General features: G+C 75.1%; 47 protein-coding genes, 1 other RNA gene and 1 pseudogene (1 of these 49 cut by a window edge). 36 read left to right on the forward strand and 13 right to left on the reverse strand.

From position 1 onward, the window contains the following. On the forward strand, positions 1 to 627 hold a 627-nt coding region (locus QJR14_00665), incomplete at its 5' end, for a hypothetical protein (GenBank protein MDI3316139.1). 94 nt (positions 628 to 721) lie between these two features. Next, positions 722 to 2,056, forward strand: a complete 1,335-nt coding sequence (locus QJR14_00670) for a peptidoglycan DD-metalloendopeptidase family protein (protein MDI3316140.1) — start codon at positions 722 to 724, stop codon at positions 2,054 to 2,056. Between the two features lie 1,329 nt (positions 2,057 to 3,385). Here the strand turns inward: QJR14_00670 and QJR14_00675 are convergent. Next, positions 3,386 to 4,636: a hypothetical protein gene (locus QJR14_00675; GenBank protein MDI3316141.1), complete on the reverse strand. Its 1,251-nt coding sequence runs from the start codon at positions 4,634 to 4,636 to the stop codon at positions 3,386 to 3,388. 14 nt (positions 4,637 to 4,650) lie between these two features. Between QJR14_00675 and QJR14_00680 the strand changes: the two genes are divergently transcribed. Genes QJR14_00680 through QJR14_00690 form a run of 3 tightly spaced genes read left to right on the forward strand, consistent with a single transcriptional unit; the run spans position 4,651 to position 9,405 of the window. Continuing rightward, positions 4,651 to 7,131 (forward strand): glycosyltransferase, encoded by a 2,481-nt coding sequence (locus QJR14_00680; GenBank protein MDI3316142.1) that lies wholly within the window; start codon positions 4,651 to 4,653, stop codon positions 7,129 to 7,131. After that, positions 7,128 to 7,988, forward strand: coding sequence for a PHP domain-containing protein (locus tag QJR14_00685; GenBank protein ID MDI3316143.1), 861 nt, complete (start codon positions 7,128 to 7,130; stop codon positions 7,986 to 7,988). The genes QJR14_00680 and QJR14_00685 overlap by 4 nt, the downstream gene beginning before the upstream one ends. Before the next feature lie 55 nt (positions 7,989 to 8,043). Then, positions 8,044 to 9,405, forward strand: a complete 1,362-nt coding sequence (locus QJR14_00690) for a polysaccharide deacetylase family protein (GenBank protein MDI3316144.1) — start codon at positions 8,044 to 8,046, stop codon at positions 9,403 to 9,405. Between the two features lie 58 nt (positions 9,406 to 9,463). Here QJR14_00690 and QJR14_00695 read toward each other — a convergent pair whose 3' ends face one another. Both QJR14_00695 and QJR14_00700 read right to left on the reverse strand, forming a co-directional pair. Next, positions 9,464 to 10,249 carry an ABC transporter permease gene (locus QJR14_00695; protein ID MDI3316145.1) on the reverse strand — a complete coding sequence of 262 codons (786 nt, stop codon included), beginning with the start codon at positions 10,247 to 10,249 and terminating at the stop codon, positions 9,464 to 9,466. Continuing rightward, positions 10,237 to 11,130, reverse strand: a complete 894-nt coding sequence (locus QJR14_00700; GenBank protein MDI3316146.1) for an ABC transporter ATP-binding protein — start codon at positions 11,128 to 11,130, stop codon at positions 10,237 to 10,239. Before QJR14_00700 ends, QJR14_00695 begins: the two co-directional genes overlap by 13 nt. A 496-nt stretch (positions 11,131 to 11,626) precedes the next feature. Between QJR14_00700 and QJR14_00705 the strand changes: the two genes are divergently transcribed. After that, a complete protein-coding gene (locus tag QJR14_00705; protein MDI3316147.1) occupies positions 11,627 to 16,360 on the forward strand; it encodes a glutamate synthase-related protein in 4,734 nt (1,577 codons plus the stop codon). Positions 16,361 to 16,462: 102 nt separating this feature from the next. Continuing rightward, complete coding sequence (locus QJR14_00710) at positions 16,463 to 17,482, forward strand: hypothetical protein (GenBank protein MDI3316148.1); 1,020 nt, start codon at positions 16,463 to 16,465, stop codon at positions 17,480 to 17,482. Between the two features lie 75 nt (positions 17,483 to 17,557). On the opposite strand, the gene QJR14_00715 is transcribed toward QJR14_00710, so the two are convergent. After that, entirely contained in the window at positions 17,558 to 18,223 is a 666-nt protein-coding gene (locus QJR14_00715; protein ID MDI3316149.1) for a hypothetical protein, read from the reverse strand. 59 nt (positions 18,224 to 18,282) lie between these two features. Here QJR14_00715 and QJR14_00720 point away from each other — a divergent pair, with 59 nt between their 5' ends. The 17 genes and pseudogenes from QJR14_00720 (at position 18,283) to QJR14_00800 (ending at position 34,614) form a co-directional block, all read left to right on the forward strand. Then, complete coding sequence (locus tag QJR14_00720) at positions 18,283 to 19,386, forward strand: hypothetical protein (GenBank protein MDI3316150.1); 1,104 nt, start codon at positions 18,283 to 18,285, stop codon at positions 19,384 to 19,386. 42 nt (positions 19,387 to 19,428) lie between these two features. Then, positions 19,429 to 20,058, forward strand: coding sequence for a CAP domain-containing protein (locus QJR14_00725; protein ID MDI3316151.1), 630 nt, complete (start codon positions 19,429 to 19,431; stop codon positions 20,056 to 20,058). A gap of 77 nt (positions 20,059 to 20,135) precedes the next feature. Beyond that, positions 20,136 to 21,005 carry a hypothetical protein gene (locus tag QJR14_00730; protein ID MDI3316152.1) on the forward strand — a complete coding sequence of 290 codons (870 nt, stop codon included), beginning with the start codon at positions 20,136 to 20,138 and terminating at the stop codon, positions 21,003 to 21,005. Positions 21,006 to 21,056: 51 nt separating this feature from the next. Beyond that, positions 21,057 to 22,166 carry a BMP family ABC transporter substrate-binding protein gene (locus QJR14_00735; protein MDI3316153.1) on the forward strand — a complete coding sequence of 370 codons (1,110 nt, stop codon included), beginning with the start codon at positions 21,057 to 21,059 and terminating at the stop codon, positions 22,164 to 22,166. 109 nt (positions 22,167 to 22,275) lie between these two features. After that, positions 22,276 to 22,626: a YerC/YecD family TrpR-related protein gene (locus tag QJR14_00740; protein ID MDI3316154.1), complete on the forward strand. Its 351-nt coding sequence runs from the start codon at positions 22,276 to 22,278 to the stop codon at positions 22,624 to 22,626. A 114-nt stretch (positions 22,627 to 22,740) separates the two neighbouring features. Beyond that, positions 22,741 to 23,991: an ATP phosphoribosyltransferase regulatory subunit gene (locus QJR14_00745; protein MDI3316155.1), complete on the forward strand. Its 1,251-nt coding sequence runs from the start codon at positions 22,741 to 22,743 to the stop codon at positions 23,989 to 23,991. Beyond that, complete coding sequence (gene hisG, locus QJR14_00750) at positions 23,973 to 24,689, forward strand: ATP phosphoribosyltransferase (protein MDI3316156.1); 717 nt, start codon at positions 23,973 to 23,975, stop codon at positions 24,687 to 24,689. Before QJR14_00745 ends, hisG begins: the two co-directional genes overlap by 19 nt. After that, on the forward strand, positions 24,686 to 26,017 hold the full coding sequence (gene hisD, locus QJR14_00755; GenBank protein MDI3316157.1) for a histidinol dehydrogenase: 1,332 nt from the start codon (positions 24,686 to 24,688) through the stop codon (positions 26,015 to 26,017). Before hisG ends, hisD begins: the two co-directional genes overlap by 4 nt. Before the next feature lie 45 nt (positions 26,018 to 26,062). Beyond that, positions 26,063 to 27,169 carry an aminotransferase class I/II-fold pyridoxal phosphate-dependent enzyme gene (locus tag QJR14_00760; GenBank protein ID MDI3316158.1) on the forward strand — a complete coding sequence of 369 codons (1,107 nt, stop codon included), beginning with the start codon at positions 26,063 to 26,065 and terminating at the stop codon, positions 27,167 to 27,169. Further along, positions 27,166 to 27,798: an imidazoleglycerol-phosphate dehydratase HisB gene (hisB, locus tag QJR14_00765; GenBank protein ID MDI3316159.1), complete on the forward strand. Its 633-nt coding sequence runs from the start codon at positions 27,166 to 27,168 to the stop codon at positions 27,796 to 27,798. Before QJR14_00760 ends, hisB begins: the two co-directional genes overlap by 4 nt. Positions 27,799 to 27,802: 4 nt before the next feature. Continuing rightward, a complete protein-coding gene (hisH, locus tag QJR14_00770) occupies positions 27,803 to 28,474 on the forward strand; it encodes an imidazole glycerol phosphate synthase subunit HisH (protein MDI3316160.1) in 672 nt (223 codons plus the stop codon). Further along, a complete protein-coding gene (locus tag QJR14_00775; protein ID MDI3316161.1) occupies positions 28,468 to 29,175 on the forward strand; it encodes a 1-(5-phosphoribosyl)-5-[(5-phosphoribosylamino)methylideneamino] imidazole-4-carboxamide isomerase in 708 nt (235 codons plus the stop codon). The genes hisH and QJR14_00775 overlap by 7 nt, the downstream gene beginning before the upstream one ends. Beyond that, complete coding sequence (hisF, locus tag QJR14_00780; protein MDI3316162.1) at positions 29,172 to 30,692, forward strand: imidazole glycerol phosphate synthase subunit HisF; 1,521 nt, start codon at positions 29,172 to 29,174, stop codon at positions 30,690 to 30,692. Before QJR14_00775 ends, hisF begins: the two co-directional genes overlap by 4 nt. A 224-nt stretch (positions 30,693 to 30,916) precedes the next feature. Then, entirely contained in the window at positions 30,917 to 31,396 is a 480-nt protein-coding gene (locus tag QJR14_00785) for a hypothetical protein (GenBank protein ID MDI3316163.1), read from the forward strand. Beyond that, positions 31,393 to 32,130: a lipoyl(octanoyl) transferase LipB gene (gene lipB, locus QJR14_00790; GenBank protein MDI3316164.1), complete on the forward strand. Its 738-nt coding sequence runs from the start codon at positions 31,393 to 31,395 to the stop codon at positions 32,128 to 32,130. The genes QJR14_00785 and lipB overlap by 4 nt, the downstream gene beginning before the upstream one ends. A 144-nt stretch (positions 32,131 to 32,274) precedes the next feature. Continuing rightward, positions 32,275 to 33,498, forward strand: a pseudogene (gene uraA, locus QJR14_00795) (uracil permease). 228 nt (positions 33,499 to 33,726) lie between these two features. Next, positions 33,727 to 34,614 (forward strand): alpha/beta fold hydrolase, encoded by an 888-nt coding sequence (locus QJR14_00800; protein MDI3316165.1) that lies wholly within the window; start codon positions 33,727 to 33,729, stop codon positions 34,612 to 34,614. Here QJR14_00800 and QJR14_00805 read toward each other — a convergent pair. The 4 genes from QJR14_00805 to QJR14_00820 form a co-directional block, all read right to left on the reverse strand. Then, a complete protein-coding gene (locus QJR14_00805) occupies positions 34,611 to 35,999 on the reverse strand; it encodes a SpoVR family protein (GenBank protein MDI3316166.1) in 1,389 nt (462 codons plus the stop codon). The genes QJR14_00800 and QJR14_00805 overlap by 4 nt on opposite strands. Further along, positions 35,977 to 37,188, reverse strand: coding sequence for a DUF444 family protein (locus QJR14_00810; GenBank protein MDI3316167.1), 1,212 nt, complete (start codon positions 37,186 to 37,188; stop codon positions 35,977 to 35,979). The genes QJR14_00805 and QJR14_00810 overlap by 23 nt, the downstream gene beginning before the upstream one ends. A gap of 24 nt (positions 37,189 to 37,212) precedes the next feature. After that, positions 37,213 to 39,120, reverse strand: a complete 1,908-nt coding sequence (locus QJR14_00815; GenBank protein MDI3316168.1) for a protein prkA — start codon at positions 39,118 to 39,120, stop codon at positions 37,213 to 37,215. A 208-nt stretch (positions 39,121 to 39,328) separates the two neighbouring features. After that, on the reverse strand, positions 39,329 to 39,511 hold the full coding sequence (locus tag QJR14_00820) for a hypothetical protein (protein MDI3316169.1): 183 nt from the start codon (positions 39,509 to 39,511) through the stop codon (positions 39,329 to 39,331). A 263-nt stretch (positions 39,512 to 39,774) separates the two neighbouring features. Here QJR14_00820 and QJR14_00825 point away from each other — a divergent pair, with 263 nt between their 5' ends. The 10 genes from QJR14_00825 to QJR14_00870 all read left to right on the forward strand — a co-directional run bounded on the left by QJR14_00825 (position 39,775) and on the right by QJR14_00870 (position 49,669). Further along, positions 39,775 to 41,274, forward strand: coding sequence for a methyl-accepting chemotaxis protein (locus QJR14_00825; GenBank protein MDI3316170.1), 1,500 nt, complete (start codon positions 39,775 to 39,777; stop codon positions 41,272 to 41,274). Next, on the forward strand, positions 41,271 to 41,768 hold the full coding sequence (locus tag QJR14_00830; protein MDI3316171.1) for a chemotaxis protein CheW: 498 nt from the start codon (positions 41,271 to 41,273) through the stop codon (positions 41,766 to 41,768). The genes QJR14_00825 and QJR14_00830 overlap by 4 nt, the downstream gene beginning before the upstream one ends. 3 nt (positions 41,769 to 41,771) lie before the next feature. Then, positions 41,772 to 43,748 (forward strand): chemotaxis protein CheA, encoded by a 1,977-nt coding sequence (locus QJR14_00835; protein MDI3316172.1) that lies wholly within the window; start codon positions 41,772 to 41,774, stop codon positions 43,746 to 43,748. Next, positions 43,745 to 44,329 carry a hypothetical protein gene (locus QJR14_00840; GenBank protein MDI3316173.1) on the forward strand — a complete coding sequence of 195 codons (585 nt, stop codon included), beginning with the start codon at positions 43,745 to 43,747 and terminating at the stop codon, positions 44,327 to 44,329. Before QJR14_00835 ends, QJR14_00840 begins: the two co-directional genes overlap by 4 nt. Continuing rightward, positions 44,326 to 44,688 (forward strand): response regulator, encoded by a 363-nt coding sequence (locus QJR14_00845; GenBank protein MDI3316174.1) that lies wholly within the window; start codon positions 44,326 to 44,328, stop codon positions 44,686 to 44,688. Before QJR14_00840 ends, QJR14_00845 begins: the two co-directional genes overlap by 4 nt. Further along, on the forward strand, positions 44,685 to 45,806 hold the full coding sequence (locus QJR14_00850) for a chemotaxis response regulator protein-glutamate methylesterase (GenBank protein ID MDI3316175.1): 1,122 nt from the start codon (positions 44,685 to 44,687) through the stop codon (positions 45,804 to 45,806). The genes QJR14_00845 and QJR14_00850 overlap by 4 nt, the downstream gene beginning before the upstream one ends. 2 nt (positions 45,807 to 45,808) lie before the next feature. Then, positions 45,809 to 46,657 (forward strand): protein-glutamate O-methyltransferase CheR, encoded by an 849-nt coding sequence (locus tag QJR14_00855; GenBank protein ID MDI3316176.1) that lies wholly within the window; start codon positions 45,809 to 45,811, stop codon positions 46,655 to 46,657. A 45-nt stretch (positions 46,658 to 46,702) separates the two neighbouring features. Next, complete coding sequence (locus QJR14_00860) at positions 46,703 to 47,686, forward strand: HD domain-containing phosphohydrolase (GenBank protein ID MDI3316177.1); 984 nt, start codon at positions 46,703 to 46,705, stop codon at positions 47,684 to 47,686. 3 nt (positions 47,687 to 47,689) lie between these two features. Then, complete coding sequence (locus tag QJR14_00865; protein MDI3316178.1) at positions 47,690 to 48,907, forward strand: class I SAM-dependent rRNA methyltransferase; 1,218 nt, start codon at positions 47,690 to 47,692, stop codon at positions 48,905 to 48,907. A 66-nt stretch (positions 48,908 to 48,973) separates the two neighbouring features. After that, positions 48,974 to 49,669: a class I SAM-dependent methyltransferase gene (locus QJR14_00870; GenBank protein ID MDI3316179.1), complete on the forward strand. Its 696-nt coding sequence runs from the start codon at positions 48,974 to 48,976 to the stop codon at positions 49,667 to 49,669. On the opposite strand, the gene QJR14_00875 is transcribed toward QJR14_00870, so the two are convergent. From QJR14_00875 to QJR14_00885, 3 genes are read right to left on the reverse strand one after another with little or no spacing between them, the layout of a single operon-like run. Then, entirely contained in the window at positions 49,635 to 50,642 is a 1,008-nt protein-coding gene (locus tag QJR14_00875; protein MDI3316180.1) for a patatin-like phospholipase family protein, read from the reverse strand. The two genes, QJR14_00870 and QJR14_00875, sit on opposite strands and share 35 nt — an antisense overlap. A gap of 51 nt (positions 50,643 to 50,693) precedes the next feature. Continuing rightward, on the reverse strand, positions 50,694 to 51,983 hold the full coding sequence (locus tag QJR14_00880) for a radical SAM protein (GenBank protein MDI3316181.1): 1,290 nt from the start codon (positions 51,981 to 51,983) through the stop codon (positions 50,694 to 50,696). 31 nt (positions 51,984 to 52,014) lie between these two features. Then, positions 52,015 to 52,215, reverse strand: a complete 201-nt coding sequence (locus QJR14_00885) for a hypothetical protein (protein ID MDI3316182.1) — start codon at positions 52,213 to 52,215, stop codon at positions 52,015 to 52,017. 141 nt (positions 52,216 to 52,356) lie between these two features. Between QJR14_00885 and rnpB the strand changes: the two genes are divergently transcribed. Then, an RNA gene (rnpB, locus tag QJR14_00890) (RNase P RNA component class A) lies at positions 52,357 to 52,721 on the forward strand. A 106-nt stretch (positions 52,722 to 52,827) separates the two neighbouring features. Here rnpB and QJR14_00895 read toward each other — a convergent pair. Beyond that, a complete protein-coding gene (locus QJR14_00895) occupies positions 52,828 to 53,118 on the reverse strand; it encodes a hypothetical protein (protein MDI3316183.1) in 291 nt (96 codons plus the stop codon). 200 nt (positions 53,119 to 53,318) lie between these two features. Here QJR14_00895 and QJR14_00900 point away from each other — a divergent pair, with 200 nt between their 5' ends. Beyond that, positions 53,319 to 53,810, forward strand: a complete 492-nt coding sequence (locus tag QJR14_00900; GenBank protein ID MDI3316184.1) for a phosphatidylglycerophosphatase A — start codon at positions 53,319 to 53,321, stop codon at positions 53,808 to 53,810. 59 nt (positions 53,811 to 53,869) lie between these two features. Here the strand turns inward: QJR14_00900 and QJR14_00905 are convergent, their stop codons facing one another. Next, positions 53,870 to 56,755: the 3' portion of a UvrD-helicase domain-containing protein gene (locus tag QJR14_00905; GenBank protein MDI3316185.1), read on the reverse strand. The gene runs 699 nt beyond the window's last position; the window shows 2,886 of its 3,585 coding nt (coding positions 700–3,585); its start codon lies beyond the right edge, outside the window; it ends in the stop codon at positions 53,870 to 53,872.

Raw genomic sequence — 56,755 nt, forward strand, 5'->3', positions numbered from 1 at the left:
CTCGCCCTCTCCGACGCCGTTCTGCGCCCGGTCGCCCGCTCCGTCGGTTGGGACCGCCCCTACGGCGACCTTGCCAAGAGCTTCGAGAGCCAGGCGGACGCCAACGGCGGCACCCTGACGGTCACCGCCAGGGCTCGGAGCGCCCAGGAAGCCTACCGGCTGGCCCAAGCCTGGCGCGACGCCTTCCGCGCGGCCACGCTCGACCTGGCGCGCCAGCAGCTGGACGCCCAGATCCAGGCGGCCGGGCGGAGGGTTGCCGCCGAGCAGGCGGCGCTCGACACCCTGAAGGCAACGCTGGACAAGGCTCCCGGCGGGCCGGCGACCTCGACGGTGGTCTCCGCCCTGGCCGTCGGCCAGCAGCTGGCCCAGGCCCAGGGCGACCGCGACCGCCTGTTGGCCCTGCGGCAGTCGCTCGATGCGGTGGCCGCGCCTCTGGTCCTGGAGGACCCGCGCCTGCCCGAGGCCCCGGTGGCGCCGCGCAAGGCGCTCAACCTGGCGGTGGCGCTCGTCCTGGGGCTGATGGCGGGCGTCTTCGCCGCCCTCCTGGCCGATTTCTGGGCGCGGGGGCGCGGGGGCGCAGCTGCGCCGGCGGAGGCGCCGGCGGCACCGTCCTCGGAACGGGCCTGAAGCGGGGAAGGATCCCCGCGCCGGTTCCGTCCGGCCTCTGGGAGCGCCTGTAATCGCCGCGTAACAAACGTCGACAGGAGACGGGCCTTTTCGAGTGGAAGCCCGTCCCGCCATGAAAGACAGGAAGACCGCTCGTTGGGCGGCGTCCGCGCTCGTCGCCTGGCTCGCGGTGAGCGGGCTCGGCCTTCCCGCCCGGGCCGCCCGCGCACCCGACCCCGGCGCCATCGAGCGGCAGATGAACGCCGCGCAGGATCAGCTCCGCGCCCACCAGGCCCAGGCCGCCCAGACCAGGAACGAACTGGCCACGGTGCAGTCGCAGGCGGCCAGCGCCCAGGCCAAGCTCCACGCGTTGTCCTCGCAGCTCCGCGCCGCCCGGTCCGAGCTGGGCCGGCGGCAGCGAGAGCTCGCCGAGGCGCAGGGCCGGCTGCGCCAGCTGCAAGCCGAGCTGGCCGCCAACAAGGCCCGCCTCGCCCGGCAGCAGGAGCAGCTCGGTGCGGGCCTCCGGCTCACCTACGAGCAGGGCGTGGTCTCCTGGCTGGACGTGCTCCTGGGCGCGCGCGACTTCCGCGACTTTGTGACGCGCTTCCAGGAGCTCTCCCAGATCGTCCGGGAGAACGTCCGCCTGCTCCGGCGGGTACAGGCCGAGCGGCGGCTGATCGCACGGCAGGCGGCGGCGCAGGAGCGGCAGGTGGCGGTGGTGGCGCGGCTCACGCGGCAGGTGGCCGCGGTCGAGCAGGTCCTCGCCACCCGGACCGCACAGCAGCACGTGGTCTACGCCAGTTACCGGCAGGCGGCCTCGCAGCTGCAGGCGGCCTACGACCAGGAGCAGCAGGCGAGCCAGCAGATCCAGGCGCAGCTGGCACGGCTCCAGCGCCAGTACGAGGCGGCGCGGGCCGCCCAGCTGGCCGCGCTCCGGGCCCAGGCGGCCGCCGCGGCGTCGGCCCGTGGGCAGGCGGGCGCCGGCGGGGGAGGCGGGAGCGACGGTGCCGGGAGCTCCGGGGGTGGCGGCGGGTGGAGCCCGGGTGCCGCCAACCCGCGCACGGGGCTCGCGTGGCCGCTCTCTTCCTTCGTGGTGACGCGCCCGTTCGGGGAGAACTACGACCCCGTGCTGAAGCAGGTTCGGATGCACACCGGCATCGACCTGGCGGCGCCGGAGGGGACGCCGGTCCACGCGGCCGGGCCGGGGATCGTCTTCTACGCCGGATGGCAGAACGGCTACGGCAACACCGTCATCCTCGTCCACGGCAACGGGCTCTCCACGCTCTACGCCCATCTCTCGGCCATCCTGGTCTCGCAGGGCCAGGCGGTGGAGGCCGGCCAGGTGATCGGACGCGTCGGCGAGACGGGTTGGGCGACCGGGCCGCACCTTCACTTCGAGGTCCGCGTCGACGGGGCGCCCGTCTCACCCGGCAACTACGTCGGCGGGTGACGACCGGGCTCCGGAGCCGCCCGGAACCCTGTGACGCGCCGGTCGGACTCTCAGGGTGCGACGGAGAGGCGCCGGGCGGCGGGGATGTGCCCGGCGCCGGCGAGGGCGCGGCGGCCGGCGCGGGGGAGGACGTGGCGGGGGCGGAGGGCGCAGGGCCGGAGGAGGCGGGCGCCGCCGGCGCGGGAGCCGCTGGCCAGCCGCCGGCGGGCAGTGCCGCCGGCAGGTAGCCGCGTGCCTCGACCCTCCGCAGCAGGTCGGGCAGGGCCGCCAGGGTGAACGGGTTCTCGTGCAGGTCGACCACCGCCCCCGGGCGGAGGCCTGCGAGGGTGCGGGTGACCAGGGTCTCCTCGGCGGCCGCCTGCCGCGGCGTCCCCAGGGCGGAGGCCAGCTCCCAGTCCCGGGGATCCACGTTCCAGAGCGCGAGCCGCAGGCGGAGGCCGGCCGCCGCCCTGCACGTGCCCGCGTCGAAGAGCTCGTAGGGCGGGCGGACCAGCCCGGGCGTCACGCCCAGGAGGGTATGGAAGGCTTCCTGGGTGCGCCGGAGCTGGTCGAACTGTGCAGCCTCGTCCAGACCGGTCAGCTGCGGGTGCGACCAGGTGTGGTCGCCCACCGCCATGCCCAGGGCGAGGGCGCGCCGGGCCTGGGCCAGCTGGCCGGCCGGGCGCCGGCCGACCCGGAAGAAGGAGGCGCGGGCGTGACCCGCCTCCAGCGCGTCGAGGAAGCGTCCGGTGTAGGGCGAGGGCCCGTCGTCGAAGGTGAGATAGACCAGCGGCATCCCCGTCGCCGGGTCGGTGGCGGGGCCATGCCAGAGGAGGAGCCCGGCGCAGGCCTTGGCCCGCGCCGCCGACGCCGCCGGATCCGGCGCGGAGCGGCCGGAAGACGGGGCCGCGACGCCCGCAGGCCGCGAGGGGCCGGGCCGGACCGTGCCTACGGCGCGCGCAGCCGCCCTGGGCGGCCGCATGCGCAACGCGTCCGGCGCCCATGCCGCCGCCCCGCCCGGGCGACGCAGGAGGGCCGGCCCTGCGGGGGCCGCGGGCGTCGCGACCGGGCCCGGATCGCGCGGGATGTCCTCCCGCCAAAGAGAGGCCGCCAGGCCGGTCGCCACCACCGAAGCGAGGAGCACCCATCTCCAGACCCGCCGCATCCCTCTCGCCTTCCCCGGGGAGCCGCCCTTCGGGCGAAAGCGGGCGGGCGCCCGCCCCCCGAACTCCGATGCGTCCGCCCCTGCCCCTGCATGATCGACGCGGGCGCGAGGGCGGCGGTTCCACCGGCCCCCGCCCTCGCCCGCTCCGCGCCCCTGCCGCGCCCCGGGGTGCGAGCCGGTGCCGGTCAGGGCCGGCGGGAGCCCGCCAGGCGGTGGAAGAGGGCGAGGAGGGTGGAGGCCGCCCGCTCCATGGTGAACTCCTCCAGCCGGAGGGTGCGCGCGTGCAGGGTCAGATCGCCGAGCCGGGCGACGGCGTCCGCCAGGGTGGCCTCGACCGCGGCCGGGTCGCGGACGTCCGCCCAGGGGAAGCCGAGGCGGGCGAGGAGGAGGGCGGCGGGGCTTCCTGGCACCGTCAGGCCGACGACGGGCCGGCGCGCGCCCAGGTAGTCGATCAGCTTGGACGGCAGGAAGGGCGCCCGCTCCAACGGAGCCTCCACCACCACCAGAAGGTCCGCCTCCACCATCTCGCGCAGGCTCTCCAGGTAGCCCACCGGGCCGATGTGCGCGGCGTCGCCGGCGGGGAAGGAGCGGGCGACGCGGCCGACCAGCCGGAGCTCCAACCCTCCCGGGAGCCGCGGCCGGAGGGCGCGGGCCGCCTCCAGCAGCGGGCGGGGCGAGCGGAGGCCGTAGAAGTCGCCGACGTGGACCAGGCGGAGCGGGCCGGAGGAGGCGCCCGGCTCGGGCCGGCGGCGGGGCGGATAGAGCGAGGGATCGAAGCCGTGGGGGAGGACGGTGGAGCGGGCGGCGACGCCGAGCGCGGGGTAGGCGCGGTCGTAGAGGTCGCGCAGCGCCTCGCTGGGGAAGACGAGGGCGTCGGCCTCGGCGAGGACCGCTTCCTCGCGGCGGCGCCAGCCGGGCGGCACGTAGGGCCGGTAGGGGTTGAGCGCCCAGGGGTCGCTGAACTGGGCCACCCAGGGGAGGCGTCCCATCCCCAGCCTCCGCGCCCGCCGCCGGATGGCGCGGGCGGCGGTGTGGCTCGCGCCCGGCTCGGAGCGGGACCAGAGGAGGTCGAAGGCGTCGCCGGCCCGGGGCTCGCGGCGCCCCGCGCGCACCGTCCAGGGCAGGAAGTCCTCGCCCCAGACCCGGACCGCCAGCCGTCGCCAGGCGGAGCGTGCCCGGCCGCGCAGCGCCCGCGGCCAGTTGCCGTGGCGGCGGACCTCGGCGCCGCGGAGCCAGGCCTCCAGGTCGGGATCGAGCCGGTGGAGCGGGTCGGGAAGCGCCGTCACGCAGGTCAGGGCGAGCCGTTCCCCGCCCCCGCCCCCGTCCCCGTCCCCGGAGCCGGCGGCGGAGAGCAGGGAGCGGACGGTCTTGCCGGCCAGGATCGACTCGGCCGTCAGGGCGGGCGGCATCTCGTAGGCGACCAGAAGAACGCGCACGGCGTTATGCTAGCATGCCGCCTGGGGTGAACGGGCGCGCCATGCGGATCCTCTTCTATGCGAAGCACGTCGACCGGGACGGCATCGGCTACCACACGCTGGCGCTGGCCCGCTGGCTCCGCGGCCGCGGGCACGAGGTGGCCGTGGTGGCCGACGGCGGCGAGCTGGCGCCCGCCCTGGCCGAGGCCGGCGTCCGGCTCTACCGCGCCCCCTACCGCCGGCGGCTCGCCTTCGGCGCCGCGCGGGAGGCGACCCTGGCCGCCGTGCGGGAGTTCCGCCCCGACGCCGGCCACTGCCAGTGGCGCATCTGTTCCCCCCACGCCGAAGCCGCCAGGAAGCGGTACGGCGTCCCCTTCCTCCACGTGCTCCACTCGACGCGGACGCGGGTGGCCGCCCCCCTCACGTACTGGGGCGGGGTGGCGGTGGCCGTCTCGGCGGAGACGGAGCGGGAGCTCCTGGAGCGCTGGCGTCTTCCGCCCGGGCGCGTCCGCCGCATCCCCGACGGGGTGGACACCGGCCGCCTGCGGCCGCCCACGGCGGAGGAGCGGGAGGCGGCCCGGCGGAGCCTCGGCCTGCCCGCCGGCGCCTGGGTCGTCCTCTGGGCGGGGCGGATGGTACCGGTCAAGCGGGTCGACGACCTGATCGCCGCCGTGGGCCGGCTCCAGCCGGCGGAGGGCCGCTCGCCGCTCCTGCTGCTCGCCGGCGACGGGCCGCTCCGGCGGGCGCTGGAGGCGGAGGCGGCGCGGAGGGCACCGGGGAGGGTCCGCTTCCTGGGGTGGCTCGACGACCTGCGGCCGGCCTTCTGGGCGGCCGATCTCTTCGCCCTTCCCAGCGCCCGGGAGGGCTTCGCGCAGGCGGCGGCCGAGGCGATGGCCTGCGGGCTGCCGCTGGTGCGGACGGCGGGCGGGGGCGCCGAGGAGCAGGCCGGGGCGGCGCTGGAGGTGCCGCCGGGCGACGTGGGCGCCCTGACGGCGGCGCTGGAGCGGCTGCGGCGCGACGAGGAGGAGCGGGCGCGGCGCGCCGAGGCCGCGCGGCGACTGGCCGAGGGGCGCTACTCGCTGGAGGCCATGGGCGAGGCCTACGAGCGGCTCTATCGGGAGCTCCGCCAGGCCGCCCTGCCGGCGGCCGTCCGCTTCCCGGGCCGCTCCCCGGAGCGCGCGCCCGCGACGGCCTGGGGTCAGGGGCTGGCGGGTGCGCCCGGGGCGCCGGGCGGCACGGCGCTGGTCACCGACGCCCGCTACCGGACCGCCCTGGCCATGGTCCGGAGCCTGGGCCGGAGCGGCGTCCGCGTCCTGGCGGCGGAGAGCGGGCGGGCCGGGGAGGGCGGCCCGGAGCCGGAGCCGCTCGCCTTCGCCTCCCGCTACGTGGCGGGACGCTTCCGCCTCCCCGACGCCCGCCGCGAGCCCGAGGCCTTCGTCGAGGCGGTGGTCCGGCTGGCGGGTGAGCAGGGGGTCGACGCGCTGCTTCCGGCGGGGGCCGCCAGCCTGGCGGCGCTCAGCCGGGCACGGGAGCGGGTGGCGGCCGCGGTCGGGCTGCTCGTGCCGCCGGCGGAGAAACTGGAGCTGGCCAATGACAAGGCGCGGCTCCTGGAGCTGGCCGCCCGCGCCGGCGTGCCGGTGCCGCGCGCCTGGCAGCCGGAGGCGGGGGAGCCCCTCGACCGCTTCGCCGCCCGCGTGGAGTACCCGTGCGTGGTCAAGTTCCGCTTCGGGGAGGGGCTCGGCCTGCCCGCCGCCCGCCGCTACCGGATCTGCCGCGGCCCCGGGGAGCTGGTGGCCGCCTGGCGCTCGATGGACGCGCTGCAGAGGGGACCGCTGGTGGAGGAGTACCTGCCCGGGCCGGGCTTCGGCCTCTCCGCCCTCTACGACCAGGAAGCCCGCCCCGTGGCGCTCTTCGCCCACCGTCGCCTGCGCGAGTACCCGCTCAGCGGCGGGCCCAGCGCCCTGGCCGAGTCCTGCTGGGAGCCGGAGCTCGCCCGGCTCGGCCTGCGGCTCCTGGACGCGCTGGAGTGGCAGGGGGTGGCCATGGTCGAGTTCCGCCTCGACGCCCGGGGACGGTACCGGCTGCTGGAGGTGAACCCGCGCCCCTGGGGCAGCCTGCCGCTGGCGGTGGCGGCGGCGGGGCCCGGCGCCGCCATCCCCACGCTCTGGTACCGGCTGGCGCGGGGGGAGCGGCTCGACCCGATCCCCCGCGCCGTGCTCGGGGCGCCGCTCCCCCCGGTCTCGCCCTCGCTGGGCCTGGCCAGCGGCTACCGGGTCGGCGTCCGCCTGCGCTTCGCCGCCCAGGACGCCCTGGCCAGCGCGGGTCTCCTCCGGCGGCTGCGCCGGCGGGGGGACGGCGCGGCGCTCCTCGCGGAGCTGGCGCGGGACTGGCTCGACCCCCGCGTCCGCGACGGCGTCTTCGACGCGGGCGACCCGCGGCCGGGCTGGGTCTACCTGCGAAGGAGCCTGGCGCGGCTCGCCCGCCGCTCCGGCGGCGCGGAGGAGGAGCAGCCGTGAGGCTGGCCCTCGACCTGCACGTCCACACCTCCTTCTCGCCCGACTCCGGCATGGCGCCGGAGACGGCGCTCCGCGCCGCCGCCCGGGCGGGGCTCGACGTGATCGCGGTCACCGACCACTTCACCCTCGAGGGCGCCCGGGCCGCCCAGCGCCTCGCCCGCGCCCGCTCCGCGCCGTCCGGCGCCGGCGCACGGCTGCCCCTGCCGGCGGTCATCGCGGGCGCCGAGTACGCCACCGAGGTGGGCCATGTGCTCGGGCTCTTCCTCCGCCAGGAGATCCGGCTCGGCCCGGCCGGCTACGGCGCCCGCTGGCCGGCGGCGGAGGTGGTGGCGGCCATCCACGAGCAGGGCGGGCTGGCGGTCTGGGCCCACCCCTTCAAGCGCCGGCGCCCCGGCGACCCGCCCACCGCCGAGCGCGAGCTGATCGACCGGCTCGGCTTCGACCTGGTCGAGGTGGCCAACCCGCGCGCGCTGCTGGGCGGGCGGGGCACGGCCAACGAGGAGGCGGAGAGGCTGGCCGGGGTGGCCGGGCTGCCCGCCTCGGCCGGGAGCGACGCCCACTGGCCGGAGGAAGTGGGCCACGGCCGCCTCCTCCTCGCCCTGCCGGAGGGGGAGCCGTGGCGGGGCGGGGAGCCGCAGGAGGAGAGGCTGCGCAGCCTCGTGCTCTCCGCGCCACGCGAGACGCGGCTCCTGCCGACGCTCCCGCTGGCCGAGGCGAGGAGCCAGCTGCTGCGCAGCTGGCGGGAGCGGGCCTGGCGCCGGCTGCCGCGGGTCCTGGCCAAGGCGGCCCTGAGCGCCCTGGGCTCGGCGCCCGCGCTCCTCGGCCGCCCGCCCGTCCCCTTGCCGCGGCGGCGGTGAGCGCCTAGCATCGTGCCGTGCCGGTCGCGGGAGATGCGGGGGAGGGGGAGGGGAGATGGCGGGGTCCGGCTTCCTGGGAGCGTTGCGGCCGCTGGCGCGGTCGCTCATCCAGCCGCTGCGCAGCCTCAGGAAGGAGCGGCAGCGCGCGGAGGCGCGCCGCTTCCTGAGCGCCGTGCGGCGGATCGAGCGGGTGGCGCCGCCGCGGGGCCGCCGGGTGGTGGCCATGACCTTCGACGACGGCCCGGCCGCCACGCCCGCCGTCCCCGGCGACGGCACCCCGCTGACGGAGGCGATCCTCCGCGTTCTCGAACGCTACGGGGCGCGCGGCACCTTCGACGTGATCGGCTCCACCGCCGCCGGCTACCCCGACGAGCAGGGCGCGCCGGGCACGGTCTACTGGAGCGGGGTCCGCTACGACCACTACCCCGCCTTCGGCCGCGACGCCGAGGGCGGGGCGGAGGCGCAGCCGGGGCTGATCCGGCGCATCCTCGAGGCGGGCCACGAGCTGGCCAACCACTCCTACAGCCACATCGCCTTCGGGCCGGCACGGCTGGTCTACGGGCGGCGGGCCTTCCTGCCCGGCTTCGACGCCTGCGTCGCCGACGTCCGCCGGCTTCACCAGCTGATCCTGGAGCGCCACGGCTACGCGATGCGCTTCGGCCGGCCGCCGCACTACATCGACCCCACCGCCGACGGGCGGACGGCCTACGACGTCTACGCCGCGGTCGGCTACCAGTACCTGGCCGCCAGCTTCGACGGCGGCGGCTGGCTCCCGTCGACCGGGGACTACGCGCGCGACGTCCGGCGCATGGTGGAGCCGCTGGAGCGCGCGCTGGCCGCCGACCCCGAGGCGCTCAACGGCCGGATCATCTTCGAGAAGGACGGCTACGACCAGTCGCTCCAGAGCCCGGTGGCCGACGGGCTGCCCGCCCAGCTGGAGCTCCTCCGGCGCCACGGCTACGAGGTGATCCCGGTGCGCGAGCTCCTGGAGCTCTCCGCCTTCGCCGACGTGGCACCGGAGGAGCCGGTGGCCCGGGCGGCGCGGGCGCTTCTCGACGCGGGCCATCCCGTCGCCTACCGCGACAACTCCCTCCAGCCGGAGAGGAAGCTCTCCCTCGGCGAGCTCCTGCGCATGGCGGTCCCGCTCGCCCGTACCCCCGGGGCTCCGGCCACCGGCCCGGCCTTCTACGCGGCGGCCGCCCGGCAGGCGGAGGTGGCGGCGCCGGCGCGCCGGGCCTTCGGCGACCCCGCGCCCGGCGGCGAGTGGCCCTGGGAGCGGCGGGTGAGGCGGGGGGAGCTCTCCCGCTTCCTGGGGATCGCCCCGGAGGGCCTGCCCGGCTCGCCGGAGGAAGAGGTGACCCGCGGCGAGGCGCTCCTCGCCCTGGCGGCACGGCTGGCGCGCGGCGCGCAGCGGTGATCCCGGGCTTGCTCCCGCCGGGCGGCCGGCGGCGCGGCCCGACCCCCCCTGGCCACGGTCAGCCGTTCCGGTGGAGCCGCCCGGTCCTGAGCGCATAGCGCTCGGCGGCGCGGAAGGCGGCGTAGCCGGCGGGGATGGTGACCAGGGCGAAGGCGACGAGGATGGCCAGGGTGGGCAGGAGCTGGACCAGGCCGGCACCGTGCAGGAGCGCGGCCCGCTCCGCCCGCAGCGTGTAGGTGGCCGGCGAGAGCCAGGAGAGCGGCTGGAGCCATGCGGGCAGCGCCGAGACCTCGTAGTAGACGCCGGAGACCAGGAGAAGCGCGCCCTGCACGATGTGCGTCGCCTGGGCGCCCCGCTCCGGCGACATGAGCGGCAGGATGGCGGCCACGAGGCCGATGCCGACGAAGCTGGCGCTGGCCACCAGCAGGACCACCAGCGCGGCGCCCAGGTCGGCGGCGCGGAGCGGCACGCGGAAGAAGAGCGCCACCACCCCGAGCACCAGCGCCGTCCGCAGGGTGGCGTAGAGCACCGCCCAGCCGGAGACGCCCAGGAGGTAGGTGAGCCGCCGGATGGGCGCCATGAAGGTGTACTCGATGGTCCCCTCCCAGCGCTCCCACTGGACCGAGTTGGCCACCTCGTTGAAGATGATGGACAGGAAGTTCCAGAGCAGCGCCCCCACCAGCAGGTAGAGCACCATCGACGGCCCGGTGCGGACGCCGATCAGCGCGATGGTGACCGCGTTGACCACGTTGTAGAAGAAGTCCACCGCCTCCCAGCTCAGGTACCGGCGGACCAGGTTGAGGTTCCGCTCCACCAGCCCCCAGCCGGCGCTCAGCTCGTGCATCGGAGAAAGACCTCCTCCATGCTGGCGTCCTCGCTCCCCGCGAAGCGGCGCTTCAGCTCCGCCGCCGTGCCCTCGGCGACGACGCGGCCGCGGTCCAGGATGGCGATCCGGTCGCAGAGTCGCTCCGCCTCGTCCATGTCGTGGGTGGTGAGGAGGATGGTGGTGCCGCTCTCGCGGTGGACCTCGCGCAGGAACTCCTGCACCTCCCGCTTGGAGCGGGGGTCGAGCCCCGTGGTCGGCTCGTCCAGGAGGAGCAGGTCGGGCGTGGTCAGGAGCGCCCGCGCCACCGCCACCTTCTGCTGCTGGCCGCGGGAGAGCGTCTCCACGCGGGCGCGCAGCTTCGGGCCGGGCAGGCCGAGCCGGTCGAGGACGGCCGCGCCGCGGCGGCGGGCCTCCTCGGGGTCGAGGGCATAGAGGCGGGCCGCGTAGAGGAGGTTCTCCCAGACGGTGAGCGACTTGAAGAAGGAAGCCTCCACCGAGACCCGGTTGATCCGCGCCCGGACCGCGGCCGCCTCGTGGACCACGTCGTGCCCGAAGACCTCGAGCCGCCCCTCGTCGGGGAGGAGGAGCGTGGCCAGGAGCCGGATCAGCGTCGACTTGCCGGACCCGTTGGCGCCGAGGACGCCGTAGATGCTGCCGGCGGGGACGGTCAGATCGACGCCGCGCAGCGCCTCGACGACGCGGCTCCGCCGCCGGAACCAGCCGAGGAGGCCGCCGGGGGAGTCGCCGCCTTCCTCCGGCTCCTCCTCCAGCGGTTCCTGGAAGCGCTTGATCACGCCGGTGCAGCGGACGGCCGGGCCTCCTGCCGGCCCCCGGGCGGGAGCAGCCGCCGGTGCCTCCGCCGGCGCGGGCGACCTGTGCGGCGGTGTGGAGGGGTCCATGCTTCGCCTCCTCATCAAAGAACGGACGGTCCCGGTCAGGAGGCCGGGACCGTCTGCAAGGCTCGTTCGGCTGGCCGACGGCGGTCCGATCCGCCGTCAGGACCGATGGGAACCGGGGTACCCGACCGTTCGCCTCCGGAGGCCGCAGAAAGGGCGCCGGAGAAGAGCGTTGGACTGGAGCAGGGAGAACCGGAGACGCACGGGGGTCACCTCCTCGCACGCCCGCGGCCCAGGACGGACCGGCTCGGGCGCGAACGGCGCCGGCCGGAAGGCGGCCGGCAGCGCGCGGATTATACCACGGCGGGCGGCGGTCCCGTCAAAGGGGCCGACGGCCATCTGGAAAACGGACCAAAAACGGCTTGAACTGATCGGAACCAGTGTGAAAACACGTTGCAGGCGACGATAAGAGTTGATCTCGCGTTGACCGTCCCTCCGCCCGCCCAGTATAATGCGCATCAACACCCCTGGGCCGCCAGGGTGGAGAGGGGGGCGGGGGGTGCCGGAGAGGATCCGAGGGATCGGGGACGAGAGCGATGCCTGTGCGCTGGTGCTGGTGGTGCGGCGGGAGGCGGCGCCTGCCCGCGACCCGCTGGAGACGGCGCTGGACGCCCTGGAGGCGATGGACCACCGGGCCGGCTGGGTGGGCGAGGGGGCGCTGCGGGAGGGGGACGGCGCCGGCCTGATGGTCGACCTGCCCCGGGCCGTCTGGGCCAAGCGCCTGGCCGAGGCGGGCCTGGACCCGGGGCTGGTCCGGCGGGGCGACTTCGCCGTCGCCCACCTCTTCCTGCCGGGGGGCAGGGCGGCGGTGCACGAGACGGCGGCGCTGCGCGCCCGGGTCCGCGAGCGACTGGCGGTGGAGGGCTTCCGCCTGCTCGCCGAGGCGCTGGACCAGGTCGACGCCGCCGCGCTGGGTCCCAGGGGGCGCGCCGAGGAGCCGCTGTTCTGGCAGCTGGCCGGGCTTCTTCCCGGCGAGCGGGCGGGCGGCGAGCAGGGCTGCTGGCACCTGGCCAACCTGCTGGAGCGCCGCTTCGGGGCGGCCGGGCTGGAGGTGGTCTCCTTCAGCACCCGGGCGGCGGTGTACAAGGTACGGGGCGGTGCCGGGACGCTCCGCTCCTACCACGGGGACCTGCGCGATCCGGCCTTCGCCACCCGCTCGGCACTGGGTCACAGCCGCTACTCCACCAACACCACCAGCACCTTCGCCCGGGTCCAGCCCTTCTGGCAGCTGGGCCACAACGGGGAGATCAACACCATCGCCCGCCTCCGCGAGGAGGCGAGGCTGGTCGGCATCCAGCTGGCACGGGACGGGTCGGACTCCCAGGACCTGGACCGCGTCCTGGCGGCGCTCCTCCACCGCCACGGCTTCAGCCTCTGGGAGGCGGCCGAGCTCCTGCAGCCGCCGCTCCACAACGAGATCTTCACGCTGCCGCCGGCGCTCCAGGACCTCTACGCCTGGCACCGGCAGGCCTGGGGGCCCTACGCGCAGGGACCGGCCGCGCTCCTGGCGCGGGACGGCGACCGCTTCCTGGCCGCCGTGGACGCCCTGGGTCTCCGGCCGCTCTGGCGGCTGGAGACCCAGGCTTCGATCGTCTACGCCTCGGAGCCGCGCGTCCTCCCCTTCGCCGACCTCTCCGCCGAGCCGGTCCCGCTGGCGCCGGGGGAGAAGAACGGGATCCTCCTGGCCCCGGCGGGCGCGCGCTGGCTCGACCAGCCTGCGCTCCGCCGGGTGATCCTGGCCGAGCGCCGCAGGAAGGGCTTCCCCTCCGGTTTCCGCCGCGCCGCCCTGGAGGCGGGACTCCGCCCCCGGAGCCTCTCCGCCGGCCCGGTCCGCGCGCCGGAGCGGGCGGCGCCGGTCGAGGGCGCGGGAGCGGCCGCCGCGGCGGGCGACGGCCGGGACGGCCGGGCCGGCGGTCCGCCCAACGACCGGCCGCTGGAGGCGGGTCAGGGGATGCGCCTGCGGGACGCCTGGGCGCGGCGGCAGCCGCTCCTGGCGGCGCTGGGCTGGGGACCGGAGGACGTCCGCCTGGCGCTGGCCGAGGCGGGCAGCGGCGGTGAGCCGGTCGGGTCGCTCGGCTACGACGGGCCGCTGGCCGCACTCAGCCGGCAGCGGGTCAACCTGGCCGACTTCTTCCACGAGACGGTGGCGGTGGTGACCAACCCCGCCATCGACCGGGAGCGGGAGGTGGAGCACTTCTCCACGCGAACGCTCCTGGGCCGCCGGCCGCGGCTCGACCACCCGGCCGACCGGGAGGCGCTGGAGCTGCGCCTGCCGCTCCTCCTGGGCGGCGCCGCCGGGGGGCGGAGCTGGCTTCCTCCCGAGCGGGAGGCGGCGGTGGCGGCCGACTTCGGCACCTGCCGGCTGGAGGACCTGCTGGCGACCTTCGCCCGCCGGGGCGAGCGGCTGCTGCGGCTGGAGCCTTCCTTCGGCGAGAGCGAGGGGCCCCGGCGGGCCGTGGAGCGGCTGGCGACGGCGGCGGTGGAGGGCGTCCGCGCCGGCGCCGCCGTCCTTCTCCTGGACGACCGCGGGCTCTTCGCCGACGGGGCGCTGCCCCTGGACATCCACCTCGCCCTGGCGGCGGTGGACCGGGCGCTCCGCCTCGCCGGGCGGCGGCGGGGGACCACGCTCCTGGTCCGCTCCGGCGCGCTGAGGAACCTGCATGACCTGATGCTGGCCATGGCGCTGGGCGGCGACGCGCTCAACCCCTACCGGCTCTTCGAGGTGGGGGCGCGGACGGCCGCCGACGCGGGCGCCGGCGGGGACGGCGCGGCGACGCCCGAGGCGCTGGAGGCGGCGCTGAGGAAGCTCCTGCGCGCCCTGGCGGCCGGCATGGAGAAGGTGCTCTCCACCCTGGGCATCCACGAGCTGCGCGGGTACGGCCGGCTGATGAGCTCGGTGGGCCTGCCCGAGGAGCTGGTCGCCACCTTCGGCATGCCCGCCTTCGTGCCGGCGCCCGCCGGGGAGGGCTGGGCGCGGCTCGCCCAGGATGCGCTGGAACGCTACCGGATCGCCCGGGGCGAGGGCGACGACCGGCTCGCCCAGCCCCCGCGCTGGCTCGGCCAGGTCTGGCGGCTCGGTGGCGATCTGGCGCAGGGGCGGCTGGCACCCGGGGAGTACGAGGAGCGGCTCCAGGAGCTGGCGGAGAGGGAGCCCATCAGCCTCCGCCACGCGCTGGAGGTGGCGACGCCGCTGGAGGGGGTCGCGCCGGAGGAAGTGGACCTCTCGGTGGGGCCGCACGCGCTTCCTTTCGAGATCAGCTCCATGTCCTTCGGGAGCCAGGGCGAGACGGCCTACCGGGCCTACGCCGAGGCGGCGGCGCGCCTGAACATCGTCGCCCTCAACGGCGAGGGCGGCGAGATCCCCGATCTGGTCGGCCGCTACCCGATGAACCGGGGGATCCAGGTGGCCTCGGGCCGCTTCGGCGTCCACCGCGCGCTCCTGGAGGGCGCCTGGATGGCGGAGATCAAGATCGGCCAGGGCGCCAAGCCCGGCGAGGGCGGCCACCTCCCCGGCAGGAAGGTCTCCGAGCAGGTGGCGCGGGCGCGCAACGCCCGCCCGGGCGTCGACCTGATCTCGCCGTCCAACAACCACGACCTCTACTCCATCGAGGACCTGGCCGAGCTGATCGCCACGCTGAAGCGGGTCCGGCCGGGGCTCCGCGTCGCCGTCAAGGTGCCGGTGGTGCCCAACATCGGCACCATCGGCGTCGGCATCGCCAAGGCGGGCGCCGACGTGATCACCGTCTCGGGCTTCGACGGCGGCACCGGCGCCGCCCGCCTCCACGCCATCCGCCGCGCCGGCCTGCCCGTGGAGATCGGCGTCAGCGAGGTCCACCGGGCCCTGGTCGAGGCCGGCCTCCGGCAGCGGGTGGAGATCTGGGCCGACGGCGGCGTCAAGTCGGCCGAGGACGTCCTCCGCCTGATGCTGCTCGGCGCCAACCGCTGCGGCTTCGGCACCATGGCCATGGTGGCGGTGGGCTGTACCGCCTGCCGCTCCTGCCAGACCGACACCTGCCACGTGGGCATCGCCACCCAGATCCGCGACCGGGCGGAGGCGCAGGCGCGCGGGCTGCGACGCTTCGACCCCCTGGACTACGAGGAAGCGGTCCGGCGCCTGGTCCGCTTCTTCACCGCGCTGGGCGAGGCGCTGCGCGCCCGGGTGGCGGAGCTCGGCGTCCGCCGCGCCCAGGAGCTGGTCGGCCAGAACTGGCGGCTGGTGGCGTCGCGGGAGCGGCAGCGCCTCGGCCTCGGCCACCTGCTCCGGCCGGCGGCCCCGCCGCCCGCCCCTTGCACCGGCGAGGGCCGCACCCCGCCGGAGAGCCCGGCGGCGGCGGGGTGCGGGACGGCGGCCGGCGCGCCGGGCGCCGGGCAGGCGGGCACGCGGGTGGTGGCGGCCGCGGGCGGGTCCGGGGCGCCCCTGGAGGAACCGGGGCGGCTCCTCATCCGGCAGGGGGAGGAGCCCGCGCCGGAGGGGGAGAGCGCCGTCGCGCCGCGTGACCTGCTCGAGGCCTTCGCGCCGCGCACCCGGGTGGAGGTGAGCGACGGCATCGCCGCCCAGGGCTTCGCCGCCTTCAGCCTCCGCGGCGAAAGCTGGCACGCCCGCGGCGGAGCCCAGGACGGCGCCGCCCGGACCGCCCTGGGCGGGCGCGTCGTCGTCCTCAAGCGGCCCAACGGTCGCGGCCGCTGGGTGGGGGGCCACGTGGGGAAGGGCTTCGCCTACGGTGCGCAACGCGGGCTCTTCCTGGTCCAGGGGAGCGCCGACGCCCGCTTCGGCATCCGCCTCTCCGGCGCCGACCTGGTCCTGGGCGGCGAGCCGGCGGGGCCGATCCGGGACGAGCTGGGCTGCATCGCCGCCCGCGCCCAGATCAAGGGCTTCGGCTTCGAATACATGACCGCCGGGCGCGCGGTGGTCCTGGGCGACCCGGGGCCGTGGCTCTGCTCGGGGATGACCGGCGGCGTCGTCTACCTCCGGCACGAGCCCGCCTGGGGGCTGGACGAGGCGGCGCTCCGGCGGCGCATCGCCAAGGGGGCGCGCGTCCGCCTCCGGCCGCTGGGCGAGCAGGGGCTGTCCGACGTGCGGGAGCTGCTGGGCGAGTACGCCCACGAGCTGGAGGCGTCGGGTCAGGAGGAGGAGGCCGCCCGGGTGCGGGGGCTGGCCGCCGCCGCGGGGGAGCACTTCCTGGCGCTTCTCCCGGAGGTGGAGCAGGTCGATCCGGCGATCTCCACGGAGTAGGCGGCAGGAGGCGGGCCGATGGGAGATGCCGCGCGGCCGCTCTGAAGGGCTCGCCGCCGCGGCCGACGAATGGGAGGGGCGAGGAGGCGTTTCCCCGAGAGCATGTCCCGCACCGCGCGAACGTCGGAGCTGGGCGACTTCGTGACGGCGCTGGCGGGCGCCCGGGACTTCGTCCAGATACTGGGCCTGGTCCAGGAGATGCTGCTGGCGCCGCTGGGTTACGATCCGGCGGACGTCCTGGCCGGCAACCTGGTCGGCGACGAGCTCCCCGACCTGACCCTCTTCGACCGGGACGGGGTCCCGGTGGCCATGGTCGCCATCGGCGAGGAAGGCCGCCTGGAACCGCCGCCCCCGCTCTATGAGCGCTACGTCCGGGCTCTCGGTTCGGTCCAGCTGATGCTGACGGTGGCACCCGGCGGGCTGACGGGCTGGGAGCTCCCTCCCGGCCGCTGGAGGTGGAGCGACATCCGCCCCTCTCTCCGCCTGGATCTCTCCGCCGAGGGGATCGACCGGAACCGGCTCCAGATGCTGCAGAACTGGATCGCCCTCCTCGACCAGGGCAGGCTGACCCGGAACAACCGGCAGCGTGTCCGGCGCCGGAGCCGCGGCGAGAACGGCTCGATCGCGGCGCGCGGGAACGGCGGCGAGAGACCCGCGGGGGCGGGGAGGAGGGAGGAGCCGCAGCCGGTCCGCGTCTGGACCGCCGAGGCGCTCCTCGCCCTGCCGGACGATGCGGCCGAGGAGACGCTCGGCTTGGTCGACTCCTCCAGCCTCAGCCGCTTCCTGGCGGAGGCGGAGCGACAGGGCCGGGGGGAGCGGGCGGGGTGGCGGAGGCGGCTGGTGACCGACGACCGCTTCGAGTTCCTGACGCCGCTTCTGACGCCGCTGGCCGACCGGGTCGCGGAGGCGAAGGCGGGACCCGGGGCGCCGCGCCTGGCCTTTCATCACCTGCTGGCCTTCTGCCTGGCCTGGGGCGTGGCCGACGAGTCGCCCCGGGGCGCGGAGCTGGTGGTCGGAGACGAGGATGCGCACCGGCTCCTGAGCGAGATGGGCCAGCGGCTGGGGTCCGGGATCAAGGCGGAACCGCGGCCCTTCGCGGTCCGCCTCCAGAGGGCCGCCTGACCGGAGCGGCAGAAGACGGGTACGGAAGGGGTGGGCGCCGGCAGGCGCCCGCCCCTTCTTTGCGGCGGCCGCGGCTCAAGGCGTCGGGCTCCCTGCGGCGGGCGGGACGGCGGGCGCGGCAGCGGTGGTCGGCGGCAGCTGGGGCGGGTAGGGCGGCGGGCAGGGCACCGGCGGGGTGGGCGAGACCACGCACTCGGCGGGCATGCAGAAGCCGTAGGTCGGCACGAGCAGCTTGACCCGCGCGGTCGACTCGATCAGCAGGCAGTAGCTGACGCTGCAGAAGATCTGCGTGGCCGTGGCGGTGCAGGGGCCGCAGCCCGCCGAGGTCACCTCGCAGTCGATGGTGGTGCCGGTGGGGGCGTAGAGCGTCACCGTCTTGGCGGCGGTGAAGCTGTCGCTGAAGGTGCAGCGCGTGGTGCCGTCCGGGTTGACGAGGGTGAAGGTGAGCGGGACCGTCACGACCACGGAGACGTTGACGAAGCCGGGGCGGGTGGGGATCGGCGCGGGTGTGCCCAGCGTACAGGTGGGTGTGCCCGCCGCGCACGTGACCGTGGTCCCCGCGGGCACGGGGGGCAGGCACGTCACCGGGATGGTGAAGGTGGCGTCGCGGCTGTCGGTCTCGGAGCAGAAGTCGTAGACCTTGTCCACCAGGATGCAGTCCACTTCCGTCGGCGTGGGCACGCCGCCGGGATAGGGGCCGGGCGTCACTTGCTGCGCTTCCAGCGGTTGCCGGTCCGCCATGGGGCATAGACCTCCTTCGGGTTTTCTCGATCTCAACCTATGAAGCGGGTGGACAACGGGTGATCCGGGATCGACGGAGCGCTTCGCCCGGCTCGCCTCCGCGGGCGCCCGGCGGGGCGGGGAGCGCGGGGGCCGGCGCCCGCACCGGGACGGGGCCGGAACCGGAGGGCCGCGAAGAGGTGCTCTACCCGTCGGCGGAGGGCCTCCGCCGGCTCTCGCCGCCCGCGGGTGCGGATCGCCTGCGGGTGGTCGGGGGGGAGGCGCCCCTCTTGCTCCTTCGCATCCGCCCGGCGGGTGCCGGGCAGCCGGGCTGGTGGGCCGCCCGCCGGCCGGAGGGTCCCTGGCGGGCCTTCCCGGCCGAGCCTGGGCAGGCGGGGGGCCCCGGGTCCGGGGAGGGCGGAGCGGTCGCCGAAGCCGTCCCGGTGGCGCTCCGCACGGGTACCCGGCGGGAAGGCGCCTTCCTCCTCCTCCGCGCGGGCGGGCGCCTGGAACTCCTCCGCCCGCCCGCCTGGCAGGAGGTCGCCGCCTTCCAGCTCACGGGGATCGGGGCCGCAGGCGGGACGCTCCGCCTGGAGGCCGCTGCGCTGGGCGACGAGGTGCTCTTCCTCCTCCGGCCCCTCTCCCCCGCCGCGGTGGGAAGCCCCGCCGCCGCAGCAGGCCCCCCGCTGCTGGGCGCGCTGGCGGCAGACGGGCGCCTGCGCCTGCCCGTGCGCCGGCTCGAGGGCTGCGAGGCGGCGCGGACGAGCCTGGCCGCCTGCGGGGAGCGCGCCTATCTGGCCCTGGGCCGGCCGGGCGAGCCGATCACGCTCCGCTCCCGGACCGCCGGGGCCTGGCCTCGCGCGGCCTGGGGGGAGGGGGCGGCCCTCCCCGGCTCGGCGCGGCTCCCGGCAGGCCGCCTGCATGTGGTCCGCGGGCGTTCGCCGGGCGGGCGCGAGGAGCTGCTGGCCGTCTGGCGGACCGGCGCGGGGGTCGTGGCCTGGCGGTTCGACCCGGGCGCGGGCGGATGGGAGCTCCGACCCGTGGACGGACTCCTGGCCGGGCGCTGGTGCCCGGTGGCCCCGCCGCTGTCGGGGCACGCCGGCTGGGAGGGCGGGTGGCTGCCGGCGCAGCTGGTCGACCCCATCCAGGAGTTGCCGCTGGTGGCGCCGTCAGGGAGGGATTAGGCTGCTCTCGAGGGCCCCACTCTTTTCCTGGGAGGTGATGCCATGAAGGAGAAGGCGAGAAGGAGGCGGGCGGGGCGCGGCCGGCGGCGGCTCGCAACCTGGATGGGGGCGCTCTCCGCCCTCCTTCTGCTCGGACTCGGGTTCTCGCCCACGGCCCAGGCCTCGTGGTACCTGGACGCCCAGGGGCGACTCCCGGCACGACTTCCACTGACCACGACCTGGCATCCTGCGGGGCCGGCCGCCCCCGGTCGCGCGGCACCCCAGCCGGCCAGGCCGGCCAGCGGCGCGTTGAGGACGGACGAGGCGCGGCTCCTGGAGCTGATCAACCAGGCGCGGGTGCAGGCGGGGGTCCGGCCGCTGGCGGTCGACGCTGCGCTGGAGAGGCTGGCGGAGCAGAAGGCCGACGAGATGGCGGCGCTCGGCTACTTCGACCACCGCTCCCCCACCCGCGGCACGCCTCTGGAGATGGAGCGGGCGGCCGGGATCCGCGCCGCCTGGATGGGCGCGGAGAACATCGCCCGTGCCCGGGACGTGGAGTTTGCCATGGCCATGTTCATGGGCAGCGCGCCCCACCGGGCCAACCTGCTCGACCCGCGCTTCGACACCGCGGGTGTGGGCGTCGCCCCGACGGCGCGCGGGGTGGCGGTCTCGGTCCTCTTCCTGGGGCACTGACCTCCGCGGGGCCGGAGCGGGAGCGAGGCGAGCCAAGTCGCCTCGCTCCCGCATAGGCTGGGCGCCGGGGTGGGCGAATGCCCGCGCTTCGGGAACTGATTCTGCCCGACGGCGAGCGGCTCGCGCTGCCGCCGGAGCTGGTGGAGGCCGTGGTCCCCCTCCTGGAGGGCTGCGGCCTGGCCCTGGAGACGGTCGGCCCGGCGGCGACGCGCCTGGAGCGGTCGCTGGCCGGCCTGGCCGTCGCGCTCGAGGCGGAAGGCGACTGGTCGGCGCTCCTGGCCGCCGAGCTCGGCCAGCGGCTCGGCTCGCTGGGTGCCGCCTGCACGGTGGGCGAGCCGCCGCTGCAGCGCGACCTGCTCCTGGCCCTGGACGTCGCCCGGACCCGGGAGGCAGGGGTGGTGGAGGTGGTCTACGGTCCGCTTCCTCTGGGTTGGGCGCGGCGGGTCGCCTCGCGCATGGTGGTCCACCTCCGGGCGGCCGGCCTCACGGCACGGCGGCGATGGCGGCCCCGGAGCGGAGGCGCCAAGGTCGCCTTCCGCGTGGCCGGCACGGTGGCGGAGTCGCGCGGCCTCGATCTGGTCCGCGCCCTGCTTCGCGCGCTGGCGGACGAGACGTCGCGGCCGCGTTTCGACTGGCCGCGGCTCCGGGAGGGGCTGGCGCGCCTGGCCGGCGCCTGGCCGGCAGCCGAGCCGGCGGCCCCGCCGCTGGAGCCGGGCACCCCGGGGGCGGAGGCGCCGGAACCCCTGCCGGCGGGACCCCGGCCCGACCTTTCGCAGGCTCTCTACACGAACGTTGCTGTCGAAGCGGAGGAGAACGTTCCGGACAAGGAGAACCCTCCAGGCGCTCGCCGGGCGCGGGTGACGGTCGGGGTGCCGCGGGGCGACCGGCCTCCGGAGGAAGCGGGTCGCGAGCTCACGGTCGTCCGCTACCGCCGGCCCGGCGGCTGAGGGTGAGCCGGTGGCCGGCGTGACCGGTCCGGCGACGGAGGGGAGAAGCGGGTGGAGAGCAGGAAGGACGAGCCTCGTAGCGGCGGTCTCCCGCGCTCCAGGAGGTGGCGCGCGGGGGCGGTCGCGCTGGCGCTGGCCCTGTCCGTGGGACTGGCCGGGTGCGGGGGAGCCTCCTCGGGCGCGGGGACGTCCCAGGCGCCGGCGGGCGGCGCCAGCGGCGGCGCTCCCGGCGCGAAGCCCTTCAAGGTGGGCCTGGTCACCGACGTGGGCGGCATCAACGACCGGGGCTTCAACCAGCTGGCCTACGAGGGGCTCCAGCGCGCGCAGCGGGAGCTGGGCGTCCAGGGGCGGGTGATCCAGTCCAAGCAGCAGACCGACTACATCCCCAACCTCTCGGGTCTGGCGCAGCAGGGCTACAACCTGGTGATCGCGGTCGGCTTCCTGATGCAGGACCAGGTCCAGCAGGTGGCCAAAGAGTACCCCAACACCCACTTCGCCATCATCGACGTGGGCATCGAGGGGATCCCGAACCTGGCCTCCGCGGTCTTCAAGTACCAGGAGGCGGGCTACCTGGCCGGCGCCATGGCCGGCCTGATCGAGAAGGAGCGCGCGCTCCCGGGCATCAAGGGGACGAACAAGATCGGTGTCGTGGGCGGCATGAGCATCCCGCCGGTCAACGCCTACATCGCCGGCTTCGAGGCCGGCGTCCGGAAGGTGGCGCCGGAGGTGCAGGTGATCCTCCGTTACGCCAACGCCTTCGACGATCCGGCCGCCGGCCGCGAGCTGGCGCTGGCCGAGGCGGCGCAGGGGGCCGAGATCATCCAGCAGGCGGCCGGCAACACCGGCACCGGCGTCATCGAGGGGGCGAAGCAGGCGGGTGTCTACGCCATCGGCGTCGACATGGACCAGAACTACCTGGCCCCCCGGACGGTCATCTTCAGCGCTCTGAAGAGGGTGGACAACGTCACCTTCGACCTGATCAAGGCCGCCAAGGAAGGCCGCCTGCAGGGCGGGATCAACGTCTTCGACCTGAAGTCGGGCGGCGTCGGCGTCACCCGGCCGATCCAGGGGGTGCCCGCCGGCATCGTCCAGCGCGTGGACGAGCTCCGCCAGCAGATCGTCGACGGCAAGATCGTCCCGCCCGACCGCCTGCCCAAGTAGGCAGCCGGGCAGGGGGAGGCGGAGGGCGGGCGACTCCCCCGGGCCGGGGGAGGAGGCGGCGGGCGGCCGGACGGTCGCCCGCCGCCCGCCCGCTTGGGGAGGTGAGGGCGTGGCCTACCAGAGCCCGCTCCGGAGCCCGGAGCTGGACCGTCTCTTCGAGGCGGTCCTCAGCCTGCGCGACCAGGAAGAGTGCTACCGGTTCTTCGCCGACCTCTGCACGGTGGGGGAGCTGCGCGCCATGGGACAGCGCCTCCGGGTGGCGGAGCTCCTCGCCGACGGCCTCACCTACGAGGAGATCGAGCGGCGGACCGGCATGAGCCCGGCCACCATCGCCCGTGTCAACCGCTTCCTGCAGTACGGGAACGACGGCTACCGGCGGGTGATCGCGCGGCTGCGGGCGGGCCGGGTGCGCGACGGGGACGCGGACGACGGGCCGCGCGACGACCGGGGCGAAGGGTAGGAGGCGGCAGGAGGCGGGGCCGCAGCACGGTTGACAGGGAGACCGTGCGGCGGTAAAGTTCAGCTCAGGTTGGCTACTTTAGCATGATAAAGTAATGAAGCAAGGGGCGCTGGGATGAGCGATCCGAACGGGGTGGATGGAGGCGCCGCCTCCGGCCTCCTCCGACACCATGTCGAGCGGGTGGTCCTGGAGGTCCTGGCCCGCTGGGGTTACCGCGAGGTGGAGACGCCGCTGCTGGAGCCGGTGGACGGGCCCCTGGCGGCCACGGGGGCGGGAGGGGCGACGGCCGAGGCCGGCCACCTGGGGGAGGAGGAGAGCTGGTTCGGCGCCGTCCGCCTGATGGACGGAGGGGGGCGCCCGTGGCGCCTCCGCTACGACGCGACCGTCGCGCTCCTGCGGCGGTCGACCGAGCTCTCGTCCACCGGCGCCGGTCTCCGTCTCGCCTACGCCACCACCGTCGTCCGGCGGGACGAGGAGGGCGAGCCGGTGGCGCTCGGCCAGGCGGGAGCCGAGTACCTGGCGGCGCCGAGCCCGCTGGGGGAGGCGGAGGTGATCGGGGCGGCGGTGGAGGTGCTGCGCGAGCTGGGGGTGGGCCCGGTCCGGGTGGCGCTGGGCGACCCGGCCTGGGTGGCGGAGCTGGAGCGGGCCGCAGGACTCCCGGAGACAGGGGGGGAGAGCGTCGCGGCGCTCCTGGCCGCGCTCCGCGGGGGTGACCAGGTCGGGGCCGCCCGCCTGGACCGGGCCGGCCTGGGGGCCTTGGGGGGCGGGCTGGCGGAGGTGGCCCGGCGCCTCCGGGCGAGGAGCGCGGGGGGCGAGGAGGAGGCACGCTTCCTGGCGCTGCTGGAGCACCTGGCGGGCATGGGTCTGGACGAGCAGCTGGAAGTGGACCCGCAGCTGGTGGGGCGCTGGCCGTATTACTCCGGGCCGGTCTTCGAGCTGAGCGCCCCGGGACAGGGCCGGCCGCTCGGCTACGGGGGGCGCTACCGCCTCGACCTCGCCCCGCTGGAGGGAGCCGGCTTCGCGCTGGACGTCGACCGCCTGCTCGCCCTCCTCGCCGAGGCCCGCTCCCGGGCCGCGGAGGCCCTCCCCGACGTCGTCGCCTTTCCCGCGGCGACGCCGCCCGGGCGCCTCTGGGGCCGCCTGGCGGCGCTCCGGCGCGCCGGCTACCGGGTCGCGCTGGCGCCCGACGAGGTGACCGCCTACCGCTGGGCCCGGGAGGCGGTGGAGGCCGGCGGCGGGCCTCGCCTCCTGCGCCTGGAGGCGGGGGGCGAGCGCTGGCTGGGTCGGCCTTCCGCCTCCACGCCCACGCCGGCGCCGGCGGACGCGACGGAGGAAGGGGCGGGCGCATGGTCGCCGCGGCACTGACGGCGGGCGGCAGGCCCGGCCCCTTCGCCCTCACCCTCGCCCTTCCCAAGGGGCGCCTGGCGCGGGAGGCGACCGGGGCGCTCCAGGCCGCCGGCCTCGAGCTCCCGGAGGAGGCGGGCGAGAAGGAGCTGGTCCAGCTGCTGCCGTGGCCGGCCCTCGGCGGCCGCCTCCGCCTCCTCTGGGTGCGTCCCGCCGACGCCCCCGCCTACGTGCGGGAGGGGGCGGCCGACGCCGGGATCACGGGCAAGGACGCCCTGGCGGAGGAGCCGCAGGGCGTGCTGGAACGGCTCGATCTGGGCTTCGGGCGCTGCCGCATGGTGGTGGCCGTCCGGGGCGAGGAGGCGGGACGCTGGCCGGAGCTCCTGGCCCGGCGGGGCGACCAGCTGCTGGTGGCCACCAAGTACCCGCGGCTGGCGCGCCGCCACTTCCTGGCGCGCCACGGCCTCCGGCCGCGCGTCCTGGAGCTGCGGGGCTCGGTGGAGGTGGCGGCCACGGTGGGGATGGCGGCGGCCATCGTCGACCTGGTGGAGACCGGCGCCACCCTGCGGGCCAACGGCCTGGTCGCGGTGGAGGAAGTGCTCCCGGTCAGCGCCCGCTGGATCGTCAACCCGGTCAGCCTCCGCTGGAAGCGACCGCTCCTGGCCGAGCTGGAGCGGCGGCTGGCGGCCCGCTCCGCGCGGGAGGCGATCCGTCGGTGAGCGCCACCGTGACCGTGCCGCCGGGGGAGGAGGAGCTCCGCCGGGCGGTCGCCCGCATCATCCGGGAGGTCCGCGCCGGCGGCGACGCGGCCCTCCGCCGCTGGGCCGACCGGCTGGACGACCTCGGCCAGGCACCCTTCGAGCTGAGCGAGGAAGAGCGCGCACGCGGCGAGCGGGAGGCGCCGCCCGAGGCGGTGGCGGCGCTGGAGCGGGCGGCGGAGCGGATCGAGGCGGGAGCCCGGGCCCAGCGCGAGGCGCTCCGCGACGCCGTCTGGGAGGACGGGGCGGGCAACCTCTGCCGCTTCCGCTGGGTGCCGGTGGAGCGCGCCGGCCTCTACGTCCCCGGCGGGCGGGCCCGTTACCCCTCCAGCGTGCTGATGGCCGCCATCCCCGCGCGGGTGGCGGGGGTGGAGGCCTGCTTCCTGACCACGCCGGTCCGCGGCGGCGGGCTGCCCGACCCGCTGGTGCTGGTGGCGGCGCGGCTGGCGGGCGTCGGGCGGGTCTTCCGACTGGGCGGGGCGCAGGCGGTGGCGGCGCTGGCGCTGGGTACCGAGAGCATCCCCCGGGTCGACCTCCTGGTGGGGCCGGGCAACGCCTGGGTGACCGAGGCGAAGCGGCAGCTCTTCGGCGAGGTCGGCCTGGACGGGCTGGCCGGACCCAGCGAGGTGCTGGTCCTGCTGGACCGCGCCGAGCGGGCGGAATGGGCGGCGCTGGAGCTGATCGCCCAGGCCGAGCACGATCCCGACGCCCGGGTCTACGCCTTGGCCGTGGGGGCGGGCGCCCGCCGGACCGCGGCCGCCGTCGGCCGGGCGCTGGCGGAGCGCCTGCCTTCGGTCGCCCGGCGGGAGGTGGTGGAGGCCGCGCTGAGCGGGTCGGCCGCCCGGCTCCCCTCGCTCCTGGAGGGGCTCCCGCCCGGGCCGCCGCGGCCGGCGGCCTCCGGCTGGCCGGTGGCCGCCCTGCCCGGGCGGGAGGCGGCGCTGGAGGCGGTGGGCCGGATCGCGCCGGAGCACCTGGTCCTCCTCCTGGACGAGGAAGAGGCCCGGGACTGGGCCGACCGCGTCCGGACCGCCGGCGCCGTCTTCGTCGGCCCCTGGGCGCCGGTGGCGGCGGGCGACTACAGCGCGGGCACCGACCACATCCTGCCCACCGGCGGCAGCGCGCGCTGGGCGAGCGGGGTGGGGGTGCACACCTTCCTGCGGCTGCAGCAGGAGTTCGTGGGCCGCCGCGAGGGGCTCCCCGCCTGGGCGGGGGCGGCGACCCGGCTGGCCCGGGCGGAGGGGCTGGAGAACCACGCCCGGAGCGTGGAGGCCCGCCTGCAGGCCCGCTAGCCGGTGCCGCCGGGAGCGGCGGGTGGGCGGGAAGGGGAAGCGGGCGTGGAGGGAAGGAGAGCGACGGCGACGGAGAGGCTGGAGCTGGACCGGAACGAGAACCCCTACCCCTGGCCCCGGCCGTGGATCGAGGAACTGGCGGGACGCCTGGCCCGGCGCGGACCCGCGCGCTACCCGGGCGGGCGGGGGGCGCTGGAGGCGGAGCTGGTCCGCTACGCCCGCGAGTCGGCGGGCGCCGGCCCGGCGGGGGAGGCGCCCGCAGCGGAGCTGGCGGCGGTGGCCACCAACGGCTCGGACGAGGCGCTCCAGGCGGCGGTCCTCGCCTTCACCCGGCCCGGAGAGGCCGTGGTCTACCTGGAGCCGGGATTCGGCATGTACCCGCGGGTGGCCGAGGTGACCGGGCGGCGCCCGCGGCCCGTCGCCCTGGGGCCGCGCTGGCAGGTGGACGGCGCCGCCCTCCGGGCCGCCCTGGAAGAGGAGCGGGCGGCGGGCAGGGAGGTGCTCGCCATCCTCTGCCGGCCCAACAACCCCACCGGGCACCTCTGGCCGCTGGAGGAGGTGGAGGCGGCGGCGGAGACCGGCGCCTGGGTTCTGGTGGACGAGGCCTACTTCGAGTTCGCGGGGGAGACCGCCCTGGGCCTGGTGGCCCGCCACCCGCGGCTCCTGGTCGCCCGCACCTTCTCCAAGGCCTTCGGAATGGCGGGCCTCCGCCTGGGCTACGTCCTGGGGAGGCCCGAGGCGGTCGACCGCCTGCGCGCGGTGCTGGCGCCCTACAGCGTCAACACCGTCGCCGTCGAGGCGGGGCGCATGCTCCTGGAGCCGGAGCGGCTCGCGCAGGTCCGCCGCTGGATTGCCGCCCTGGTGGCGGAAAGGGAGCGCCTGGCGGCGGAGCTGGAGCGGATCCCGGGGCTGGCGGTGGTGCCCAGCCGGACCAACTTCCTCCTGGTCGAGGTGAACCCGGCGGGGAGCGGCTGGGAGGCGGTGCGGCTCTGGCGGGCCCTGGCCGACCGGGGCGTGCTCCTGCGCTACCTGGGCGGCGAGGTGGAGCGGCTGCGCGCGGCGCTCCGCTGGAGCGTCGCCCGTCCGGAGGAGGACGAGCGGGCGCTGGAGGTGCTCCGCCGGCTGGTGGGGCTCCGGGAGGTGGCGGGATGAGGCCGGAGGAGCCGGGGGCGCCGGGGGCCGGGGCGGCGCCGCGCAGGGCGACGGTGGAGCGGGTGACCCGGGAGACGCGCATCCGCCTGGCGCTGGACCTCGACGGGGAGGGCTCCGCCTCGCTCCGCACCGGCCTGCCCTTCTTCGAGCACCTGCTGGACGCATTCGCCCGCCACGGTCTCTTCGACCTGGAGGTGGAGGCGGAGGGCGACCTGGAGGTGGACGCCCACCATACGGTGGAAGACGTCGGCCTCTGTCTGGGCCGGGCACTGGGGGAGGCGCTGGGCGACCACGCCGGCATCCGCCGCTTCGGCTGGGCGGCGCCGCCGATGGACGAGACGCTGGTGCTGGCGGCCGTCGACCTCTCCGGCCGTCCCTTCCTCGACTGGGGGGTGGAGGTGGCACCGCGCGCCTTCGGCCTCTTCCACAGCGACCTGGCGGCGGAGTTCTGGCGCGCCTTCGCCGCCGAGGGGCGGATGACGCTCCACCTGCGGACGCTGGCCGGCGCGCAGCCCCACCACGTGCTGGAGGCCACCTGGAAGGCGGCCGCCCTGGCGCTCCGCCAGGCGGTGGAGCCGGACCCGCGCCGCCGGGGGGTCCCTTCCACCAAGGGCTGGATCGAACACTGAGGAGGTGGCGGCGCTGTCTCTGGCCGTGATCGACGCCGGCGTCGGCAACCTGTTCAGCCTGGGCGCCGCGCTGGACGCGGTGGGCGCGTCCTGGCGCCTGGTCGGCGTGGACGAGGCGGGTGCGGGGGAGCGGCTCGCCGCCGCCGACGGCATCCTCCTCCCCGGCGTGGGCGCCTTCGCCCCCGCCATGGAGCGCCTCCGCCGGAGCGGCGTGGCGGAGAGCGTCCGGCGGCTGGCGGAGGAGGGGATGCCGGTGATGGGCATCTGCCTCGGCTTCCAGCTCCTCTTCCAGGGGTCGGAGGAAGGAGCTTCCGACCCCGGCCACCCCCTTCCCGGGCTCGGCCTCCTCCCCGGCGTGGTCCGTCGGCTTCCTCCCGGCGATCCCGTGCCCCACGTGGGTTGGAGCCCCGTCCACTGGGAGGGGGAGCCCCCTGCCCCGCTGGAGGGCACCGGGCGGGGCGAGCCCTTCTACTTCGTCCACAGCTACGCGGTCGCGGTCGAGGCGGCCGGCCCGCCCGCGGGCGACCTCCGCTGGGCCTGGGCGGAGTACAACGGCCTCCGCCTGGCGGCGGTCGCCGCCGGGGGCAACCTCTGGGGCAGCCAGTTCCACCCGGAGAAGAGCGGCCCGGCCGGGCTCGCCCTGCTGGGCCGGTTCGCGAGGCGGTGCGGATGCTGATCGTGCCCGCCATCGATCTGCTGGAGGGGCGCGCGGTCCGCCTCCGGCAAGGCGACTTCGACCGGCCGCTCTTCGCCCTCGACCCGCTCGAGGCGGCGCGCCGCTGGCAGGCGGAAGGCGCCCCGCGCCTGCACGTGGTCGACCTGGAGGGCGCCCGGCTGGGCCGTCCCGCGCAGCTTCCCCTGGTGGAGCGGATCGCCGCGCTGGGCGTGCCCGTGGAGCTGGGCGGCGGCCTGCGGCGCCGGGAGGATCTCGAGGCCGCCTTCGCCGCCGGCGTCTCGCGGGTCATCCTGGGCACGGCCGCCGTCCGGGATCCCGAGCTGCTGGCGGCGGCGGTGGCCCGCTGGGGCGCGGAGCGCGTCACGGCCCAGCTCGACCTGCGCGCCGGCCGCCCGGCCACGGCCGCCTGGCTGCGGGAGGAAGCGCTGGAGCCCCGCGCCCTCCTCTCCCGGTGGCGGGAGGCGGGTCTCCGGGAGGTCCTGCTGAGCGACGTCTCCCGCGACGGGACGCTGGCCGGCTTCGACCCGGCGCCCTATCTGGAGGTGCTGCCCGGGGGCCTCGCCTGGTGGGCGGCAGGAGGCTTCGCCGGCCAGGAGGACGTCGAGCGGGCGGCCACGCTGGAGGATCGCGGGCTGCGCGGGCTCGTCGTCGGCCGCGCCCTCTACGAAGGGCGCATCCGCCTGGGAGGTGGTCCGACGTGACCTGGTACCGCCGCATCATTCCCTGCCTCGACGTCAGGGACGGGCGGGTGGTGAAGGGGATCCGCTTCGAGAACCTGCGCGACGCGGGCGATCCCGCCGAACTGGCCGCGCGCTACGGCGAGGAAGGTGCCGACGAGGTGGTCTTCCTCGACGTCAGCGCCTCCCGGGAGGGGCGCGGCCCCCTGCTGGACGCCGTCCGCCGCACCGCGCGCCGGCTCTTCGTCCCGCTCACCGTCGGCGGCGGGGTGCGGCGGCTGGAGGACGTGGAGGCGCTGCTCCGGGCCGGTGCGGACAAGGTCTCCGTCAACACCGCCGCCGTCCGCCGCCCCGAGCTGATCGAGGAGGCCGCCCGCCGCTTCGGCTCCCAGTGCGTGGTGGTGGCCATCGACGCCCGCCCGGCACCCGTCGGCGCCGGCTTCCGCTGGGAGGTGGTGGTGGAGGGCGGGCGCCAGGCGACCGGGCTGGACGCGGTCGCCTGGGCGGAGGAGGCGGTCCGCCGGGGCGCCGGCGAGATCCTGCTCACCTCGGTGGCCCGCGACGGGACCGGGCAGGGGTACGACCTGGAGCTGACCGCGGCCGTCGCAGACCGGGTCGAGGTGCCGGTGATCGCCTCCGGCGGCGCCGGGGAGGCCGACCACTTCGTCCAGCTCTTCCGCCGAACGCGCGCCGCGGCGGCGCTGGCCGCCTCCCGGTTCCACTTCGGCGAGATGGGCCTGGGTGAGCTGAAGGCGACGCTGGCGGCGGCGGGCGTCCCGGTCCGTCCGGCACCCGTCCGCCCCGCCTCCCGGAAGCCGGACCAGATGCCGCCGCGCCGGGCGCGGCCTGTCGACCCGGCGGCGGTCCGCTGGGACGAGCGCGGCCTCTGCCCGGTGGTGGTCCAGAACGCGGAGAGCGGGCAGCTCCTGATGCTCGCCTGGGCCGACCGGGTGGCGCTGGAGCGGACGCTCCGCGAGGGCCGCGCCTGGTTCTGGAGCCGGTCCCGGCAGCGGCTCTGGAGGAAGGGCGAGAGCTCGGGACACGGCCAGCGCGTCCTGGAGGTGTCGCTGGACTGCGACGGCGACGCGCTCCTCTACCGGGTCCTGCCCGAGGGGCCGGCCTGCCACCTGGGCACGGCCAGCTGCTGGGGGGACCCGCCCGCGGGCTTCCTCGACGAGCTGGAGCGGCTGGTCGACGAGCGGCTCCGGCAGATGCCCCCCGGCTCCTACGTGGCCGGGCTCGCCCGGCGCGGCGACGAGCGGCTCCGCCAGAAAGTGGGCGAGGAGGCGGTGGAGGTGGTCCTGGCGGCCGGCCAGGGCCGGCGGCGCCTGATCGAGGAGAGCGCCGACCTCCTCTTCCACCTGCTCCTCCTCCTGCGCCGCGAGGGCGCGAGCTGGAGCGACCTCCTGGCCGAGCTCCGGGAGCGGCACGCGCTGCGCACGGCCGGCCCGATCGAGCGGGGACAGGGGGTGACCCGGCCGGGAGGTTCGCCGGAGCCGGGCGAGCGCCCGGGCCGTCTCCCCGCCTCGAGCGGGATATGATCGAAGAGAGGCGGGCGGGTGTTGGCGGGTCCCCCCGGCTGCGGTATCGTGGGTCCGAGCCGCGACCGGCGGTCGTGCGGGGTTGCCGCCATCGTGTCGCACCTGCGCGGCCGGCGTCGGGGGAGGGATCGGCTACGAGGGCGAGCGCGCTCAGTCTTTACGACCAGCTGAAGAACTGGGTCCTGGCCTCGGTCGAGGACCAGCTGACCCTGAGTGGTCGCGTGATGGAGTCGATCGGCCTCGACACGTACGAGCGCGAGTTCGACTGCTACGTCCGTCTGCCTGGACAGCCCGAGGACGACTACACGCTCTCGGGCGAGATCCGCTTCTGGGTCAACGTCCTGGACGAGATGGCGGCGCAGGGCGAGGAAGAACCGCTGGAAGAGCAGCCCCTGGTCCTGGAGACGACCATCACCATCTCGCAGGAGCGGCTGGGCCCCAGCGCGGTTTCCATGTGGGACCGCGTCTCCGCCGAGCTGAGCGCGGCCCATGCCGACCGGGCGCACCTCAGCCTGGTCCAGCGCTACGACGCGGGAAGCTTCGACCCCGCGGAGGCGGAGGCGCAGATCGTCGCCGAGTGGGTCCGGGACCCGGACTCGATCAACGAGACGTACGTCCATGAAGTGATCAGCACCTTTGCCGAGATTCTCCGCATGCTGGACGAGGAGTTCCCTCTCCCCGAAGGGCAGGGGGACTCCGAATGAGCGACCCGCGGGAGGCCTGGTGGGTCAGGCTGCGGGAACCGCGGCCCTACCGGGCGGTGTGGGAGCTCCAGAAGCGGATCCACGCCGCCCGGGTGGCGGCCCGGGTGCCTGACGTGCTGCTGGTGCTCGAGCACCGGCCGGTGGTCACCCTGGGGCGGGCCGGCGGCAAGCAGCACCTCCTCCTCCCCCAGGAAGAGTTCCAGCGGCGGGGGGTGGAGCTGGTCGAGTCCGACCGCGGCGGGGACGTCACCTACCACGGACCGGGCCAGCTGGTCGCCTACTTCCTGGTGGGTCTGGAGACGGTGGACGGTGATGTGGCCCGCCTCGTCCGCCAGGTGGAAGAGGTCGCGATCCGCGTGGCGGACCGCTTCGGGGTCCGCTCGGGGCGTTGGGCCGGCTACCCGGGCGCCTGGTGCGGACCGGAGAAGCTGGCTGCGGTGGGCATGCGCATCCGGGAGGGCGTCAGCCTCCATGGCATGGCGCTCAACGTGGAGAACGATCTGGCGCCGTTCGGCTGGATCGTCCCCTGCGGCATCGAAGGCCACGGCGCCACCTCGCTCAGCCGGGAGGCGGGGCGGCGGATCCCCCTCGACCAGGTGGTGCCGGTCTTCGTGGAGGAGGCCGCCGCGGTCTTCGGATGGCGGCTCCGGCCGCTGGAGGAGGCGGACCTGGCCGCGCTCCTGGGCGCCGGGAGCGGATCCGATGGACAGGCCGAGCGGGCGGTGTTAGACTGACCGCGAACGATCGACCATTAAATCGCTCCTGCGAGGGCGAAATGGGGGGATCCGGATGCGCGGAAGCTGAGGGCCCGGACGGAAGCGTCCGGGCTTTTTGTCGCCTTCTCGCCTCGAGATCGCCTCCGGAGGAGGAGGGGAACGATGAGTACGCGCAGGATCCTGATGCCCGAGGAGCACCCGCCCGTGGCGGAGGCCCTACCGCTCAGCCTCCAGCACATGTTCGCCATGTTCGGGGCGACCGTCCTGGTCCCCTACCTGGTGGGCCTCGATCCCAGCATCGCCCTGCTCGCCAGCGGGGTGGGCACCTGGATCTACATCCTGTCCACCCGCTTCCAGGTTCCGTCCTACCTGGGCTCCAGCTTCGCCTTCATCGCGCCCATGATCGCCGCCGCCAAGGCGTACGGCCTTCCGGCCGCCCTGGGCGGTGGCGTGGCGGCCGGGCTCGTCTACGTCGTCGTCGCCGCCCTGGTCTCCCGCCTGGGCAGCGACTGGATCCACACCCTGATGCCGCCCGCCTTCGTCGGCGCCATCGTCATCGTCATCGGCCTGGGGCTGGCGCCGACCGCCGTCCAGATGGCCATGCGGGACGCCCACGGCGCTCTGGTCCCGCAGCACGTGCTGGTGGCGGCGGTGACGTTGGGCGTCGCGCTGGCCGTGGCGGTCTTCGGGCGCGGCTTCCTCTCCGTCGTGCCGGTGCTCACCGGGGTGGTGGTCGGTTACGCCTTCGCCGCCACCCAGGGACTGGTCGACTGGAGCGCCGTCCGCAGCGCGCCCTGGATCGGGCTGCCCCACTTCACCACGCCTGCCTTCAACTGGGCCGCCATCGCGCTGGTGGCGCCGGTGGCGCTGGTGACGCTGACCGAGCACATCGGCCACCTCTTCGTGGCCAACTCCATCGTGGGCCGCGACTTCTTCCGGAAGCCGGGCCTCCACCGCTCGCTCCTCGGCGACGGCATCGCCACCGTCGTCGCCTCCTTCATGGGAGGCCCGCCCAGCACCACCTACGGCGAGAACCTGGGCGTGATGGCGATCACCCGCGTCTACAGCGTCTCGGTGATCGGCGGCGCCGGGCTCCTGGCCGCACTCCTCGCCTTCGTGCCCAAGCTGGGCGCCGCCATCCACGCCATCCCGCAGCCGGTGATGGGGGGCGTCTCGGTCCTCCTCTTCGGCACCATCGCCTCCTCGGGCCTGCGCATGCTGGTGGATGGCCGGGTGGATTATAGTAACCAGAAGAACCTGATGCTCTCCTCCGTCACCCTGGTGGTCGGCCTGGGCGGCACGGTGGTCGACTTGGGCCGCTTCCATCTGGAGGGGATGGCCCTGGCGACCGGGGTGGGCATTCTGCTCAACCTCGCCTTCCTGGCGGTGGAGAGGTGGGGCGGCCGGGCGGAGGCGGGCGCGGCGGCCGGTGCCCGCGAGCCGCGCGAAGCCGCGCGGCGGGGCCAGCCGGCTTCGGCTCCGCTCCCGGCGGCGGAAGGGGCCCCCGAGGCGACCGGCGACCTGCCGCTGGCCACGGGAGCGCCGCGGGGCTGAGGCCGGGGCGCCCCCACCCGAGCCTGCGCCCGCCGCCCGAGCCCGAACGGAGGCATGGCGATGGCGACGGTGGTGCGCAACGGGAACGGCCACAGGCTTCGGCCCTGGCGGGGCTTCGAGCCGGATCAGCTGGAGACGTTTCGCGCGGACGACGGTACGGTGCTGGTCCTGCGCCGCTGGGAGGCGCGGGGACCCCGGCACGGCGACATCCTGGTCTTCCACGGCGCGGGCGCCCATGGCGGCCTCTACGAGCCCTTCGCCGCCGAGCTGGCCACCCGGGGATGGTCGGTCTGGGTCCCAGACCTTCGGGGGCATGGCGCCTCGGGCGGGCGCAAGGGGGACGTGGAGCGATTCGAACGCTATGCCCGTGATGCGGCTCCGCTGGCCGAACGGATGGCGGAGCCGCGCTTCCTCTGGGGCGAGAGCATGGGCGGGCTGGTGGCGCTGGAGCTGGCGCTGGAGCAGCCCGGCAGCTGGCAGGGGGTCGTGCTGAGCGCGCCGGCACTCTTGCTGGTCCGGGAGATGAGCCGCCCCGTCCGTCTCCTGGGGCGCGTCGCCTCCCGCCTGGTTCCGCGCCTGACGGCGCCGCTCCTCGGCCGGGGCGAGATGCCCGGCCTGCCCCCGGGGACGCTGGGGAGGGAGTTCACCGTGCGCTGGGGGATGGAGGTGGTCCGCGCCGGCGAGGCGCTGGCCGCCCGTGCCCCGGAGCTGCGCGTGCCCTCGCTCTGGCTCCTGCCCGGCGCCGACCCGCTGGTCGACGAGGAGCGGGTGGCGGCGCTGGCCCGGAGCGTGCCCGGCGCCACGATCCGGCTCTACCCCGGTTACCCGCACGCCATCCTGACCGGGCCCGAGCCCGTCGCCGTGGTGGCCTCGAGCACCGCCTGGCTGGAGGCGCAGGGCCGCGAGGGATCGCCGGCCGGGGCGGCCGGGGGCGTCTCGCCCTCCTAGCGCCGGCCGGGCCGGCCCTCGTGGCCGTCCCAGGCCAGTTCCAGCTCGCGCCCCTCGCCGTCCGTGGTGATCAGCCGGACCGGTCCCCGCCAGAGCTCGCCGATGTACTCCAGCGTCTTCTTGGCGTACTCCAGGTCGAGGCCCGAGATATGCCGGTCCAGCTGTTCGAGGTAGAGCTGGCCGTGCCGGACCTCGGTCACCGCCACCAGGGGCACGCCGTAGTTGTACCGGGGACGGCAGAGGAACTCGCGCACCTGGTCGATGTCGCGGCTCTTGATCTCCAGATCCGGTCCCCGCCCGGCGGAGGCCATCCGGCCCCGCGGCCCGTAGGTGAAGAGCTCCATCTCCTCGGCCAGCTCGGGCGTGAGGAAGTTCTGGATGAGCGAGACGTCGTCGTCGCTGCTCCGGACCCGCCAGAGCTGCTCCATGCCGAGGCGCTCCTCGATGTCGCGCAGGATCCGGTAGCCCAGGTAGTAAGGGTTGATCTGGAGGCGCCCTCCGGGCTGGACCACCGCCGCGTGCAGACGGGCGTACTCCAGCGTCTCCTCCGCGCTCAGCGAGCGGAGCTCCTCCAGGATGCGGGCGTGCCAGAAGGTGGCCCAGCCTTCGTTCAGGATCTTGGTGGCGAACTGCGGATAGAAGTAGTAGGACTCCTCGCGCTGGATCTCCAGGATATCCCGCTCCCACGGCGCCAGCGGCGCGTAGTTGGCCAGGAACCAGAGCAGGTCCCGCTCGGGGCGGGGAGGGAGCGGTGGCAGCGCCGCGACCTCTTCCCGGGGTGCGGGGCGCTCCTCCTCCGTGAAGAGCTCGTTGTACCGCTCCTCGGCGGGGTCGCGACGCGGGGCGGGCGGCTTCCTGCCGGGCGCCTCCTCCGCATAGCGGCGGCGATGGAGCCCCTGGGGGAAGTCGACGTGCTGCTCCAGCGCCATGGCGATGTCCATCACGTGCTCCACCCGCTCGTCGCCCACCTCCTCCCGGTAGCGGTCGATGCGCTGCGCGTGGTCGGCCGCCTCCGCCACCATGTGCCGGTTGCTTCCTTGAAAAAGGACGTTGTTCTTGAAGAAGTCGGCGTGGGCGGCGACGTGGGCGACCACCAGCAGGTTCTCCACCGGCCGGTTGGTGTCCAGCAGGAAGGCGTAGGCGGGGTCGTTGTTGAGCACGATCTCGTAAACGCGCGAGAGGCCCATCTGCCCGAAGATCCGGTTGCGGTTGTAGACCTGGCCGTACGACCAGTGCTGGGCGCGGGTGGGCAGCCCGTAGGCGGCCAGCTCGGCCATGATCTCCTCCGGCACCACCTCGAAGCGCAGGTCGAAGAAGTCGAGCCCCAGCACCCTGGCCTGCTCCAGCACCTCCTCGAAACGCTCAGGAAGCGGTTCCAGCGGCATCGCCCTCACCCCCGTGGTCGGCCAGGAGAAAGGCTCGCAACGCGGCGTAGACGTCCTCCCGACGGTGGATGGCGACGGCCACGAAGTGCGGATCGTCGACCCTGGCCAGGGCCCGCCCGAAGAGGCTCTTCGGCCGCTCCAGCGTTCGCGCGCGGCCCTCCCGGCCGCGGGCGTCGCGCTCCAGGCCGCCGTAGAAGGAGGCGCCGGCCGCCTCCACGATCTCGCCGTAGCCCACCATCCGGCTCTCGGCCAGCAGCTCGCGGACGGCCTGGGCGGCGGCGGCGTTGTCCTCGGGGAAGTTGTCGCCGTCGGAGAAGTGGAAGACGTAGTTGTTCCACTGGCCGGCCGGGTGGTGGCGGCGGATGTGGTCCAGGGCCGCCCGGTAGGCGCTGGAGCAGATGGTCCCGCCCGCCGAGCCGATCCCGAAGAAGGTCCTCTCGTCCACCAGCCGCGCTTCGGCGTCGTGGGCGATGAAGACGATCTCCACCTTCTCGTAGCGGGTGCGGAGGAACTGGACCATCCAGAAGAAGAAGGCCTTGGCGATGTACTTCTTGTCGAGCGTCATGCTCGCCGAGCGGTCGAGCAGGAGGTAGGCGGCCGCCTGCATGCGGGGCCGCGGCTCCTCGCGCCAGCTGCGGTAGCGCAGATCGTCCTGCACGAACTCGCCCGGCCGGGGTTCTCCGCGCGCGGCCCTCCTCTTCAGGTTCTCGCGGAGCGTGCGGCGCTTGTCGACGTTGGCCAGCGAGCCCACCCGGCGCACCTCGTCGAAACGGAGCTCGTGGACCCGGGTCTGCCGTCCCTTGGGCTCCAGCCAGGGCAGGTCCAGGTCCTCCAGCATCATCCGCGCCAGCTCCTGGACGGTCAGGTCGGTCTCGAAGGTCAGCTCGCCCGGCGCGTCGCCGGCCTGGCCGGCTCCGCCGCCGGCCGCCGGCTCGACGAGACGGTCGCCCGGCTCGCCCTTTCCCTGCCCGACGCCCTGGTGCGACTGGGGGAGACCGTACCGGAAATGGTAGCGGTCGAGGTAGCGGATCGGCACCCGCACCAGGCGCTGGCCATCGGAACCGATGATCGCCTCTTCGGTGACCAGGTGGCGGAGGTTCTCCCGGATCGCCTCGCGCACCCTCTGGTCGTGGCGCCGCGCGTCGCGGACCCCACGGCGGCGAAGTTCCCAAGGAAGCTCGTCAGGCATCCGTCACCCCTCCCGCGAAGCGGTTCACTTCTCGCGCGAGAGCAGCGAGGAGACGTACTTGAGGAGCTCGTTGGCGCAGGTGGCGCAGTACCCCTCGCGCTGGGTGAGTGTGTCCACCACCTGGTTGATCCGCTTCAGCTCTTCCTCGTCCGGGTTGCGGGAGGTGACCGTGAGGCGGATGGTATCCCGCCGCTCGTCGAAGAGCTGCCGCTCCAGAGCCGTGCGCAGCTTCTCGTGCGAGGTGTAGTCGAAGCGCTCGCCCCGGCGGTCGGCGATGGCCACCTTGCGCATGATCTCGTTGCGGAAGGCGTCCTTGCCGCTCTCGGAGACGGCCACCTTCTCCTCGATGGAGCGCATCAGCCGCTCGTCCGGCTCGCGCTCCTCGCCGGTGATGGGGTCGCTGATCCGCGCGTGCTCCAGGTAGGCCTCGACGTTGTCCAGGTAGTTGTCCAGGAGCGTCCGGATCTCGTCCTCGAAGGAGACGAAGAAGGCCTTCTGCACGTCGGTTCGCGCGATCTCGTCGTACTCCCGGCGGGCGTCGGCGATCAGCTGCTCGTACTCCTCCCGCTTCTCGCGGCCCAGCTCCGCCAGATCGTCCACGCCCTCCTTGAGCGAGAGGAGGATGTCGATGGGGTTGACGCAGGTGACCCCCGGCCGCGTGAAGGCGGCCGCGATGCGGTTCATCACGAAGCGGGGCGAGATCCCGAACATCCCCTCGTTCTCGCTCTCGGCCCGGATCTTCTTGACGTCCCGGCTGCTGTAGCCCTCCACCTCGTCGCCGTTGTAGAGGTGCATCTTCTTGACGCGGCTGAGGCCGGGCCGGTTCGAGTCCTCCAGGCGCGTCATGATGGCGAACATGGAGGCCACCTCGAGCGTGTGCGGGGCGATGTGGACGCCGTGGAGGTTGGACTGGGAGAGGAGCTTCCGGTAGATGCGCACTTCCTCCGAGAGCTTCAGGTTGTAGGGGAACCGGACGGCGATCATGCGGTCGCGGAGCGCCTGAGAGGTCTCGTCGCTCAGGAACTGCTGGTACTCCACCTCGTTGGTGTGGGCGACCACGCACTCGTCCGCGTAGATCAGCGGGAAGCGCCCGGTCTTGATGTTCCGCTCCTGGGCGAGGGTCAGGAGGACGTAGAGGAAGCGCGGGTCGGCCTTGAGCATCTCGATGAACTCCATCAGCCCGCGGTTGGCGATGTTCAGCTCGCCGTCGAAGCGGTAGGCGCGCGGATCCGATTCGGCGCCGTACTCTCCGATCCGGGCCAGGTCCAGCGAGCCCACCAGCTCGGAGATGTCCTGGCTCTTCGGATCCGACGGGACGAAGGTGCCGATGCCGACCCGGTCCTTCTCCGAAAGGAAGATCCTCTGCACCGGGACGCGATAGATGTCGCCCTCGTAGCTCTCCTTCAGCTCCAGCGCGCAGCGGGGGCAGAGCTCGCCCTCGATGTCGATGCCGTACCGCTGCCGGAACTCCGGTCGCAGCCGGTGGGGGATCAGGTGGAGCGGATCCTCGTGCTGCGGGCAGTCGGCGATGGCGTAGATGGCGCCCTCGGCCGTCCGGGAGTACTCCTCCAGCCCGCGCTTGAGGAGGATGACCAGCTCGGACTTCCCGCTGGAGGGCGGGCCGTACAGGAGGAGGATGCGGCGCCGGACGTCGGAGCCCATGGCGGCGGCCTTGAAGTACTCCACCACCTGGGCGACCGCCTCGTCCACGCCGAAGAGATCGTCGCCGAAGAACCGGTACCGTTCCACCCCGGTCTGTTCGTCGACCTCCGAGCCGCGCTCGCGGATCATGTCCCATAGCCGCTCGTGGGCGCGACGGGCAAGACGGGGATTCTCGATGACCATGGGCAGGTAGTCGCGGAAGGTCCCGCTCCACGCTTCCTCGGCATGGGACCGACGGTACTCGTCGATCAACTCGAAGACATCGTCCATGCCTGGTGCACCTCCGTTCCCCGGCCGCCCCCGCAGGGCGGCGGGGAGAGCGGTTGTGCTTCAGTATTATAGGGCTCCGGGCGGTCTAAGGAGCCCCAGAATCAGCATAATTCGGCAAAGCTGACGCTGAACATAATGGAAAGCAGGGAAAAAAGAGGGATCGTTGACGAGAATCCTGGCGCGATGACCGGGTGCCGAAGCCGGGTGCCTAGAGCGCTGCGAGAAGCAGGGAGAGGAGCCCCAGACCCGCGAAGAGGACGGCCAGCGGCCACCAGCTCGGCCCGGCGCCACCGCCGCGGATCACGCGCAAAGCCCGCTTCCGGATGGCTTCGCTCCGCTGCCGGCGCCAGCGCTCGCGCCGGTAAGCGTTCAGGTCGCGCACCTTGCCCAAGGGGTGGCACCTCCGCGAGAACCGTTCCCGATCAGTGTACACCCGCAACCCCGGGCGCGGACCCCCCTCGGCCGGAGGGGCGGCGGCCTCCGCTGCCGTTCTGTGGGGCCGCCTTCGCTTTCCACGCCTAAATCCGGCAGCGGTGGGCTTCGATGGTATCAGAGGAACGGTCTCGGCTCCACGGGCGAACCGCCCGGGAGATCGCCCCGCCGCTCCAGCCGCATCCGAAGCCGAAGAGCGAGCCCGAATCGAGGGGATCTGCCATGCTTCATCGTCTTCTCCGCGTCAGCCTGGCTGGAAAGATCCTGGGCGCCACCGCCGCCATGGCGGTGATCGTGCTGGCCAGCTCCGGGCTCGGGCTCTGGACCACCCGCCAGCTGGCGGCCGCCCGGCCGGGCGGTCCCTGGGAGCTGCTGGGCGACCTCTGGCTGGCGGCGGCGCTCCTGGTCTGCCTGGTCGGCTTCGCCGGCGCCTGGCTGATCGTCCGCGAGGTGGTCGACCCCGTCCGCCGGGTGGCCCAGGCGGCCGCCCTGCTGGGAGAGCAGGGGCGCCTGGATGTGCGTGTCACCGGCCCCCGCGCCGGGAGCGCCGAGCTGGCCGGACTGGCGGGCAGTTTCAATGCCATGGCCGACCGTCTCGCCGAGGCGGTGGCCGCCCTGGCCAAGACCGCTTCGCAGCTGGGAGGGGATGCCCGCCGGCTGGCGGAGCGAGGCCGGTCGATCGCCGAGCTCCTCCAGAAGGGCCTGGCGGGGTTCGAGGCGGTCGACCGAGGCTCGGAGGCGCAGAGGCTGGCGGGCGAACAGATGAGCCACGCCCTGGCCGAGCTCCGGCAGGCCATCGAGCAGGTGGCCGGTGGCGCCGCGGACCAGGCCCGCGGGACCCAGGAACTCCACGTGCTGCTCAACCGCATGGCCGCCCGCGTCAGCGAGATCCGCCACGCCGCCGACGAGCTGGACCGCGCCTACGGCCGGATCGCGAGCGATGCGGCGCGCGGGCGGAGCGACCTGGAGTCGAGCCATGCCGGTATGGAGACGCTGCGGGCGGCCGTCCTGGCCACCGCCGAGCGGGTGGAAGCGCTGGGCAACGCCTCGCAGGAGATCGGGCGGATCGTGGAGAGCATCACCGAGATCGCCGACCAGACCAACCTGCTGGCGCTCAACGCCGCCATCGAGGCCGCCCGGGCGGGCGAGCACGGCCGCGGCTTCGCCGTGGTCGCCTCGGAGATCCGCCACCTGGCGGAACGGAGTGGCGAGGCCAGCCGCGACATCGCCCGGCGCGTCGAGGCGCTGCGGAGCGAGACCGACGCCGTGGTGGCGGCCATGCGCGCCAGCAGCGAGCAGGTGAACAGCGGCTCGACGGAGATCGAGCGGACGCTGGAGACGCTGGCGGGCATCTTCGAACAGGTGCAGCGGGTGAAGGAGCCGATCGGCGCCATCGCCGGCTCGGCCCAGGGCGCCGACGACGACGCCCAGCAGGCGGTCCGGGCGATGGAGGGCGTGGCCGGCGTGGCCGAGGAGAACGCGGCCGCGGCCGAGCAGATGGCCGCCTCCAGCCGGCAGGTGCAGGAAGCGGTGGAGCAGACCGGCCGGCTGGTCGACGAGACGGTGGAGCGGGTGGCCGCGCTCCGCGACCTGCTCACCCGCGCGGGCGAGGCTGTGGAGGAGACGGAGGGGATGACGGCGCGGATGGAACAGCTGGCGAGCCGGCTGACGGGTGTCGTGGGGCGCTACCGCTGGGCGGGCAGGGAGGGGGAGGCCGCATGAGCCAGCCGGAGACGGAGGCGGGCCGGGCTGCGGAGGGCCGGCAGGTCGTGGTGCTCGAGCTGGACGGGCAGGCGTACGGGGCCGACATCGGCAGCGTCCGCGAGGTGCTCGCCTTCCAGCCCGTCACCCGGGTGCCGCAGGCGCCCTCCTTCGTGCTGGGCGTCATCAACTTGCGGGGACGGATCATCCCGGTGATCGACCTCCGGCGTCGCCTCGGGCTGGCCGCCGCCGAGCCGGGCCCCCTCTCCCGGATCGTGGTGGTGGAGGACGGCGACGAGTTGATCGGGATGCTGGTGGACGGCGTGAGCGAGGTGCTCCAGGTCCCCGCGGACCGGATCGATCCGCCGGGCGAGCTGGTGCGCGGGGAGGACGCCTCCTTCCTCCGCGGCGTGGCGCGCCTGGAGGACCGGTTGATCATCTTCCTGGCGCTGGAGAGGGTGCTGGACGCGCACCAGCGCTCCGCCGCCGTGAGCGCCGCCCGGCCGGGGGCCTAGGCGATGGGCGTCCGCGGCCTCCAGCTGCCGGGGCTGAGCGAGGAGGAGAGCCGCCTCTTCCTCGAGGAGGCGGAGGAGCTTCTCGAAGCCCTGGAGGAGGGGCTGGTCGGCCTCGCGGGGGGGACCCCCTCTCCCGAGCAGGTGCAGTCTCTCTTCCGGGCGGCGCACACGTTGAAGGGGAACGCGGGTGCCGCCGGGCTGGACGGGGTGGCCGGCCGGGCCCATGCGCTGGAGAGCCGCCTGGAACCGCTCCGGCACGGGGCGGCGGCCCCCGGCCCGGACGAGATCGACCGCATGCTGGTCGAGGTGGATGCCATCCGGGCGGAGCTGGGCCTGGCAGCGGCCGCACCCGCCGCGGAGACGGAAGGGACAGCGGCGAGCGGAGGTGCGGCCGTCGGCCTCCTCGGCGAGGCGTCGACCGGCGAAGCCCCTGACGAGACCGAGGTCGAGATCCGCTTCGCCCGGGACTGCCCCTTTCTCTCCGTCCGCTCCTACCAGGTCCTCCAGGCGGTGCGCGACGCGGGCGGCCGCGTGGTGGCTTCGGAGCCGGACGAGGCGGCCATCGAGGCCGGGCAGGAGTTCGAGCGGCTCCGCCTCCGCTTCCGCGGGGAGAGCGAGGAGGTTCTGCGGGAGATCCGGGCGGTGCCCGACGTGGTCGCGGTGGAGCGGGTGGGCGGCGCAGCGCCGGTCGTGGCGGGGCCGGGTGCGGCTGCGCCCGCGCCTGGCCGGCAGCCCGCCCGCGCGCCGCGCCCCGAGGCGGCGCCGCGGGCGGCCGTGGCGGGCGTCGCCTCCCCGGAGGGGCCGGCCGAGACGCTGCGGGTGGAGGTGGGCCTCCTCGACCAGCTGATGAATCTGATCGGCGAGCTGGTGGTCGACCGGAACCGGCTGGGGGAGGCGGCCAGGCGGCTGGCGGCGGGCGGGGACGACACCTCGCTGGACGAGGTGGTGGAGCACCTGGCGCGGCTGAGCGAGGAGCTCCAGTCCACCGTGACGCGGGCGCGGATGCAGCCGCTCTCCTCGCTCTTCCGCCGCTTCCCGCGCATGATGCGGGAGCTGGCGCGGAGCACGGGCAAGGAGTTCGACTTCGTCATGGAGGGCGAGGCCACGGAACTGGACCGCTCCGTGGCGACGGGGATCGCCGATCCGCTGGTCCACCTGCTCCGGAACGCCGTCGACCACGGGGTGGAGCCGCCGGAAGAGCGGCGGCGGGCGGGGAAGCCGCAGCGGGCGCGGATCGAACTGGCCGCCTGGCGGGAGGAGAACACGATCCGCATCGCCGTCTCCGACGACGGCGCGGGCATCGATCCTGCGGCGCTGCGGCGCAAGGCGGTGGAGAAGGGCTTCCTGACGGCGGAGCAGGCGCGCCAGGTGAGCGACCGCGAGGCGGTGGAGCTGATCTTCCTGCCGGGCTTCTCCACCAGCGGCCGGGTGACCGAGATCTCCGGCCGGGGCGTCGGCATGGACGTGGTTCGGCGGAACGTGGAGCGCATCGGCGGCCAGGTGGAGGTGGAGTCGAAGCCCGGTGAGGGCACCCGCTTCGTCCTCCAGCTGCCGCTGACGGTGGCGATCCTGCGCGCGCTGCTCCTGGAGGTGGACGCGATCCCCGTCGCCATCCCCCTGGGCGCCATCGACGAGGTGGTGGAGGTCCGGCCGGAGCGGGTGGAGCGGGTGGGCGGCGAGGCGGTCCTCCGCTGGCGGGAGCAGGTGCTGCCCCTGGGCTCGCTTCGCGTCGCGCTGGAGGGCGGGTGGCGCTGGGAGGCGGAGGGGCCCCAGCCCGCCGTCGTCGTCCACCACCAGGGGCGGCGCCAGGTCTGGGCGGCCGACCGCCTGCTGGGCGAGCAGGAAGTGGTGGTCAAGGGTCTGGGACGCTGGCTGGACGAGGTGAGGGGGTTGGCGGGAGCGGCGGTGCTGGGCGACGGCAGTGTGGCGCTGGTCCTGGACGTGGGCGGGGTCATGCTGGCGGCCCGGATGGAGGGATGAGCATGGGCATCGACGAGTTCGCGGTCGCGGTCGATGCGGGCCTGCGCCAGGCCGGCTCGGCGCTGTCGGCCATGCTGGGACAGCCGGTGGAGTGCCGCCCGGAGGCGGCCCGGCGCGTCGACGAGGAAGCGGTCCGGACGGCGCTGGGCCACTGGGGGGATCCGGTGGACGCGGTCTGCATCGACGTGGACGGCGGCCCTGGCGGCACGGCGCTGCTCCTCTTCTCGGCCGACTCCTGCCGCGAGCTGATCGGGGCGCTCACCGGGGAGGCGGCGCCGCAGGAGCTGGGCGAGATGGAGCGCTCGGTGCTGGCGGAGGTGGGGAACGTGACCGTCACCTCCTTCCTCAACGTCCTGGGCGAGAAGGCGGGCAGCGTGACGGCCCCGTCGGTGCCGGCGGTGGTGGAGGCGCCGCTGGAGGTGGTGCTGAAGCGGGCGGAGGAGGCGCTGCACGGGGACGGCGAGGCCGGTGGCCCGCCGTGGATCCTCTGCCAGGCCCACTTCGAGGCGGCGGGCCGGCGCGTGCTGGCCCACCTGGCGTACCTGCCCCAGCCGGCCCGGCTGGAGGGTGAGGCCGGATGAGCCGGGTGCTGGTGGTCGACGACTCGCAGTTCGTCCGCATGCGGACGGCCAAGCTCCTGCGCGAGAACGGACACGAGGTGCTGGAGGCGGGCGACGGGCGGGAGGCGGTCGAGCTCTACCAGAGGGAGCGGCCGGACCTGGTCCTCCTGGACATCACCATGCCCCAGATGGACGGTCTCTCCGCCCTCCGCCAGATCCTGTCGGAGGACCCGGGGGCGCGGGTGGTGATGTGCACCGCCCTGGCGCAGAAGGCGACGGTGCTGGAGGCGATCAAGATCGGCGCCAAGGACTTCCTGGTCAAACCCTTTCAGCCGGACCGGCTCCTCCAGTCGGTGGAGCGCTGGGGGAGCCCGCGATGAGGACCGACCCGGAAGAGGCCGGCCGCCGCGAGCCCTTGCCCCCCCGCCAGGAGACGGGAGCCGGCGCGGGACGCCGTCCCGTGCGGGTGATCCTGGTCGACGACTCCCGTTTCTTCCGCGCCCGCGTCCGCCGGGCCCTGGAGGCGACCGGCCGGATCCGGGTGGTCGCCGAGGCGGGCGACGGCGACGAGGCGCTGGAGCGGGCGGCGGACACGGACGCGGACGTCCTCACGCTGGACATCGAGATGCCGCGCATGGACGGCCTGACCGCGCTGGCGCACCTGATGCGCCGGCACCCGCTGCCCGTGGTGATGCTCTCCAGCCGGACCCGGATCGGCGCCGAGGCGACGGTCGAGGCGCTCCGCCTGGGTGCCATCGACTTCGTGGCCAAGCCCGACGGGCTGGAGCCCGACGGCTTCCGGAACATGGTCGAGCAGCTGACCCGGCGGGTCCTCCTGGCGGCCACGGCCGGGCTCTCCCACGCCGCCCCCGCGCGGTCCGACGCCGCCCCGCAGGTGCCGCGACGACGGCTCGCGCCGGGAGGCCTGGCCGAACGCGTGGTGGTGATCGGCGCCTCCACCGGCGGTCCCCAGGCGCTCTACCGGATGATGCCGCTCTGGCCGGCGGAGCTGGACGCCGGCGTCATCCTGGTCCAGCACATGCCGCGCGGCTTCACCCGTTCGCTGGCCGCCGGGCTCGACCGCATCGCCCCCATCGCCGTGCGGGAGGCGGAGGAAGACGAACCGGTCCTCTCCCGGCAGGCGCTGGTGGCGCCGGCCGGTTACCACCTGCGCATCTCCCCTCGGCGCCGCGTCCGCCTGGGCGAGGACCCGCCCCAGCACGGGGTGCGTCCCAGCGTCGACCCGACGCTGGAAAGCGCCGCGGCCGTCTGGGGAGCCGGCCTGGTCAGCGTCATCCTGACCGGCATGGGCGCCGACGGAACCCGGGGCTCGGCGGCGGTGCGGGCGGCGGGCGGTCGCGTCATCGCCCAGTCGGAGGCGACGTGCGTCGTCTACGGCATGCCCAGGTCGGTGGTGACGGCGGGGCTGGCCGACCGGGTCCTGGATCTGGAGGCGATCCCGGCCGCGGTGGCCGAGATGCTGGGGAACGAGAGGTGAGGGTGGGTCTGGATCGGGACGACTCGACGCGCAGCTTCGGCGACAGCGAGTGGTGGGGTTTCGTCAGCGCCTACCGGCGCCTGACCGGCCAGGACCTGAGCGCCTACCGGCGCGAGCAGCTGGAACGGCGGCTGCGCGGCCTGGTGGCGCGCCTGGGCGTGGACGGCCTCGCCGAACTGTTGCGCCGCATGGAGCGTGAGGAAGCGGTCCGGCAGCAGGTGGTCAGCTTCCTGACGATCCACGTCTCGGAGTTCTTCCGCAACCCCGAACAGTTCGAGCGCCTCCGGCGGCACTGGCTGCCCCGGGTCCGGCGGCGCCGGTCGATCGCCCTCTGGTCGGCCGGCTGCTCGAATGGTCCGGAACCATACTCCCTGGCCATCCTTCTGGCGGAGGAAGGGATGCTGGAACGGGCGGAGATCCTGGCCACCGACGTGGACGACGTGGCGCTGGCGCAGGCGGCCTCGGGCGAGTACGAGGAAGAGGGCCTGGCCGGCCTCGACCCGGAGCGGCGGCGGCGCTGGCTGGAGCCCGTCGCGCCGGGACGGTGGCGGCTGCGCCAGGAGATCCGGGAGCGCGTCCGAGTCCGGCATCACGATCTGCTCGTCGATCCTCCCCCCGGCCGTTTCGACCTGATCCTCTGCCGGAACGTCCTCATCTACTTCACGGCCGCGGGCAAGGAGCGTGCCCTGAAGGGCCTGGCGGAGGCGCTGGAGCCGGACGGGTGGCTCCTGCTGGGCAGCACCGAGAGCCTGAACGGGGCGGCGGCGCATGGACTGCGCCCGGTGGGACCCTTCCTGTACGAGGCGGGCGAGACTAAGCTGGGGCTGGACCGGCGAGGGAGGCGGGTCTGACTGTTACGTCTGCCGATCGACCAGGTGGAGGCTCCTGTCACCCTGTTGGAGCCTGTCTATGACGCGCGCGGGAGGCTCCTGGCCGCCCGCGGCGCCTCGCTGGACCGGGCCGGCGCCCTGCGCCTGGGCGACCACGGCGTCCGCCACGTCTACGTGGAGGCGCCGGGACTCGAGGACGTGCGCCCTCATGTCTCCCTCAGCCTCAAGCTGCAACAGCAGGTGCTCGACTGGCTCCACGACCTGGAGGAGCTGGCCGGGTCCGGAGGGCGCGCGGCGCCGTTGGGGCCCGGGCCCTCCCTGGCGCGGGCGATCGTCGAGGAGCTGGCCGGCGGCCAGCGCGGGATCGCGATCTCCGACCCGGACGTCGCCGCCTCTCCGATCTCCCGGCGGGCGCTCCACACCGCCACCGGCGCGGCGATACTCGCCCTCGGCCGGCTGGGCGCCCGCGCCCGCGACGACCTGGTTCTGGCGGCGCTCGTCCATGACGTCGGCCTGGCCCGTTACCCGGCGGACGACCCGCGCCACGTGGAGGTGGCGATGGGCCTGATGGAGCCGCCGCTGGCCTGGCCGGCGCGCACGCGGGCGGCGGTGGCCCAGCACCACGAGCGGGTCGACGGGTCGGGCTTCCCGCGCGGGCTCCGGGGCGAGGCGATCGACCCCGGTGCGAGGCTCCTGGCCGTGATGGACACGTACGTCGACGCCGTGCATCCGTCCCGGGGAGTGGGCATGCCGCCGCACGAGGCGGTGGAGTACGTCTTGGCGGCGGCCGGGTACGATCTGGACGTGGAGGCGGCGTCCGCCTTCGCCGACCTGGTCGTTCCCTATCCGGAGGGAAGCCTGGTCCGCCTGGCGGACGGCCGGCACTGTGTCGTGGTCCGGGCGCCGCAGGGCGTCCACGCCCGGCCGGTCGTCCGGGAGATTCTCTGGAGGGATGGGCGGTGGCAGGGGCTGCCCGAGCGGACGTTCGACCTGGGCGAGCCGGGGCAGCGGACCGTGCTGATCGCAGGCTTCGTGGAGGAGCGGAGGTGAGGCATGGCGACCCCCCGGTCGCAGGAGGCCGGCGGTAGGCGCGGCCGGCCGCTGGTGCGGATCTCGGGCGCCGCTTCGCAGGCCGTCCGGCAGGGGCGCGGCTGGGTCTACCGGGACGAGGTGGTGGAGGTGGACCCCGAGATCCGCCCGGGCCAGGTGGTCCGGGTCGAATCCAGGCGGGGCGGCGAGGTCGGCTGCGGCTTCTACAACCCGCGTTCCAAGCTGGCCGTCCGGATGCTCGATCCGGATCCCATGGCCCGCATCGATGCGGCCTGGTTCCGGGAGCGACTGGAGGAGGCTTGGCGCTACCGGCGGCAGCGGCTCGGCGATCCGGAGGCCTGCCGGGTCGTCTTCGCCGAGGCGGACGGCCTCCCGGGCCTGATCGTCGACCGCTACGGGCCGGTGGTGGTGGTCGGCTTCCTGGCGGCGGGGCTGGAGCCCTTCCGCGAGGTGATCCTGGACCAGCTGGAGACGATGCTGCGGCCCGAGGCGGTGGTGGAGCGGGACGAGGCGGAGGTCCGCCGGCACGAGGGCCTGGCCCCCCGCTCCGGTCTCCTGCGCGGCCGGCTGCCCGAGGAAGTCTGGATCCGGGAGGGAGGGGTCCGCTTCCTCGTCGACGTGCTGGGTGGGCAGAAGACCGGCTGGTTCCTGGACCAGCGCGAGAACCGGCTCCGCGCCGGCGAGCTGGCCGCCGGCCGGACCGTGCTCGACCTCTTCACCCACACGGGCGGCTTCGCCTTGCAGGCGGCGGCGGGCGGGGCGGAGCGCGTGGAGGCGTGGGACGCCTCGGTGCCCGCCCTGGAGCTGGCGCGGGTGCACGCGGAGAGGAACGGGCTGGCGCAGCGGGTCCGCTTCCGGGAGGGGGACGTCTTCCACGTCCTGCGCGAGAAGGTCCAGGCCGGCGCCCGCTACCAGATGATCATCCTGGATCCCCCCGCCTTCGCCCGCCGGGCGGCCGACCTCGACGGCGCCTACCGGGGCTACAGGGAGATCAACCGGCAGGCCATGCGCCTGCTGGAGCCGGGCGGCCTGCTGATCACCTGCAGCTGCTCGCAACCGGTCCGGCCCGAGATGTTCGAGCAGATGCTGGTGGATGCCGCCGCCGACGCGGGCGCGCGCTTCCGGATCCTGGAGCGGCGCGGCGCCTCGCCGGATCATCCGGTCCGGCTGGGCCATCCGCCTTCGGACTACCTGAAGTGCTGGATCCTGGAACGCATGTAGGCTTGGGGTGCGGGGCGGGCCTCCGGGTGATCCGGGTGACGCCCGCCGCGGAGAGGGGAAGGCGACGTGCAGCTCTCGCCGAGGCTCCTGGCCATCGCGCGGCAAGTGCCCCCCGAGCGGGTCGTAGCCGACGTCGGCACCGACCACGCGCTCCTGCCGATCTACCTGGTCTCCACCGGGATCACCCCGCGGGCCATCGCTGTCGAGCTGCGCCGGGGGCCGCTGGACCAGGCCCGGCACAACGTCCAGAGCTTCGGGCTGGGCGACCAGGTGGAGCTCCGGCAGGGTGACGGCCTGGAGGCGCTGGCGCCGGGCGAGGCCGAGGTGGTGGTGATCGCGGGGGTGGGCGGCGACCGGATCGTGGAGATCCTGGAGCGCCAGCCCGACGTCCGCGCCAGCGTCCTCTGCTGGATCTTCCAGCCGATGAGCCAGGCCGGCGGCCTTCGCCGCTGGCTGGTCGCCCACGGCTACAGGCTGGCCGACGAGGAGCTGGTGGCCGAGGGCGACCGGATCTACGAGGTGATCCGGGCGCAACCGGGCCGGGAGCCGCCGCAGGAGGCGCTGGTGATGGAGATCGGTCCCCGGCTCTGGGAACGCCGCGAGCCGCTCCTGATCCCCCTCCTGCGGCGCAGGCTGGAAGAGGTCGAGGCGCGCCTCGCGCACCCCGCCCAGGCTCCCGGAGCCGGCGCCGGCGGGCGGAACGGGCTCGAGCGCCTGGCCGCGCGTCTCAACGAGATGCTGGCGGAGCTGGCCGGGCGGTAGGCCGTCCCGGGGAGGCCTCCTCCAGCGCCCGCCGGAGCGCCGGGAGCGCCGCCCGCCCCGCCTCGTAGCCGCGCGCCACCAGCTCGGGGGCTTCCCGGAAATCGACCAGGCTGACGTCCCGCACCTCCGGCCGGATCACCAGGGTCGCGTAGCGGTCGACCGTCAGCCGCGTGAGGGCGTCCCCCATCAGGTCCAAGGACTGGAGGCCGACCTCGATCGCGTTCCGGAGCGGCCGGCGCCGCCGATCGGCGAACCCCAGGTCGACGCCCACCGCCACCTCGACCCCCATGGCCCGGACCACGTCCACCGGCACCGCGTCCAGCACCCCGCCGTCCACCAGGAAGCGATCCCCGAGGCGAACGGGGGCGAAGAGCACCGGGATGGCGGTGCTGGCGCGGACCGCCTCGGGCACCGTCACCTCCGGCCCCTGGCGCGCTCTCTCGACGGCCTCCGCCAGGAGACGGGCGCGGGCGCCGGTGGAGAAGACGACGCGCTGGCCGCGGGTCAGGTCGGTGGCGACCACGGCCAGGGGGATCTTCAGCTCCTCGAAGCGGCGCTCGCCGATCCAGCGCTCCAGCTGCCGCTGGAGGCGGCGGCCCTGGATCAGCCCCAGCGGGTAGGGGGGCAGCCAGCCCTGGGGAAGTCCCAGCCAGGAGAGGAGCGCGCGCAGGAGCGCGGCCGCCAGGCGGAAGGGGTCCACCGGGTCGTAGAGGCGGCGGCCGTCCAGGGAGCGCCCCAGCGCCTCCATCTCCTGCGGCGTCCAGCCGGCGGCATAGAGGGCGGCCACCACCGCGCCGACGCTGGAGCCGGCCAGCGCGGCCGGGCGAAGGCCCGCCTCGAGCAGGGCCCGGAGCACGCCCACATGGGCGAAGCCGCGCAGCCCGCCCGCTCCCAGCGCCAGGCCGAAGGACGCAGCCCCTCCGCCGGGACCGGGCCGCCGGCCCGATGCCGGGTCGGCTCTCGCTTCGTTCATCGCCATTCCCCGGCACCAGGCTATGCGGGCTTCGCGCCGCGCCGCTCCCGTCTAGTAGACGAACTCGCGGATGTCGTAGAGCGAACGGCGGGGCCCCCGCGGCCAGAGCGGCGCCCGGATGGCCTCGTCCAGGCGTTGGCGCTGCCGCTCCAGCTCCGACGGCTCCAGACGCCGGATGCCCTCGGCGTCCATCGCCTTCTGGTAGGGGAGGCCGGGGATCTCGACGATGGGCGAGTAGTAGACCAGGTCGTCGGGTCCCAGCTCCATCTGGTTGAGGAGGTCGGCGGTGGCGCGGACGTGCTCCTCGTCGTAGGCGCTGCCGCCCGCGCCGAGGAGGAGGATGATGCCGACCGCCAGCCCGGCGCGGTGCAGGTTGGTCACCGCCTGGAGCGCCATGGAGGGGCGACCCGGCTTGTGCAGGAAGCGGCTCAGCGCCTCGCTCCCCGTCTCAAGCCCGAGGTAGACGCGGCGGAGGCCGCGCCCGGCGAGCGCCTGCAGCTCCGCCACCGACTTCTCGCGGGTGTGGAAGAGGTCCTGGAAGACGTAGAACCCCTCGTAGGTGCCCGGGTGCGACTCCACGTAGCGGAGCCTCTCGGCCGTGCTCCCGCCCGGGGCCAGCGGGAAGATCTCCGACGCCACCTCCAGCCAGCGGAGGAGCCGGTCGGTGGGGGCCATCAGCGCGTTCCCGTCGCCCAGGAAGAGCGTCCGCCGGCCCAGCGCGGTCTTCCCCAGGAAGTCGCGGACCGACTCGACGTGCCGGCGAAACTCCTCGACCGTCTTGACCGCGAAACGCCGGTCGCGGTAGAGGTCGCAGAAGGCGCACTTGTTGTACGAGCAGCCGTGGGTCGCCTGCAGGTAGATGGCGCGGTACTGGTCGGGCGGCAGGATCGTGATCGGCTGGTAGACCTCCAGGAAGCGCTCCGCGTCCTCCTCGAGCCGCTCTCCGTCCCAGGAGAGCGCCCGCTCGAGCCAGGGCTGTGCCAGCCGCTCCGGGGGGATCGAGGCATCCTCCAGGGCACGGGCCACCACCGGCGGGAGCTCCCAGCGGACGAGGCCGTCCCCCGCCTCCAGCTCCCGCAGCGCCTCCTGGGCCAGCTCCGCGGTGGTCTCGGCCAGGCGGGCCCGCTCCTCGGGAGCGAGCGGCCGCAACTCCTTGCGGGGACCCTCCGCCCCGGGGCGGAGGGAGCGCTGCAGCACCTGTCCCGAGAGCCCCCGCTGGTAGGTGACGCCGTCCAGGAAGATGGTGCTCCATCGCCCTTCGCGATCGAACGAGACGATGCGCCGGTGCTCCTGGCTGAGCGTGAGCGTGTCCGGTTTGATGCTGAACGTCCATTCCGCCATCGATCCCACCGCCTCGAAAGGGGGCCGGCTCTCAGCGGGCCGGCGCGCGGGCTTCCTCCTCCTCCAGTACGTTGAGGTCGGCGTCGAAGCGGACCGTCCTGCGCACCCCGTCGACGTCGTAGACGAGGGTGAACTCGCCGCCGCCCAGGTCACGCAGGTCGACCACCTCGCCGCGCCGCTTGAGGAGCATCAAGACGGTCTCCGGCTCGCAGTAGGCATTGTGGATGAACACGCCGTTCAGCGCGCCTCACCTCCGGGGGAACTCACCCGGTTTCCATGATAACCCGGCCAACCCGCCACCGCGGCCACAGGCTGGTGGCCGCGGCGCCATCTGCCGTTGACGGGACCGAAGCGGCGGGGGAACATAGGGTGGCGAGTTGCCCAGACGGTCGCGCGCGCGGCTTCGCGCGTGAGGAAAGTCCGAGCAGCACAGGGCAGGGTGCCGGGTAACACCCGGTGAGGGCGACCTCAAGGAAAGTGCCACAGAGAGAAGACCGCCGACGCGGCGGGGACGGATCGCCGGATCCGCCGCGGGCAAGGGTGAAAGGGTGCGGCAAGAGCGCACCGGGGCTTGGGCGACCGGCCCGTCATGGCAAACCCCACCCGCTGCAAGGCCGAATAGGGGAGGGATGATGCGGCCCGCGGACCTCCCGGGTTGGCCGCTCGAGGCGCCGGGCGACCGGCGCCCCAGATGGATGACCGTCCGCGACAGAACTCGGCTTACGGGCAACTCGCCCGCCTCACGTCCTGCGGGGCGGTCCGGCCTCCCCGGGTCGGCCTCCGTCCCCGGAGGACGGGGAGGACGGCGTCGGGCTCCCTTTGTCCCATGGTTCCGTTTTCGCCGTCAGTCTTGGACCGCTCCGACCTCGCCGCGGACGGCCGCCCCGTCGGGTCGCTCGCCCTCGCCGCCGGCGGGGGCGGCCGCCTCCGGCAGGCAGTGGGGGCACGGCCGGAACTTCTCGTCCAGGGCGGCCTGCAGGCTGTCCGGGATGAAGCCGACGGCCTTCCCCTGGCGAAGGACCTCCAGAGCTCCGCAATCGGGCGTCTCGCGAAGAAGATCGTGAACAAGGCGGCTCCCCGTGTCGCCGAGGAAACGCTGGGTGGAACGACTCGGCACGCCGTGCATCGTGGACACCTCCCTGGCCCGGGGCTCCGGCACGCCGCCGGGACCTCTTCCAGCCGTCACCCCGTCTCACTTTACCGCGCCTCCGCCCCTCCGGGCGCCACCGTTGGCGCCCGGCCGCGGACCGCCGGCACCCGGGGCGGTACAATGAGCCGGCGGGGAAGGGGGGTGGCCGCATGATCCGGCCGGAGGAGAGACTGGACGGAGCCGCCATGCGGGCGCTGGCCGAGGCCTGGCTGGCACGGCGCGGGGTCGCGCTGGGAGCCATCGCCGAGCTGGTCTTCGAGCTCCAGAAGAAGTATGTCCCCGGTCTCACCCTGGAGGAGTGCCGGGAGAGCGTCGAGCGCGTCCTGGACAAGCGGGAGGTTCAGAATGCCATCTTCACCGGGATCGCCCTGGACGAGCTGGCCGAGCGGGGCCTGCTGGACCCGCCCCTGGGCGACATGCTCCGCCGGGACGACGCCCTCTATGGCATCGACGAGGTGCTGGCGCTCTCCATCACCAATGTCTACGGCTCCATCGGCCTGACCAACTTCGGCTTTCTCGACAAGACCAAGCCGGGCGTGATCGGGCGCATCGACCGTGAGGACGGCCATGTCAACACCTTCCTGGACGACCTGGTCGCCGCGCTGGCGGCCGCGGCCGCAGCCCGCATCGCCCATGCGGCCCGCGACGGCGACATGCTGCCACCCGAACCTGCCTGACGCCTGCCCGGTCTGTCGCGCCGCCCCGCCGTCCGGTGCGCTCGCCCTGCGCGGTGGGTCTACCGGGAGGCCACCGGGCAGACGGCGCGGAAGGTGCAGGCAGGGCAGGCCGCCGGTTCTCCCGGGTAGTCGTCGGCCGTGCGCGCCTCGGCCAGCCGGGCCAGCGCCTCCCGCAACGCCTCCCCGGCCCGGGAGAGCCCGGCCGATCCGGCCGGCAGCACCGTCCGCTCGCCCGTCGCCAGCCAGTCCAGCTCCACCCGCGCCAGGGGCGCCTGGAAGGCGGGCGGCGCCAGGCGCGCGTAGGCGGCCGCCTGGAGGAGGTAGCGCTCGGCCGCGCCGGCGCCCTGGCCAGGACCGACCCGATCGGTCTTGAAGTCGACGATGACCAGACGGCCTTCGGCGTCCAGCCAGGCGCGGTCGAGGCGCCCGCTGAGCAGCCAGCCGTCCACCTCGCCGGCCAGCGGCAGCTCGCGCCAGAGGCGCCCGGCGCGGGCCGCCTCCAGCTGCTCGGACCAGACGGGGGAGGAGAGATACCGCCGCAGCTGCGCCACCAGTCGAGGAAGCGACCTCTCGACCCGCTCCTCCTCGTACCCCAGCAGGGCGGCCCGGCGGCGGATCCGCCGAACCAGCCAGCCGTCCGCATCCTCCGGCCCGCCGGCCTCGCCCCGCCCGCCGTCGACCTCCGGCAGCTCCTCCAACACGGCGTGGGTGAGGCTGCCGCGCTCCCCGGCGGAGAGCCCGGCCGCCTCCTCCGTCCGGCCGACACCGTCACCGGCCGGTGCCGTGCCGGGCGTCGCCCCGGCCGGCCGGGGCTCGGGCCAGTGGCGGACGTGGAGGTAGTAGAAGAGGCGCGGGCAGCGCCGCCAGTCGTTGAGAGCGGTGACGGGCAGCGGCAGGCCGGCCTCGGGCCGCTCCGGCGCCGGCGGCGGCGCCGACCAGGCGGGAGCGGCGGCGGGTGCGGCGGCCGGAGCCGCGGGACCGGGTACCGCCTCTTCCTCCGGCCGCTCCGGCAGGGCACCGGCCTCCAGCTGCTCCACCCGGACGGGGACGGTCTCCCCGCTCTCCGGATCCTCCAGAACCCGCTCGGGAGGAAGCGACCCCCCGCCGTCCGGCTCCAGCGCCCACCAGACCCAGTCCAGCCAGCTCCGCATCTCCTCCGGGGCGCGCGAGACGTGGGGCGTGGACCCGTTCCGCGAGGGCGCGGCGCTCAGCCAGACGTACTCGCGGGCGCGGGTGAGCGCCACGTAGAGGAGCCGCTTCCGCTCCTCCACGTCGGCCCGCCGGTCCTCTTCCTTGAGCCGGTCGTAGAGCGAGCGCGGGGCCTGGGCGCCCTCCACCGGCACCACCAGGCCCAGCTCCCGCCGGAAGAGCGGTCGGGGATCGCTCTTTCCCAGGAAGGAGCGCTCGAGCCGGGGCAGGATCACCCAGGGGAACTCGAGGCCCTTGGCCGCGTGGACCGTGAGCAGGTGGACGGCGTCCTCCTCCTCCACCTGAGGCGCCGGCTCGCCCTCGCGGTCGAGATCGAGCAGGGCTCTCAGCTCCTCGGCCACCTCGTCGGGGGTGACCAGGCCGCGCCGCTCGAGGCCGGCCACGCGGACGAGGAACCTCTCCAGGTTGGCGAAGCGCCGTTCGCGGTCGGGAAAGCCCGCCAGGGCCGCGAGGTACCCCGACTCCACCAGCGCCTCCTCCAGCAGGGCCGAGAGCGGGCGCCGGGGGAGCCTGCGGAGCCACTGCCCGAGAAGCCGCTGGGCCTCGAGCAGGCCCTGGCGGTCGCCGCCGCTCAGGCCAGGGTCGCGCAGGACGCCTCCGCGCTCCAACGCGGTCCAGATCGTCGCCGCGGGCTCCGCCTCCTGGCGCAGGCGGTCGCGGGCGCGGACCAGCCAGGTGAGGCCGGGGTCGCTGACGGCGAAGAAGGGCGAGCGGAGGAGGCCGGCCAGGGCGAGCTCGTCGCCGGGCGCGCGCAGCCAGCGGATCAGCTGGAGCAGGTCGCGCACCTCCTCGCGGCGGAAGTAGCCGCGGCCGGCTCCGACCACGAAGGGGAGGCCGGCCCGGCGGAGCGCCTCCTGCCAGGGGAGGAGGTCGTCCAGGGCGCTCGCCAGGACGGCGAAGTCGCCGTAGCGGGGCGGGCGCCGGGCGGGGCTGCCGCCGGGAGGAAGGTCCGGATCGGGCACCAGCGGCCGGCCCGCCGCGACCACCCGGCGGATGGCGTCGACCCCCAGCTCCGCCTCCCGGCGGCTCCGCTCCTGCTGGGTCACCGGCTCGGGCGGCGGCTCCAGGAGGGTGAGGCGGACCCGGGGCGCCTGGTGGGACTCCTCCCCGGCCTCGTCGCGGCCCCGGCCCGGCCGGCTGGGCTCGAAGACGACCTCGCCCCGGTCGGGGAGGAGGCGGCGGAAGAGGTGGTTGACGAAGGCGATCAGCCTCGGTTCGCTGCGGAAGTTGTGCGGCAGCGTCAGGCGGCGGCCGCCGTGGACCTCCATCTCGCCGGAGGCCGCGGCGAAGAGGCCGACGTCGGCACCGCGGAAGCGGTAGATGGACTGCTTCGGGTCGCCCACCAGGTAGAGCCGGCCCTGTCCGGGCCATCCCACCAGCAGGCGGAAGAGCGACCACTGGAGCCCGTCGGTATCCTGGAACTCGTCCACCAGGAGGGCGCGGAAGGGCGGTCGCTCTCCCCGCGCCGCCCGCCGTTCCAGGAGCTGGCGCGCCCGGTGGATGAGGTCGTCGAAGTCGACCGCCTCGCGCGCCTCCTTCTCCCGCGCGTAGGCGCCCGCCACCGCCTCCAGGAGGCGCAGGAAGCCGGGCGCCCGGGCGCGCCAGTGGAGATCCCCCACCAGGCCCTGAAGCTCCTCCACCGCGGAGCGGAGCTCCGCCATGGCCGGTTGGACCGCCCTGGCCAGGGCACCGCCGGTCTGTGACCGGATCTTCGCCAGCACCTCCTCCGCCTCGGG

This window comes from Bacillota bacterium, assembly GCA_029961055.1.
Taxonomy (GTDB): Bacteria; Bacillota; Sulfobacillia; order JAIMAT01; family JAIMAT01; genus JAIMAT01.

What these genes read in the sequence shown, in the direction of transcription:
- QJR14_00680 (MDI3316142.1), top strand. Translation starts at nt 4,651, where the DNA reads ATGCCGCCTGGGGTGAACGGGCGCGCCATGCGGATCCTCTTCTATGCG.
- QJR14_00690 (MDI3316144.1), top strand. Translation starts at nt 8,044, where the DNA reads ATGGCGGGGTCCGGCTTCCTGGGAGCGTTGCGGCCGCTGGCGCGGTCG.
- QJR14_00695 (MDI3316145.1), bottom strand. Translation starts at nt 10,249, where the DNA reads ATGCACGAGCTGAGCGCCGGCTGGGGGCTGGTGGAGCGGAACCTCAAC.
- QJR14_00700 (MDI3316146.1), bottom strand. Translation starts at nt 11,130, where the DNA reads ATGGACCCCTCCACACCGCCGCACAGGTCGCCCGCGCCGGCGGAGGCA.
- QJR14_00710 (MDI3316148.1), top strand. Translation starts at nt 16,463, where the DNA reads ATGTCCCGCACCGCGCGAACGTCGGAGCTGGGCGACTTCGTGACGGCG.
- QJR14_00715 (MDI3316149.1), bottom strand. Translation starts at nt 18,223, where the DNA reads ATGGCGGACCGGCAACCGCTGGAAGCGCAGCAAGTGACGCCCGGCCCC.
- QJR14_00725 (MDI3316151.1), top strand. Translation starts at nt 19,429, where the DNA reads ATGAAGGAGAAGGCGAGAAGGAGGCGGGCGGGGCGCGGCCGGCGGCGG.
- QJR14_00730 (MDI3316152.1), top strand. Translation starts at nt 20,136, where the DNA reads ATGCCCGCGCTTCGGGAACTGATTCTGCCCGACGGCGAGCGGCTCGCG.
- QJR14_00745 (MDI3316155.1), top strand. Translation starts at nt 22,741, where the DNA reads ATGAGCGATCCGAACGGGGTGGATGGAGGCGCCGCCTCCGGCCTCCTC.
- hisG (MDI3316156.1), top strand. Translation starts at nt 23,973, where the DNA reads ATGGTCGCCGCGGCACTGACGGCGGGCGGCAGGCCCGGCCCCTTCGCC.
- hisB (MDI3316159.1), top strand. Translation starts at nt 27,166, where the DNA reads ATGAGGCCGGAGGAGCCGGGGGCGCCGGGGGCCGGGGCGGCGCCGCGC.
- QJR14_00775 (MDI3316161.1), top strand. Translation starts at nt 28,468, where the DNA reads ATGCTGATCGTGCCCGCCATCGATCTGCTGGAGGGGCGCGCGGTCCGC.
- QJR14_00785 (MDI3316163.1), top strand. Translation starts at nt 30,917, where the DNA reads ATGGAGTCGATCGGCCTCGACACGTACGAGCGCGAGTTCGACTGCTAC.
- lipB (MDI3316164.1), top strand. Translation starts at nt 31,393, where the DNA reads ATGAGCGACCCGCGGGAGGCCTGGTGGGTCAGGCTGCGGGAACCGCGG.
- QJR14_00800 (MDI3316165.1), top strand. Translation starts at nt 33,727, where the DNA reads ATGGCGACGGTGGTGCGCAACGGGAACGGCCACAGGCTTCGGCCCTGG.
- QJR14_00805 (MDI3316166.1), bottom strand. Translation starts at nt 35,999, where the DNA reads ATGCCGCTGGAACCGCTTCCTGAGCGTTTCGAGGAGGTGCTGGAGCAG.
- QJR14_00810 (MDI3316167.1), bottom strand. Translation starts at nt 37,188, where the DNA reads ATGCCTGACGAGCTTCCTTGGGAACTTCGCCGCCGTGGGGTCCGCGAC.
- QJR14_00815 (MDI3316168.1), bottom strand. Translation starts at nt 39,120, where the DNA reads ATGGACGATGTCTTCGAGTTGATCGACGAGTACCGTCGGTCCCATGCC.
- QJR14_00825 (MDI3316170.1), top strand. Translation starts at nt 39,775, where the DNA reads ATGCTTCATCGTCTTCTCCGCGTCAGCCTGGCTGGAAAGATCCTGGGC.
- QJR14_00830 (MDI3316171.1), top strand. Translation starts at nt 41,271, where the DNA reads ATGAGCCAGCCGGAGACGGAGGCGGGCCGGGCTGCGGAGGGCCGGCAG.
- QJR14_00835 (MDI3316172.1), top strand. Translation starts at nt 41,772, where the DNA reads ATGGGCGTCCGCGGCCTCCAGCTGCCGGGGCTGAGCGAGGAGGAGAGC.
- QJR14_00840 (MDI3316173.1), top strand. Translation starts at nt 43,745, where the DNA reads ATGAGCATGGGCATCGACGAGTTCGCGGTCGCGGTCGATGCGGGCCTG.
- QJR14_00845 (MDI3316174.1), top strand. Translation starts at nt 44,326, where the DNA reads ATGAGCCGGGTGCTGGTGGTCGACGACTCGCAGTTCGTCCGCATGCGG.
- QJR14_00850 (MDI3316175.1), top strand. Translation starts at nt 44,685, where the DNA reads ATGAGGACCGACCCGGAAGAGGCCGGCCGCCGCGAGCCCTTGCCCCCC.
- QJR14_00865 (MDI3316178.1), top strand. Translation starts at nt 47,690, where the DNA reads ATGGCGACCCCCCGGTCGCAGGAGGCCGGCGGTAGGCGCGGCCGGCCG.
- QJR14_00875 (MDI3316180.1), bottom strand. Translation starts at nt 50,642, where the DNA reads ATGAACGAAGCGAGAGCCGACCCGGCATCGGGCCGGCGGCCCGGTCCC.
- QJR14_00880 (MDI3316181.1), bottom strand. Translation starts at nt 51,983, where the DNA reads ATGGCGGAATGGACGTTCAGCATCAAACCGGACACGCTCACGCTCAGC.
- QJR14_00900 (MDI3316184.1), top strand. Translation starts at nt 53,319, where the DNA reads ATGCGGGCGCTGGCCGAGGCCTGGCTGGCACGGCGCGGGGTCGCGCTG.